Here is a 57,671-nt window from a genome sequence, read left to right as displayed (position 1 = left end):
GGGAACGCCGGAACGGTTGTAGTCGACGAGAGTGTAGCGGCCGCGATCACCGCTTCCCATATGGAGAAGGCGGCCGGGATCCTCTTCCATATGGATGCGGGTAAGCTGTATCCGCTTCTCGCCGCCATCTTCACCCTCAATATCGATGTAGCCGCCAACCGCAAGGGGCTTGTCATACTGGGTGATCTGGTAGGCTTTTGCCAGATCCGGGTAGAAGTAGTTCTTCCGGGCAAATTCCGAGACCTCCGGAACCTCGCAGTGGAGCGCCTTTGCAACACGAAGGGCATAGATGACAGCCTGCCTGTTTGTTATCGGGAGAGAACCCGGAAGGCCGAGACAGACCGGACAGACATGGGTGTTTGGTCCGTCTTCCCGGTAGTCTGTCGAACAACCGCAGAAAAGCTTGGTTTGTGTATTCAGCTGACAGTGGATCTCAAGGCCGATGATGACAGTCATGCTGATCCCTCCTCAAAGGCAAGTGCAGCCGCAAGGATTTCATCCTCTGCAAAGTGCCTTCCCATCAGCTGGAGGCCGACAGGCAGGCCGCCTGCTGTTCCGCAGGGAACCGAGACTGCCGGGATGCCTGCAAGGTTTGCAGGAACCGTCAGGATATCTGCCAGGTACATCGAGAGAGGGTCACAGGATTTTCCAAGCCGGAAGGCAACCGAGGGCATCGTCGGTCCCGCGATGATATCAACCTCTTCAAAGAGACGGTTAAAGTCTGAGCGAACCATAGAACGTGCCTTCTGGGCCTTTGCATAGTATTTGCCCTGGTATCCGGCAGAGAGGGAAAATGTCCCAAGCAGGATCCGGCGCCTGACCTCTTCAGAGAAATACTCCTTTCTGAGACGCGAGTAGGCATCATGCCAGGGGCGGAAGAATTCAGGTGCCGGCCCATACCTGACACCATCATATCTCCCGAGATTGGATGCAGCCTCTCCCATTGAGGTGACATAGTAGGCAGCAAGGGCATACCGCATGCTCGGCATGGTGCAGGAGACAACCTCTGCTCCAAGGTCTGCAAGCCGGTCTATTGCGGATCTGACGACATCAGCCACCTCAGGGTTTACGCCTTCGCCAAAGAACTCTGCAGGAACACCGATCCGCTTCCCCTGTATCTCTGCCTGCAGTGGGGCAGGGGGTGGGAGATCAAGGCTTGTTCCATCCTTTGGATCATAACCGGCAATGACAGAGTAGAGGAGTGCGCAATCCCCTACATTCCGGGCAAGAGGGCCGATCTGCTCAAACGAATTTGCATACGCGATCAGCCCGTGGCGGGATACACGGCCATAGGTCGGTTTCAGGCCAACGATCCCGCAGAAGGATGCAGGGCACCGGATGGAGCCGCCGGTATCTGTACCAAGCGCCATCCTGACAAGCCCTGATGCCACGGCTGCTGCCGATCCCCCGGATGATCCGCCGGGTGCACGTGTTGGATCAGCCGGGTTCTGTGTCGGACCATATGCGGAATTTTCCGTGGTGGTTCCCATACCAAACTCGTCCATATTGGTCTTGCCAACGATTGCAGCTCCAGCTGATCTGAGGAGGGTGATCACATGGGCGTCATAGGGTGGAATATAGCCTTCAAGTATCTTTGAAGCGCAGGTGGTGGGAATACCGGCAGTGGAGATATTATCCTTGATGCCTATTGGGATGCCGGAGAGCGGACCATCTCCGTATGCAACATCCATACACCTGGTGATGAATGCGTTGTGGGGATCAGGCTTTTCAAAGACAAACCGGCCACCCATTCAGATCACCCGCGGTGCCCGAATGAACCCATCTTCCGGATCAGTTGAGTTCAAAAGAGCGTCTTCCTGTGAGAGTGAGGGGAGAGGCACATCCTCGCGGAAGACATTGTGCCGGGTCTGAGTACTGTCCAAACCCTCCTCGATTGAGTCAAGAATATCAAAATATCCGATTATTTCATTGAACTGGCTGGTAAATAGCTCAAGTTCCGAGTCGTCAATGCCGATATCAGCGATAGCGGCAATGTGTTCCACTTCCTCTTTAGAGACCATCTTCTGCCCCACCTTCCTGCAAATGATTCATGTACCCTTGTACTGCCCTTTTAAAACCTCTTTCCTGTGCACGAGCCTGGATGGTCTTCCAGACACCGCTCCCATACTGCATCGCTTTCTTCTCATACCATGCGATATCCTCTGGCATATGAGCAGATGCAACCAGGCGGAGGGGATATTTTCTGACACCTGACTGTATCATATCATTCACAGGCAGATGGTCTGCGGCGCGCAGAACCCGGAGATCCAGGTAGGGCATGGAGAGCCAGACACCGCTGATGCCGGCAACTGCCTGATCCCGTGCAAGCTGGCGCGGGAGATCTGCCAGATCCCCTGCACGATCTGCTGCCAGATCCAGGCTCTGTAGATGCCTTGTGTATCCGCAGAAGAGTTCGTCGGCACCCTGACCGGAGAGTATCCGATCATAGCCCATCTCAGCGGCTGCACGGCAGAGGAAGAAGAGGGTTGCTGCTATCCCGGCGTCAACAGGGCTTCTGGAAGGAAGATGCGGGAGAATCCGGATCAGCACGTCCTCAACCTCTCCAGGATCGATCTCAATTGCGGTAAATTGACAGCCCAGACGCTCAGCTACGGCCCTGCCACGGAGAAGATCGTGCGATCCGGGCAGACCGGTACCGATGCAGGGACGACCTGCCAGGCGGGCGATGAGAGCCGAATCAACGCCCCCTGAGAGGGCGACGACACTGTGTACAGAGCTTCGCAGGCGGACTGCCGTCTGAATTGCATCGGCAAGCGGCATGAGCGGGGGGTTCGGATCTATCCTGCAGATCGGGCTGGCATCTTTCTCAAATATCCCCGGTGGAGCGTCTCCTGGAAATATCCCGAGATGATCGCGGAGCCGGTATCTGCCACAGGTGATGGCAAATTCCCCGCCAAACCTGCAGACGCGATCAGGTTCATGCAGGATTGCTCGCCTTATCTCGTCATCGGGAAGGAGAGAGCCGTCTTCCTCCACCCATCCATTGATCAGGCAGTCCTGAGCCATCCGTGAAACCTCAGAAAACATAGTACACACAACTCTCTCCATATAAGAAACGCATATGATACATCAGGCTACCCCCGGTAATCAGACTACCCACGGTAGATTGCAGCCTCGATCTCTTCACGGACTGCTGTCCTGATCAATCGCTCCATTGCTTTCTCATCAATGCCGTCTTTGGATCTGCTCCGTAACTCCCGGATGAGTGCGTCCATGATACGGACACCCTCGCTGACAGACGATCCATACGCATGTGCGAGATCATAGGCATCATCTGCAATCCTGACCACTCTGGACATGGGAATACTGATCTGCGTGAGAGATGATATATGTTACATATTGTAACATATTGTTTCGGGGCAGTGTAACATATTGTAACATATCCGGAATACGTTTGTTACACCCTGCAACAATGGAGCAGGGGGAGTTCCAGGATGAAACAACAGTCACCCGGGTTCCACAAATCACCTCATACTATAAGGTGAAAAAACCAATATTTACAGTACGGAGCCGGCATACGTAATGGAAGGAATGAGAGATACCTGTATTCGGCTGGAAGATGTCAGGCGAATATACCCGATGGAGGCAGGGGATGTCTATGCACTGGATGGTGTCACCCTTGATATCGGTGTTGGGGAGTTTGTTGCGATCATGGGTGCATCAGGATCGGGGAAGACAACCCTGTTGAACCAGATCGGCTGCCTTGACCAGCCGACAGAAGGCAACCTGTATATTGAAGGGAAGAACACCCGGGAACTCTCGGATATCGAGCTGACAGACCTCAGGCGGGATGCAATCGGCTTCATCTTCCAGAAGTTCAATTTAATCCCGCTATTAACTGCATTTGAAAATGTTGAGTACCCCCTGATCCTGAAAACGGGCGCCAGGGATACAAGCGGCAGGCCCGCCGAACTGCTCGGGCTGGTCGGGCTTGAAGGAGGGCATATCCACCATACGCCAAACCAGCTCTCCGGTGGCCAGCAGCAGCGTGTGGCAATCGCCCGCGCCCTTGCAAACGACCCAAGGATCCTCCTCTGTGATGAGCCGACAGGCAACCTGGACTCCAAAACCGGCCAGCAGATCATGGATCTCCTGACAGAACTCAACGGTCATGGAAAGACGATTGTGATGGTTACCCACTCAGATGAGATTGCAACCTATGCCGACCGCATAATCACGATCCGTGACGGGGTGATCCAGTGATACGCCCTGGCATAACATTTGACCTGGCGTTGAGGAATGTGAGACTTAACCTCTTCAGATCCATCCTTGCTGCCATTGGTATCATCATCGGCGTTGTTGCAATCACCTCGATGGGAATGCTTGGCGGCGCAATAGAACAGTCTGTCGGGGATGAGCTGATGGGCATGGGCAACCAGCTCATTATTACCCCGGCAGTACCCTCTACAGACGCTGAAAAGAGCGGGATAACAGAGAGGGATGTCCGGCAGATCGAGATGGCAGCCGGGAGAAACCCGGTTATTGCATTTTACCAGACCTATGACCAGATCAGGGTTGGTGATGATCGTGGATATGCCTCTGTCTATGGAGTCGATCCTCATGAGATCCAGCGGCTTACTGAGATAAAATCAGGCCGTTATGTCTCAGGAACCGAAGGTGTGATGGTCGGGGAGAGTTTTGCCCGCCGTTATGATCTTCGTGAAGGAAACTTCATCACAATCGGCACAGGTGGACGCGAACAGCGGGCAAGGGTTGTCGGCATCCTCGAGAACACCGGATTTGGTGCAGGTATTCAGACAGATAATGCCATTATCGCATCAGAACGATGGTATGAATCCCGATACGGTGGGCGGGGCAAGTATGACCAGGTGGTCATAACCATTGAGAATGTTGATGACATTGACGGTATAAAGGACGAGATTGAAAGACGGCTGAACCGGCGGGAGGATGTCGTGAATGTGATGGATTTCAGGGGGATCCTCGAATCCATACAGGAGGCTATCGGCCAGATATCGCTCTTTGTGATTGCAATAGGTGGCATATCGCTCCTTGTTGCCGCAGTCAGCATCCTGAATGTGATGCTTATCTCGGTGAATGAACGGATCAAGGAGATTGGTATTCTCCGGAGCATCGGGACACAAAAAGTGGACATCAGCAAGATGTTCCTCTATGAAGCAGCAATTCTCGGGCTGATCGGATCAGTCATCGGAGGAGTGCTCAGTTTCGTCGGTGGAGGGCTTTTGATCATGCTGATCATGCAGGATGTCAAGTATCTGATGACATTTCATACCCTCTTTACCGTCATCTACGGCATGTGTATCGGCGTCGTCATCTGTATTGCAGCCGGAGTCTACCCGGCTCACCGGGCAGCACAGTTAAATCCAATCGAAGCGCTTTCGAATGATTAGGTGAGGACACCCCCGGGAACAACCGGTTCCTCTCTATCACCCAAACACCAGACCACCATACACCTTTTTCTACCCCTGTCATCTATAGCATCCCATGCTCAGCAGACAGACAGAAGATCAGATACAGGAGGTGCTCGATCGTTTCTGTAATCTCTACTCACAGAAGGATCGTGAGGGAATCCTCGGAATCACTGCCATTGACATGATGGGATTTGGAACAGGTGCGGATGAGATTATCAGAAACCGGGAGGAGATGGAGAGACAGCTCAGCCGCGATTTTGAGGAGATTGACAGCCTCTCGGTCAGGATGGCAGACTGCACGATAAAAGCTGAAGGTACAATCGGGTGGGTGATGGGAGATATCATCTTCACAGCAGATGAAAACGAGTTCTGCTGGCGCTTCACAATGGTGCTCCGGGGCACCGGACACCGGTGGGAGATTGTGCAGATGCATATCTCGCGTCCGGCATCGGATCAGGTGGACGGAAGATCATTTCCAGCCTGATCTCAAGGATTGCAGAAAAAAAAGGGGGAGATTACGAGGTAAGGGGGGCAAGCTTTTTGATCACCCGCTCAACCTGCTGGACAGCTGTCCCGATATACCGTTCTGGCTGGAGTGCATCCTCGATCTCGGCTGGCGAGATGAGCGCGGTCACTTCAGGGATTTCTGAGAGGATATCCGCAAGAGGACGCGTCTCCATAAGTGCCTTCATGCTGGTTTCCCGGATTATTTCGTGTGCTGCCTGCCGATCCATCCCGCGCCGTGTCAGTTCGATCATCACCGACTCGGCAAGGTTGATCCCATGCTGGAGATCCAGGTTCTTTTTGACATTCTCTTCCTTTATGATCAGGCCATCAAGCGCCTGAGCCATCACCTTCAGGCAGTGATCGCAGAGGATGGTTGCTTCAGGAAAGATCACCCGTTCACACGAGGAGTTGGTCAGATCGCGCTCGTCCCAGAGGGTGTTGTTTAAGAGTGCCGGCTCAACTGCTGATCTGATCACCCGGGCAAGGCCGCCAACCTGCTCGCTTTTTATGGGGTTTCTCTTATGCGGCATGGTGCTTGATCCAACCTGCTTCTTCCCAAATGCCTCTTCAACCTCTGCAATCTCGGTCCGCTGGAGGCTGCGGATCTCAATTCCGATCTTGTCGAGAGTGGTTGCGATGTTTGCGAGCATAAAGAAATACTCAGCATACCGGTCCCTTGCGATGACCTGGTTTGAGACATCCACTGATCCGATCCCAAGATGGCGCATCATCGCAGCCTGCACTTCCATTCCATCATCACCAAATGCCGCCTGTGTACCGACCGCACCGGTCAGCTGGCCAACAACGACACGGGGCCGGATATCCCGGAGACGGAGAATGTGCCTGCCGATCTCGGAAGCCCAGATCGCAAACCTGAGCCCGTAGGTTGTCGGGACACCGATCTGGCCATGTGTCCGGCCTGCACAGACGAGCATCCGGGTTGCAGTACTCCGCTCGATAAGTATCCCAAGGAGAATTTTGAGCTTCTCTTCGATGCAGTCCAGAGCATCTTTTACCTGAAGTGCGGTTGCGGTATCAAGGATGTCATTGGAGGTTGCACCGTAATGCACCCAGCGGCCCGCTGGCCCGGAAACCTCGGCGAGCGCCTTCACAACTGCCATCATGTCATGGTTGATCTCAGCCTCAATCTCGTTTGCACGGCGAAGTGTTACCTTTGATGCACCAGCAGCAATTGCTTCTGCTGCATCAGAGGGGATCAGGCCAACTTCGGCTTCCGCTGCTGCCAGGGCTGCTTCTGAGCGGATTATTGCGTTAAACCGCGCCTCTTCGCTCCAGATCCGCCGCATCTCCTGGGTACCATACCGGAAGTCTATCGGGTGAATCGGCATGTATACAGATGGATCGTCTGCAGGAATAAACAGATCCATCAGAAGTATCCTGGCAAACAAAAGCTTTGAAAACAGAAGCTTTGAAAACAGAACCCGGGTACGTCACCACTTTATAATCCCCAAACCAAATCCTGTAGAAGACTTCTCCAGGAAGAGTTGACAATTCAGAAATCATTCCCCTGATTAAAGAGAGTTCCCGTGCATGACTTCAATTGACGACTGGTTTCCCTACAATCACTATCGCCCGCACCAGGAGCGGATGCTTGACGCTGCCGCAGAGACTGCTGTAGGAGGAGGTATCCTGATGATTGATGCCCCAACAGGCAGTGGAAAGTCCAGTGTTGTTTCCGCCCTCCTTGCAGGTGCAGGCGGAAAAACCATCCTGATTGCCGTCCGGACAATCAGCCAGCTGAACACCTTCATACGGGAGCTCGAGCTGATCCGGCAGAAGAAGCCGGGGCTGAAATTCACCTACCTGATCGGGAAACGGAGTATGTGTCCGCTTGGCGGGGTTGGGGATGTCTATCGGCAGTGTGAAGGAGTCAAGACGTTCACGACTGCCCTGATGCGGGAGCGGGCAGTCAAAGGATCGCTTGTTCCCGCCAAAGATCCCGAGATCATACGGCAGATAAAAAAGCAGGACCGTGACCACCCGCTCATCTGCCCGTATTTCGTAAACAGCAGGGTATACCTCGAAGGTGATGACGCACTCCGGCTTGTGCCATCCCAGGACATCCGGAAAAAAGCCGAGAAGGCTGCGATGAGTGTCATCAATCCCGACTACCTGCATGCGTTTGCAGGCACGCTCTGCCCCTATGATCTGATGATGACTGCTGCAAAACATGCTGATGTCGTCATCGTCAATTATCATCATCTCTTCAATGACGAGATCCGGGAGCAGCTGCTGGTGACGCTGAATGTCGAGCCGCAGGATATCATTCTCCTGGTTGATGAAGGCCATAATGTCGGTGACGTGGTGCAGGGTATCCAGAGCGTCGAATTCAGGGAGCGGGATATCCAGCAGGCATCCAATGAACTCGCATCCCTGAAGACAAAAGTGAAAGGTGCAGAAGCCGTCCGGCACGTCCTCCCCAGGATAGGAGACTTCATGGAGGGGCTCCGGCAATCCACTGAGACAGAAGACTGGTTTGACCCTGCAATCTTTGACCGTATACTGACGAAAGGATCACTCTACCCTTCGATGGCTGCAATTGTTGAGGATGTCATTGCAATCAGTGATCTTGTCCGGGAGAAGAGTCTCCAGACAGGGGAATATAAAGAGACATCCATTGAGCGCCTCTGTGAATTCCTCTACCGGATTCATTGCTCTTCAACAGATCCGGCGTACCTGACCGTGTATAAAAAAGACGAGGATTCGGTCATCCTGGAAGTCCGGAATATTGATCCGGCAGGAAAGCTGCAGGCCATTGCTGCATCCCACCATGCCTGTATCTTCATATCCGGCACCCTCTCCCCGATAGAGAGTTTCAAACGGTATTATTTTGAACATATGCCGGTTTGTACCCTCTCAATCCCAAACGCATTTCCAAAAGAAAACCGTCTTCTGCTTGTGGCTGAAGACATTACGACAGCCTTCCGGATGCGGCAGGACAAAGGGAATATCGAACGGACAGTATTGGCAATTGAAGCATTCGCTGAAGCAAAAGGAAACCTTGCCGTCTATTTCCCCTCATACCAGATCATGAGCGATTACGCATCAAAGTGCAGAATCAAAAAGAAAAAAGTCTTTGTGGAATCCCGGGATGCACGTGAAGCCAATGAACTCCTCGCAGAGTTTCTTTCGCTCCCCGGGAAGAGGCGATCAGGCATCCTCTTTGCGGTAAGTGGTGGGAAATGGAGTGAAGGCCTTGACTATCGCGGAGAGCTGCTTGCCGGGGCCATGGTGGTTGGCCTGCCGCTTGCCCCGTATACTCGTGTCCGCGGGATGAGCATCCAGTATTTCAAACGCAAATTCAACAGGGAGGGTGAGTTCATCGCATACACCCTCCCGGCAATCAATAAAGCAGCCCAGGCTCTTGGAAGGGTACTCAGGACACCTGAGGACCGCGGTGTGCTGCTACTCGGGGATAGCAGGTTTCTTGAGCCCGAGGTGAAGGGCGGCCTCCCTCCCTGGATGCAGGAAGAGATGACGACGGTTCGGACAGACACGCTGCCAGGGGTGATTGCCAGGTGGCGGTGAGCGAGGGGACCGGGCGGTTTGGCCTCTGGCCGGTATCAGCAGTCTGGGATGGCAGCTGCTGCCTGCGTATCTGGTTTGGAAAAAGTGATGCAGATTCTCCGCTTCACCCTGAACTGACCGAATACCTTGCTGGAAAGAGACAGAGCTTCTCTCTCTTCCGATCACCAGCAGAGGAAGGGGACTCGGTTTCTGCCCGCATCTACCGTGTTGTCGCTGCAATACCCTATGGAGAGACGCAAACCTATGCGGAGGTGGCAGCTGCAGCAGGCACGCATCCACGGGCCGTTGGTGCCGCACTCAGGAGAAACCCAACCCCCATCATAATCCCCTGCCACCGGGTTGTCGGAAAGCATGGTATCGGTGGATTTACACCGGATATACGGATCAAAGAAGATCTACTCAAACTTGAATCAGCAGCCGTGAAACAAAAGACAGTCATTAACAGAAGAAACAAATTATAATACGTGACGATACATGCCGGGGGAGAGAACAGCACTAATTCTGGTCGGCGGTGAGGCAAGGCGATCCGGGGGTATGGAGAAGTATTTCTTCGAGTACAAAGGAGAGACCTTCATCTCTCATATGATCGGGACACTCGCTCATGTCACTGACGAGATCATCATCGTTGCCAGGGACGAAGAACAATGCCGGAAGTTCCAGGATATGGCGGGCATCAAAACCGCAAGCGATTCAGTCCGTGGGATCGGGCCTCTTGGCGGGATTATCGCCGGGATTGAAGAGGCAGAGGGAGATCTCATCTTTATCACCGCCTGTGATATGCCCTGTATACGTTCAGATGTTGTTGAACATCTCTTCTCTGCAATTGGCGATTATGATGCCGCAGTGCCATACTGGAGTGATGATATGTATGAACCACTTCATGCAGTCTACAGGAAAGAAAGCCTGCGAGAGTACATACAGACGCACACCTCCTACTCTCTCCGTTCAATGATCAGGTCAATCAACCAGCTCTTCATCCCGATCCAGGATATCAGGAAGCTGGATCCGGATCTCCGGTCTTTTACCAATATTAATGAGCTCACTGACCTTGACGCAATAAATGGAAATGAGTGATTTTTTAGATCTTTTGTTTCTGCCCGCCTGCATCACGGGCATACTCGCCAAACTCTGAGGAGGAGATCTGATCACCGCTGAAGACCGGGCCATCCCTGCAGACCCGCAACCCATCGGGATCAAGTGAGCATGACCCGCAGACACCCACACCGCATTTCATATAGCGGTGGAGAGAGAACTGCCCCCTCTGCTCCATGTTACGAAGAGCAAGGCGATCGAGGATACTTTTCATCATCAGCTCGGGCCCGCAGACACAGATGGTGTCAAATGAGGCAATATCGATCTCCGAGTCAAGTACGCCTGTGACAAAGCCATGGTAGCCTGCGGTTCCATCATCTGTTGCAATATGCAGATCTGTCTGGTCAGCGAGGATATCAGCTGCAATGAGTTCGTCCCTTGTTCGTGCACCAAGGATGAAGGTGGCAACTGATCCCTCTTTAGCAAGCGGCAGGAGCGGGGCAACACCAACCCCGCCAGCAACAGCAAGTACGCGCCCAACCGGAGAGAAGCCATTCCCAAACGGCCCCCGGATACCAATGTTGTCGCCGGGGGTGAGTGAGGTGAGTGCTCTGGTTGCCGTGCCAACCTCCTGAACGGTTATCTGGTCTGCTCCTGAGAAGCCCATCGGGACCTCATCAATTCCCGGCACCCAGACCATGCAGAACTGGCCGGGTAGACTGTCAAATGCATGGTCAAACCTGATGGTGGCAACCGCCGGCGTTTCCCGGATCATCTCACGGATTGTTACAACCCGCGGCATGCCGTCATTCATGGGCACACCCCACGATCTCGGCCGCAGAACAGCCATGATCTGAATAGAGTTTTGAAGCTATCTGGTCAAAGACCCCGATATCATCATAGACTGCAGATCCGATCTGCACCGCAGACGCTCCGGCCATCATCATCTCAATGACATCGGCAGCAGATGATATCCCACCGCACCCGATGATCGGAACTGAACAGGCTTCATAGAGATCATAGACACAGCGGAGCGCAATCGGAAAGATCATGGGCCCTGAGAGCCCTCCAAACCGGTTTCCAAGTACCGGGCGGCGGAGTTTGGTTGAGATCCGCATCGCCCGGACAGTATTGATGGCAACAAGCGCAGTCGCACCTCCGGCTTCTGCAGCCTCTCCGATCACAGCTATGTCAGTGACATTGGGGGTGAGTTTTACCCATGTCGGGAGGCCAAAGGCCGCCACCTCTTCGGTGCAGGCACGCACCATCCGGGGATCAGATCCGATCGCCGCACCATATCCTTCTGCATGGGGGCAGGAGAGGTTCAGCTCATATCCTGCTGCAATATCTGCAAACCAGGAGGCAACTGTCTGGAATTCATCAGGTGTGCCGCCGAAGATGCTGACGATGACCGGCTCTTCTGCCAGGTGTGCCAGTTCAGAGGCAAACTCTTGTGACGGGTTTGGGAGACCCATGGCATTCAGGAGCCCGCCATCCAGCGGAATGAGGCAGGGGCCCGGGTGGCCGGCAGCAGGCACCGGGCCTATCGACTTGGTGACTGCTCCCCCCGCGCCACCCCTGAGCATCCGGCGAATCGATGCACCAGTCGTTCCAAGGACACCTGCTGCCAGGATAAGGTGATTATTGAGCGTGATGCCGCCCACATTGACAGGATCGTTCTGCAGCGTGATCATCCAGAGGGAATTGGTGCTGTTTAATAATGAGCATACCCCAAGTACCTGTAGTATGACGAGCCTCGCAGTACTTGGTGTTGGTCGTGTCGGCGGGGAATGTGCGTTTGCAGCAGCTGCCCTTGGGATTATTGATGAGCTGATCCTGACAGATACCTATGAGCCACTCCTTCGCGCCCAGGTTCTCGATCTTCGCCATACGCCACTTGGGATACCAATATCAACAGAGACGGGCGCAATAAGGGATGCGGACATCTGTATTTTTGCTGCCGGCTCGCCGCGGAATCCGTCGATTAAGACACGTGCGGATCTCTTTGATGCCAACCTTCCGGTTGCCGAAGCCTGCAGAAAGCACCTTGACGGCTTCTCTGGAAAACTGATTGTGGTATCGAACCCAATGGACATCTTCTGCTACTACTTCTCGCGTGTACTTGATCTTCCACGCAGAGATTGTATCGGGTTTGGCGGCCAGCTCGACTCGCGCCGGTTTGAAGTGGCGCTGCAAAAGCGCGGGATAGAAGGTGAGGCATATGTACTTGGCGAGCATGGCGAGCACCAGGTACCGATCTTCTCCAGGCTTCGCGAGCCTGTTGCTGATCAGTTGCGTGAAGAGATCCTCGCCGGACTTCGGGGTTCCAGCATGGAGATCATTGCTGGCAAGGGGGGGACGGCGTTTGGCCCGGCACTCCATATAGTCGATCTGATCCGGATGCTGAGTGGTACAAAGAAAGAGACGATCACCTGCTCTCTCTCTTTAGACGGTGAGTATGGCTATGAAGGGTGTGCAATGGGAGTTCCTGCCACCATCTCACAAAAGGGAGCAGAGATAGATGATGACTGGAGACTTGATGCGTGGGAGCGAAAACACCTCGATGCTGCCGCAAGCCATCTCCAGGCACTCTGCCGGAGGCTGGATGTCTGAATACGAGATTGCCGTTATCCAGGTAGAATACAGCAATACCGCGGGCGGGCCGCTGATACATATCTTTGGCAGGGATAAAAGCGGATCAGCGGTGACAGTCGTGGTGACCGGATTTTTGCCCTATTTCTATGTACCTGTAGAAGAAGCACACTCCGGAAACAATCCCGATTCCATAGAAGTCTCAGATACCAGAGCACGGACAATCAAGGGCCAGGAGGTTGTCCGCCTCTATACACAGCGTCCGGGTGATGTCAGGGAGATACGTGAACGCTACCACCACTTTGAAGCAGACATCCCCTTTGCCACCCGGTTCATGATCGACTGCGATGTAACCGGCGGGGTAATTGTTCCGGATACAACCGTTGATTACAGGGACGTGAAACCGGCCGTTGTTGATGCCCCCGCACGGGTCTGTTTCCTTGATATCGAATGTGATGATAGTGACGGGTTTCCAGAACCCGGGAAGCAGCCGATCTTCTGCATCACCTGCTATGACTCCTTTGACTGCAGGTATACCACCTTCCTCCTCACGTCTGTGGATAGAGAGACAGATCACGAGACGGAGATGAAGAACGGAGGGTATGCAAACGGCTGCTTCTCGGAGAAGATGCATACCATCTGTGCCTATCCGGATGAGAAATCCTTGCTCGAGGCATTTATCAGGTATATCAGGGATACAAACCCGGATATTATCAGCGGATGGAATGTCCTGGAGTTTGATATTCCCTATATTGTCCAGAGGATCAATACACTCGGGCTCAATGCAGTTGATCTCTCACGACTCCCCGGCCAGACCGAACGAAACGCCATCCGGGGCAGAGTGATCTTTGATCTTCTTGAGGCATACAGGAAGGTGCAGACATCACAGAAGGAATCCTACAGGCTTGATGCCATCGCAGAAGAGGAGCTTGGTGAAGGGAAGGTCAGGTATACCGGAACGGTGTATTCACTCTATAAACACGATCCTGTCAGGCTGATCGAGTATAACTACAAGGATGTTGAGCTCTGTGTCGGGATAGATGCGAAAAACAGCATCATCAGGTTCTACCAGGAGATTGCCAGGTATGTCGGCTGCCCGCTTGACAGGACACTCAATTCATCAAACGTCATTGATATCTATATCCTGAGAAAAGCAGCCGGATCATTTGTCCTTCCTTCCAAGGGCCATGCTTCTGCCGATGAGTTTGAGGGAGCAACAGTTTTTGAAGCGGCAACCGGGGTCAGGGAGAACGTCGTAGTGCTGGATTTAAAATCACTCTACCCGATGGCGATGATGACCCTGAACGCATCCCCCGAGACAAAGGATCCGGATGGTGAGATCAAGGCACCAAACGGCATCAGGTTCAAAAAAGCGCCTGACGGCCTGACAAGGAGTATTATCAGCGAGCTTCTGGAGGAGCGAGATGAGAAGAAACGGATCAGAAATACCTACCCCTATGGATCAGATGAGTACCTCCTCTATGATCTCCAGCAGAACGTGCTGAAAGTGATCATGAACACCTATTATGGAGTCTCCGGGTATGCCCGTTTCAGGCTGTACGACCGCGAGATCGGATCTGCAGTCACCTCGGTTGGACGGGCAATCATCCAGCATACCCGGGATATAATCGATCAGTTGGGGTATACTGTCCTGTATGGAGATACCGACTCCTGTTTTGTCCAGCTCCCCCCGGGTGATCTGGAGACGGTTATTCCAATTGCCCATAGTATCGAGGAAGAGCTGAATGCAAGCTTTGATACCTTTGCCCGGCAGGTGCTGAATGCTGATACACACTTCTTCTCAATCAAGTTCGAGAAGGTCTACCAGCGATTTTTCCAGGCAGGGAAGAAGAAGCGGTATGCAGGCCACCTCATCTGGAAAGAGGGATCCCTTGTGGATCAGACCGATATTGTCGGTTTCGAGATGCGGAGATCCGATTCTCCACATATCACAAAGATCGTCCAGAGAACAGTTATCGAGATGATCCTGAAAGGTGAGGGGTTTGATGCTGTCAGGGAATATCTTGGCGAGGTGATCAGGCATTACCGGCAGGGGCGGTGTTCACTGGACGATGCCGGGATTCCGGGAGGAATTGGCAAGCATCTTGATGATTATGATACAAAAGATGCCCATATCCGGGGAGCAATCTATGCCAACACCTATTTACGGGCCGATTTTAAGAAAGGAAGCAAACCCAAGCGGGTCTATGTAAAATATGTCGCCAGCACCTATCCAAACACCGATGTGCTCTGTTTTGAATATGCAGACCAGGTACCGCCGGAGTTCATCATTGACTGGGAGAAGATGCTTGAAAAGACGGTGAAAGGGCCGATATCACGGATCATTGAGGGGCTTGGATGGGACTGGTCGGACATCGACCCCGAGAAGACGACGCTCTCAATGTTTGGGATCTCATAATCTTCTCCGTCTGAGTGACCGGTACCCGAGATACCCGATTGCAGTAATGATAATGAGCAGGAGAATGAGTCCTGTCCCAACTGCAATGTTACTGATGAGCAGCAGCCTCAGGGCATCTGATCCAAGCGCCATCACAGACGAGCCGATGAGAGAGCCTGTGGCAACCACCAGGAAGACCCGCCAGGGAGGATGGCCGAGGAATCGCCCGATCATGGATCCCATCAGGGCACCTGCACCATGCACCGGAAGCGTGACATAGAGCAGAAGGGCGGCAAGCGTGAACCGCTCCATCCATGGGTTCTCACCGATCAGCTCCTCGACTCTGAAAACCAGCTTCTGCATGGACGAACCGATTTTAGGAAGTGCAAAGAGATGCTGGAAATTCCATGCCATAAAGAGTGCGCCGAGGAGATCCAGCAGGAAGATTGTGAACCCGGCATACCACCAGGGAAAACCGATACCAACCATGACGGGGATTGCCCATCTTCCAATCGGTGAGACGATATAGGTTGCAATCACCGTGAGAAGGCTTGCAGTGAGGAGTGGGGGGAGAAATAGCGCAGATATGCCGATGTAGAGAAAGAGGATGAGAAACGGCACGATCACGCCAATGATAGGGTACTCTGTCCTGTCAGGTAATTCCACAAAAAAGGATTAGAACGCCTGAACAATTAAAGCTGTGGAAAAAAATTGAGACGTTTCAGATGGAGCGGAAGAAGACTGTTGTTTTGATCTCGTCTGCTCCAAAAAATTTCTGACAGAACAGGGCTGTTATCTGCGGCGGGTATTCCCTGCAGCTGAATATATCGATGTATGCACTGTTTGTGTCATTTGCAAAATGCCCGGATATGCAGGAGGTCTCGATCAGCTGGACGAGTGAGTACCCGGCCACACGGTCGTTTGCACCGAAATGCACAATCTGGGGTTCGCCAAAGCGTTTCATCGAGATGAGGTCGCAGACCTCCACCACGAACTGGTGAATCATTTCGGGGTTTCTGATTGCTTCAGGATTGCAGTTTTTCAGGTCAATCGCCGTGCAGAGGCCCCACATATTCTCGTCTTTAAAACGGTTCATGATCTCAACATCTGAGATCTCTTTTGGTATCTGAATGGTCTGGGTCACAATGTATCTCCCTGTCCGGGTATGTACTGATTGCAGAAATCTATATTTAAAGATTGTTGTTGAAAAAAAGGATTTATTAACCTCCTTAAAGCCCATAGAAGAGATTTTTAGTTAAAATTGAACAGTAAAGCTTTTACTGTGCTGAAACAGATTTCAAAAGTAAAAAATGCAATAGAACATGAAATAATCAATTTTGCCAGCTTTTTACAAAAGAGGTATTTTCAGGAGATGCGCTCCCTGGGTGATGGGTCTTCTCCAAGCTTCTGAACACAAGGGTTTCTCCTGAATGCTTCGGAGCGTGGGAAAAGATCCCGGGTAGAGATCCCGATGCAGAAACCGGGAACATTTGGGAGTGAGTGAAGCAGGTGCGGCGCGGGTATCGGGGGGCGGGGTCAGGCGAAGAGGAGCTGGCTGACAGAGCTGATACACCCTTGCTCATCAGAGCAACCTGAAAGGCGATTCCGAAGGAATCGGGGTGGTATCTGCTTCTGGCAAGCCAAACGAAGCATTCCCGCCCCCTCCCGCGCCAGCATCTGCGGCAACCCGGTACAACCTCCCCTGCGAAGCATGTGCGGACGGGGCAGGGGCGGTGGGGGGTTATCCGATACGCAAATACGAGTGGCTCTTCTTCAACGTAACGCAGGCCCTGTCGCTGACTCTTCTACCACTACTACTCTTAAAGCCTGAAGATGGAGTCATTGATATGAATGTGAGGATATATGACGTCCTTTTTCATTATATTGGCCTAAAATTAGCGATTTGAAGCCATTCATGTAGTATGACAGCCTTTGGATAGGAATGGACTATCAGAACTATGGAGAAGAACAACACAGTTTACTTGAGAACTAAACGGAGCAGGGAATCCCTCCATACCAAATCTCCTGACCGCATCAATCATTCCTGATGATCCCAGGACCACCACTCATCAAGATCGAAGAGGAAGGCACTTCTTTTCAGTTGCTGGTGTATTACCGCCTGTTATCATAAACCCGGAGGGCTCCCGGATTGCCGGAGATGATCCGTTTCAGTGTCAGGAGAACAGTCGGTGATTCGGCTTTCTCGAGGAGGGAATGGAGCAGTTCCATCAGCGGCAGGTGGAAGGCGGGATCCATCTGATCGATATGGGAGAAGGTGGCAAGAAGGCCACCTGTCATGTAGTCATTGACTGTCATCATCTGTAGAAGTGCGTCATACAAGAAGGATCGCCCCTCGTCTGTCTCGAGCGAATATTTCCTGTTCCTGGCAAACCTGCCATACAGCGCCCGCTGATCATTTGCCTGCCCAATTGTGAGATAGCCTGATGCTTCAATCTCCCTGAGGAGATCCACGATATCAGCTGCTTCAGATCCTGCAGTCTGAGCGAGAAACTGCTCCCAGAGAACAGGATTCGTATGCGACTCCTCCATCATACTCCTGAAGTGTGTGAGGCGATTCTGTGCTGACGATGCAAGCAAAAGAGCGTAGGCATGCATCCGATCAGTTGGAGCTGTCGCGTTTCTGAATTGATTGCAGATCATGGAATGGATCGCCGGTGTGTCCAGGCGGGCCAGAAGACTGAGGCAGAGGTTTTTTACCTGCCGGTTACGGATGCAGGCCGCCATCTTTCCAGGCGAATCCCACATCTGGTCAGAGGTATGGTATGCCCGGTAGAGTGCCTGAAGAATTGCTCCTTCTTTCTCTGCAATTCCTCTCTCAAGCCTGACCCGTGCCTCATATGCCGAGCGGTACCGGTGAGCAGGACCTTGAGTGCCGGCATCTTCAAAGATGGTCAGAAACTGTGCGCCTGCCGTCTCCATCAGCTCGGTATCAGAGAGGAGATCGATAAAGAGAGAGATGAAGGAGGGGGAGGGATCAGCTGATGGATCCTGCATCAGGCAGGCAATCTCCCGGGAGGCAAGCTTCTGGTAGGCGACAAAGCGTGCCACCACATCAGGATCGGTTCGTGCCTGCAGGATACATTCCCGGGTGCCCGGAAAATCGGGTATGAGGCCATAGAAGGAGAAACCCCGGTTGAGAGAGAGATAGGCAGGGGAATCAACATCAGAGAAGATAATCTCCTCTTCTGCATCTCTGACGGGATGACACTTTTCTGCAATCACAGTGCCATCAGATCGCATCAGGGCAAGAGAGAAGGGAAATATCCACGGGGGATCCCCACCAGACTGGGTAAGGATGATCCTGCATTGGCGTGCACCTGAATTATGGTGTGTCCTGACGGAGACCCGCGGAAAGCCGGATCGTTTCAGCCACCCTTCTGCCATCGGCGCAAGGTCCATCCCGGCAATGGAGCTCATCAGGCTGACCCAGTCATCCCGGCTTGCGTTCGAATGGGCATATTTCCTGTGATATATCGAGAGAGCCCAGGCAAATGGCTCTTTACCAAGGATTAACTCGACCATTCTTACAAATTCGGGGGCTTTCACATAGGTGACCGGGGTGATCAGGTCGTTTGGATCATTGAATCCATCCGGCTCGATCGGCATCGCCGCTGCTCCGGTGTCACGGGCAAATGTCCCGTCTGCCGGGTCAAGGAGCTGGATTGCTGACTGGATGCGGCTGTATGCGTCACCAAAATGGAATGCATGATACTGCTGCTCCACGTGTACCGTGACTGCTTCATTCAGCCAGATCTCAAATGGCGTCTCTCCGGTAACTTCTGATCCATTGAGATTATGGTAGAATTCATGTACCTTGACACGAAGCAGGTATTCAAACCCGGGATCAGTCATCCCATCAAAAGGCATCAGCCGGTTTGTCAGGATGGTTGTATTGCCAACATTCTCCATCCCGCCGAAATCCGAGTTCTGCATCCCGATCTCCCGGTATACTGAGCCGGAATAGACATAGCCGGAGATGATCTCAGCATCGAGTTTGCGCATCTGTTCAGTTATTCGCCTGAGATCGTTTGGGTCTGCTCCGCGTCTCCTGAGTTTTGCCCGCTTCCTGAAGAGACGGTATATCTCATGGCGTATCCCAATTGAGTCATGGCAGTGAGGTCCGGTGAAGAGATAAATCCAGAGAATCCCGTCTTCAAGGATATCAAGTGCCTGGCCTGCCCGGATGGGGTCTGAGCCGGGCGGGCAGAGGAGTTCCAGGAGAAAGGATCTGCCTGAGGGGTACTCAAACTCCCTCTGGAAGGAGTCGTATGTTCCAACACCGAGGAAGAAGAGATATGGCGCCATCGGCGTTGTGACATTTTCATAGGTGATTGAGTCACGCGGTGCTGTGGGACTGGTGCTCCCAATCCGATCACTAATCCGTCTTCCCGGTTCCAGGCGGTGGCGGGGAACGGCAATATCCCCGTTTGAGATCATATGGGTGTAGCGCGAGTCTGCGATGATTGTTGTCCGATAGGTGCATTTGGCAGTCATCTCGTCGATACAGGGGAGAAGCCGCTGGAAGCCCCACTGCTGGCACTGGGTGATCTGGGTGGGGGGCGCTCCATCCGGAGTGTTATCGTGAGCAGGAGTCTGATCATGAGCGTGATCATAGTAGAGGCCCTCGAGGAGGGTGTGGGATGGGCGGCAGATGGTATCGGTCAGGATGATAAAACCGGTATGTGGCGGGATATCGTTTTCAAAGGAGATGAGGATCCCATCTTCCTCCACTGTATAGTCGCACCACCGGCCCCTGCATGAGATGGAGCGGACCTCAAGATCTCGTGCATTGAGCCTGATGGATCGTATGGGTTGATCTTTTGTCCTGAAGAGGGATTCAGCAGCAACATACGTCTCGGTATCATGGATATCAAACGTCAGGTCAAGGTGGATGACATCAACGGGGGCGGGCGAAAAGTCGCTGCGGGAATACCCGGATTGCGCAGGCATGGGGATGTATTCGATCTGGAAAGGATAAAAGGTGATGGTGGGGGGGGGAGATGGGGAGAGGGCCGGGGGAGAAAGGAGAGGAGAAATTTGAGAGGTTCAAGCAGGCCAGAAGGGGGTAAAGTGAATAGTTTATTCTCAGTTCTGGCTGTTTTTCCGTTATGTCTGCCCTGGCTGGACCGGCACCTTGATCTCAATCTCATAGGAGTCGACGAGGCGCCGCTCGACAATCATGTAGTAGCTCCGCCCGCCTTCAAAGAACTTATGCTTCCATGGCCTTGGATCTGATCCACCATCCCAGAGGCTGCTGTCTATTATGCCATGGGCAGGGCTGAGGGTGGCAACCACTCTGCCTGGATCATCTGCATCAATTACTGTTATGGTAAACCGTGGATAGCCAACGATGCCGGTGATCCGATCACCATCAACGCTTCCCGTATCTGCAGGATCAACCGAAGTCTCAAGTGTATACCAGAGTTCCCAGCGGGGGAAGGGTATGGTGAATACTTCTGTTGTCAGCGGAGTTCCGGATGTGATGCCATCACCCGTCCCCGCACCGAAGGTGGCATAGGTTGCCAGGTCAGCAGTCGGTGGCGGGTCATCGACGGGACGGTGTGCCGGTATATGCGTATCCTCGCGTGTCAGGTGGTATGTTGCCGGATCAACATGCTGGAGGCGGATGGGGGACCCATCCCATACACGTGCCGGGTGATCCCCGATCTCCCCGCCTTCAACTGTAGACGGGTGGGGTATCCGGATCTGGGCTAATGGAACCGGTGTCGGGGGAGGAGGAAGGGGAGCCTCCCGGTCCTGCTGGCCGATGAACGGCAGCTCAGGCACGCCCATGTCCGGGCTCTCCCCTGTCATCATCGGCTGGATAACCACCGCGATGATGATGAGAACGACAAGCCCCCCCAGAAAGAAGACCAGATCTTTTTTGTCCATGATTCACCCCCTTATTTTTATGTTTTTTAATTTTTATGCTATTTTAATATTTTCATGTTTTTTATGTTTTTATTTTTTTCTTCATCCGGTTCCACCAGTTCAAATCGAGACGCAGGCAGCACCTGCCCCGCTCCACCGCTTGCTGCAGGACCGCAGGAGTACCAGCTTTCAGGAGTACCACCCCCTGTGGTATCAGGAGGGGGGTTTACAGGCATTCTTGGTGATATAGTGCCAGTATAGTACCGGTATTATGCTGATTTATGACCAGCTGATACCCGGAAACATCATGTCCTGGTACTCACCTGGTACTCATGTACTGTGTATGATACATATCTATATATACTATTGCGTATAGTAGTAGACTTATGAATACTGGACCACAGTAGTTGGATTGTTACCCGGTATTCAAAACAAATTAAACCAAAAGAAGGTGATTCATACATGAGTCTGAAAAGAAAAGAGGATGCCTTCACCGGCCTTGAGGCCGCGATTGTCTTAATCGCGTTCATCGTGGTCGCTGCGGTATTCTCATATGTTATGCTCGGAGCAGGGTTCTTCACAACCCAGAAGAGCCAGGAGACTGTGTTCGGCGCAGTCGGCACTGCAACTGCCAATATGGAGGTTTCGGGCCCGGTTGTGATAGAAACCGGAGTTGGACCGAATAATGTCACGAATATCACATTCACTGTCGTTCTTGCCGCCGGCGGAGCACCAATGGACACTAGCAGGTTCACCTATATTGCTTCGAACGCAACCAAGTACCATGAGTTTGACTCTGATAAAGTTAATCTGACATGGTATTCTGGAGGAGTGGAATTGGAGGGTGACGATGCTAAGACATTCCTTGAGCGTGGTGACATTCTGGACATCACGATAAATAAAGAGTATAATAGCGCAGTTGATATTGTGTGGCCAAATAGCCCATTCACCATCGAGGTGAAACCACCTGTTGGGGCATCGCTCCCGATTTCCAGGCACGCACCGCTGTCACTACCAAAGGATAGAATATTCGAGGTCTACTAAGGTGATGAACATGAAACAGAATGAAAATGCATTTACAGGCCTTGAGGCTGCAATCGTCCTGATTGCCTTTGTTGTCGTTGCCGCAGTATTCTCGTATGTGATGCTCGGGGCAGGATTCTTCACCGCCCAGGAGGCACAGGCTGTTGTTCACACAGGCATGGGACAGGCAGCATCCAGTATCGAAGTGCTCGGAGATGTCTATGCCTTTAATTTAACAGCAACTGATCCAAACGATATAGCCAGCATTGAGAACATTTCATTCACCATTGGGCTTACCGCTGGAAATCAGCCAATGGATATAGCCCGTATGAGAGTTACAATAGCTACACCAGAGGGAAGAGAAATCCTTGAACTAGAAGACGATTCGGATGAACACCCTGATCCAGGTGAAGGAAAATGGTCCGTCAGTAAGATCTTCGATTCTGTTCCACCAGAAGATAAAGAAGATCTCGTCTTAAACCCGAGGGAGAAGTTCCAGATAACAGTGAATCCAACTGAAAAAATTGGACCAGACACCCGGTTTACCATTTCAATGCAACCTGAGGTAGGTGCACTCACCACTGTTGTGCGGACAACGCCTGGAGATCTTAGGGCAGTGAACATTCTCAGGTAAACTCTCTAAACCAACCTTTTTTTGAACCAGCCCTAACTGAGGGCACTCGTGATTACTTCCATTCATTCGATAGACGTAGTAGTGACGCAGTATACCTGGACTCCAGGATATGATCCTGCTGGACACGATATGCCCGACGTAGCAATCAATCAATCAATTGCAACCTATAACCTGCCAATCAGCACCAGGTAATCCAGCACCTCCAATTCAGCCCCATCTATCCCTTCCATAAATCCTCATCTATACCTCATGTCCCCTCATGCAAACAGAAGATGAATACCCGATGATGGAGCCCCCAGCTGGCAACATCCACACCAGGCCCCCAGTTCTCTTTGTATATTATCCCAATTTCAACCCAAACCGCTGCAAACCAGCAAAACCATTATATATATCCCGAATAATATACTCTACATATGGCAGTGAACCAGTCTCAGGTCGACAATATCCTGGCGACCGCATCCTCCGACGATCCCGAGGTGAAGCTGCAGAACCTGGAGCAGGAGGTGGAGCTCATGAAGAAGTCGATCAAGAAACTCCTGATCGACTTACGCGAGCGTCTGAACGAATCAGACAATCCGCTCACGGTTCTTGCCCAGGGTGGCGAAATTGTTGCGGGGCTCTCAGGCGATGATGCGGCACGGATTGGAGAGCTTGAGAACCGGACCACTGAAGATGCTGCCAGAATCGAGGAGCTTGAGAAGAAGGTTGAGGAGCTCCTGGCACGCCCCGAAAGAGAGTTTTTTGATGACGTCGAGGAGAAGCCACGCAGAAGGCCACAGGCACCAGTTCCACACGAGAGGGAGTATGAATCCGGGATACCGGATCAGAGGCACCTCCCCCAGGTACCAGAGGTTGATACCACCACCCCGCTGCCAGCACAGTTATCAGGGAAACAGGCAGCAGACGGGAAACTCTGCCTGCATAAAGTCTATCAGCTCTTTAACTGGACAAAAACAGCGATCACAAAATATGGCCATGATCGCCTGGATATCATGCTTGATTCATATCAGTCAATAGGATATATAACAAAAGAAGCAGCTGACGAGGTAAAAGAGATTGCCCGGATTATGCCCGCCTCACTGGGTGAAGAGCACGAAGTGGGCGCAGATGAATTTGTATCAGAACTCTATATTCTGAACCAGATCCTTGATCCGGATGACACCTCACTTGACCGTGATATGATCGCGGTGATGATGGAGCGGGACACAAAGAAAGGCCCTTCCCGGAGGCCGAAGCTACCAAAAGATGAACCGGGAGAGGAGTGGGCACACCTGATCGATAAAATATAACTCTATACAAACCATACTATATTCTACCATAATCAAAACACAGCTGGTGCACAATCATGACTTCAGAGACTTTCGTTACAGCAATCTTCCTGATAACAGCCATCATAGCAGCCGGTGTTCTGGTCAGTGCCATCTATCCATCAGTCTACCGGGCATCAGAGACCTTTGTTGCCGGATCCCACGAGATGGACGAGCGGATGCGAACTGATATTGCCATTGTGAATACCGTAATAAGTGAAACCGACAGTACCGCATATATCTGGATAAAAAATACCGGGGTCAATCCAGTCGGTGAGGGATTAATCCCCCGCTTTGATGTTTTCATGGGAAAAACCGGCGAGGTGAGGCGACTGCAATACATCAAACCCGATGAACATCTCTCCGAAGGCGGGTGGACATATACGTTACATGACGACAACGACAACGGCCTCTGGGACAGGGGTGAGACACTTGAGATCATTGCACGTAACGAGCAGGATGTGGGCTCCGGGGACAGGATGACCTTCCAGGTAGTCCTCCCAAACGGGGTTCGGAGAAATATTGACTTTACAGTTGTTTAAGGTGGGTTCAGGATGGCAATTGCAAACCTGATAGGGGCAGCAATAGGGGTGTTCCTCCTGATCCTTGTTGCATATCTCCTGGTTGGGGCAACACTCCTTACTGCAGAGACGGTGATGGCAGCACAGCGTGACATGACGGAAGTCCATGCCGGGGTTCGCGGCAGTTCGGTTTCCATCACCGGTTATGCTATTGCTGAAGAGGACACGAAACTCTATCTCATGGTAAAAAATGACGGAGATACCGTCATCCAGAACCCGCAGCAGATGGATCTCTTTCTCGCGTATGGTGACGGGAGCCAGGAGCGAAAAGAGTGGACACTGGAGCAGATTTCCCCGGATATCATCAACCCCGGATTTCTTGATCCCGGCGAAACCCTGAACATGAGCACCACTATCAGTGGGGAGATCCCCATCTGGGCAAAAGTGGCCACACCAACCGGATCATCTGCATCAGGATACATTGGAGGAGGATGAGCAGATGGCATTATTTGATGATGATGACTCCGGATCATCCTACATGGACGATCTCCTCGGGGGTTCTGACAAGCAGATCCTCTCAACAGGCAACCCCGAGATCGACAGAAAGATCGCCGACGGACTCCCCCTCTATTCCATGACACTGATTGAAGGGGAGAACGATACCGGCAAGAGCGTCATCACCCAGCAGATCATGTGGGGTGCAATGAAGAACTCCTTCTCAGTTGATCTCTTTACCACAGAAAACACGGTCAAGAGTTTCCTCTCACAGATGGAATCGATGAGCCTTGATATCTCAGATTACTATGCCTGGGGCTACTTCAGGATCTTTCCACTCCACGTCGTCGGGTTTGACTGGGGCGAAGAAGATATGCAGGGGATTTTAACCCGTCTCGTCAGGCACATTCAGGCAAGCAAGGCAGAAGTAATCATCATCGATTCGCTCACGCTCTTCTCCGAGTATGCAACAACTGACACCATCATGACATTCTTCACAAACTGTAAGACACTTGTTGATAACGGGAAGACGATCCTCATCACACTCCATACATATGCGTTTGAAGAGGATTCGCTGGTGAGGGTACGTTCAACCTGTGATGCACACCTTGTGATGAAGAAGGCACTTGTCGGAGACAAGTACGTAATGGTGATGGAGGTTGGAAAGGTGCGTGGCGCACGGAAGACAACAGGAAACCTGGTATCGTTTGAAGTCCACCCGGGATACGGGATGAAGATTATTCCGATGTCAGTCGCACGGGTTTAGTAATTATGGCATCATCGCTTGCACTTGACGTAACACTGCCTTTCCAGCCTCAGACAGCAGATATCGAGGACATATACGAGGGTGATCTCGAATCATCCGCACTATACAGGATGCTCCCGGCAAATGCCAGGGAATATGTCCGTGAAAGCCCGCATCTCCTCGAATACCTCCTCATATTCCCAGTTGACGTCTATGGGATCCCACTCTTTTTATCAGAGCTGAAAGGGGATCTCAAGTCGATGGAGAGCCCAAATGTCATCTATCCTGCAGGAAAAGACACATTTGTACATATCCTCCCCGATCCAAACGATGTCAGGCAGTACTACATCCCGATCGAGCCCTCGTTTCTGCATAGTGTCGGCTACCTCATGGGTGCAATTGAGTGTAAACTCATTGATCTTCTGGATGCCCTGGAGTATGATCCGGTAACCGAGAAAGAGCGGACTGATATCCTCAAAAAGCTCTTAAAAGAGATCACCCACATCAAGTCATCCCAGGACACAACACTCATCCTCCCCAGGGTGGAAGAGACGCCAGCGTCATTAAAAGACAAAATATTGGACTTTCTCCAGAAAGATATCGGCGATACACGAAATGAGACCCTGGCAAAGAAATTCCCCGGCATTCCCATGACTGCGGACGGAAAGGTGATCGTAACCCCCGCCCAGTATACAGCACTTGAATACCAGCTCATCAGGGATAAAGTCGATATGGGTGTTTTGAAACCCTTTCTGTCAGATGGATACATCGAGGATATCTCCTGTAACGGGGTCGGACCAATCTTTATTGAGCACAAGATCTTCAAAGGATTGAAATCAGTCATCGAATTCAAGAAATCCGATGAGCTCGACCTTTTTGTGCTGAAGATGGCTGAGCGGATAAAACACCCCATCACCTACAAAAGCCCGATTGTGGATGCCACGCTCCTTGACGGATCCCGTATCAATATCGTCTATGGAACTGAGATCAGCAGGCATGGAAGCAACTTCACCATCAGGAAAGCAATGGGAGAGCCGCTCTCGATCCTCAATATCATCGACGGTGGCGGCATGGACTACATGTGTGCGGCATACCTCTGGATTCTCATTGAGTATGGGATGTCCCTCTTTGTATCAGGCGAGACTGCATCAGGCAAAACCACCACACTCAACGCCATCACTGCCTTCCTCCCGCCAGAGAATAAGATTGTCACAATTGAGGACACGCCGGAACTGAACATCCCGCACCGGAACTGGACACGTGAGGTTGCAAAAGGAAAAGGCAAAGGCGAGGGTGAAGGTGGAGAGGTGACGATGTTTGATCTCCTCCGTGCAGCCCTCCGTCAGCGTCCAAACCAGATCCTGGTCGGAGAGATCCGTGGGGTTGAGGGCTCAGTCGCGTTTGGTGCCATGCAGACCGGCCACCCGGTGATGAGCACCTTCCACGCCTCAACGGTTGAGAAGCTGATCCAGCGTCTGACGGGTGATCCGATCCTGATCCCAAAGACCTTTGTTGACAGCCTGAATGTTGTGGTCATCCAGAGTGCCGTAAAGCGGCCAAGTGGTGAGACCGTCAGGAGGGTGCTCTCCATCTCCGAGCTTGTCGGATTCGACCCTGAATCACAGGGCTTCTCGTTTGTCGAGGCATTCTCCTGGGAGCCTGTCACTGACACCTTTACCTTTAATGCGAAAGGAATCAGCTTCCTCCTCGAATATAAAATAGCAACAATGCTTGGTATCCCTGAACGAAACAAAAGTGAGATATACCTTGAAATAGAGAAAAGGGCAAAGATCCTTGAGAGACTCCACGAAGCCGGCTATACCAGGTACTATGATCTCTTCCATATGCTGACAAAGGTACGAAAGCAGGGTCTCCTGAAGATAGATATCGGGAAGGATTAGCCATGTTTGAGAATGTCGTTGAACGCCTCAGGGAAAATAACAACGGGAAGCTTCCATTTGAGGACCTCTTCCAGTCGATCTATGCCAGGATCACAAAAGTCTTTGATGACCGGAAAATGGCATCCGACATTCTCTTTATGGTCACCTATATGAACTCGCTTGCGATTGCGCGTGCCACGAGGCCCGAGATATTTGCAAGCACTGCAGAAAAGAAAGAGTATGCATCTTCAAAATCAATAAAAAAAGTAGAGTTCTTTGTCAAGCGGTTTGGATACAGCTATGTCCAGTCTCTCGCAATGGTTGCCGAGCGAACCGAGAATGCACTTCTCAAGACACTCTTAAACCGCTTTGGCAATGCCATGGAGTCCGGAGTTCCCGATGAAGACTTTCTGGATGGGGAGCTCTCCTCTTCAATGGAGATCTACCGGAACAACATGGAGGCCGGTTTTGAGCTTCTGAAGAAGTGGTCTGATGCCTACATCGCGATGATCCTCTCCTCGGTTGTGATTGCGGTCACAATCATGGTCTCGGTTGCTATCTATACACCCGGTACTGTTTCAGAAACCCTCGGGATCACGTACTGGATTGTGCTCCTGATCACTATCTTTGGCATCGGCACCATGTTTCAGACAGTTCCATCAGATGATCGGGTCTATAAATCACCTGAATGGACATCGAAAGAGCAGGGGATGCTCAAGCGGATGGAGAAAGTCATCCTGCCGGCAACATTAGCTGCCTGGCTTGTCACCTGGGCAATCGGGGTGCCTGCGGGTGTTGTGTTTCTGATTGTCGGCTTCATGCTCGCTCCGCTTGGCATCATCGCCTTTATAGACAATCGGAATGTCATTGCCCGCGATGAGGAGTTCCCGAATTTCATCAGGGGTGTTGGGGCAATCATGGGAGGAAAAGGAGCAACCATGGCACAGGCACTTGGTGAGGTTGATAAAAAAACCATGGAGAACCTCTCTCCCCATCTCCTTTCTGTCTATTCCAAACTGAATCTCGGCCTTGATGAAGATCTCTCATGGAAACGGTTCATCGGCGAGTGCGGCAGTAATTTAATCTATAAATATTTCAACATCTTCCGTGACACTGTAAAGATGGGTGGAGATGCAAAGAAGATCGGAACCGTTGTTGCTGACTCCATGCTCGAACAGGTGCTGACACGGAAGCGGCGTGAGCTTGTAAGCATGGGTTTTGTTGTCCTTCTTGTCCCGATGCACGCGGCAATGGCAGGCATCTTCATATCGCTTTATCATATCATGGTTACCCTCTCCCGTGCAATAACAGAGGTGATGATGGGCTTTGAGGAGGCAACTGCCGCAGCGTCAGGTGACGCTATCGGAGGAGCATTTGGCGGGGGGATGATCGGGATGTTTATCGACTTCCCGGAGGCTGCTGTTGGCGCCTATGTCGTCAATATCATCGTCATCATCTGTATTGCAAATGTCATTGTTGCACAGCTTGCAGTTGGCGGAGACAGAAGCATCGCATACCCGTTCCTTGCCCTGATGCTTGTGATATCCGGAGTCCTCTTCCTGGTCATTCCACCAATTGTTGAGCTCTTCTTCAGCATGGAAGGGCTTGTGACAACAGGAGGCGAGCTCATATGAGGGATTCAGTCAGGCGGCTCATTCTCTTCTTCGGGATTATTATTGTTGGATTTATATTTATATTCATTGAGCTTCCGGTCTTCACTATCGTACTGATAGCGTTCCTCGTCGGTGTCATGCTGCTCTTTCTGACAGGATCACTCTCGCTATCCAGCCTGCGCCTGAAACAAGATACTGCCGGGGAAAAGGAGCAAAAAACCCAGCCACACGAGGAAGAGCCTCCGGAACCAGAAATCCCAAAAGAGCCATCAAAATACCAGCAGAAATTCCCTACATTCTATAATTGGTACCTGAAGATCAAAGGGCTCTTCCCACGCAGAAAAAAAGCCGGAAAGAAAGCATCAAAAGCTGCTGCAGCCACGCCGGAACAGAAGGGAACAACAGCAGATGCAGCCGCGACAGGAGCTCTGGCAGGAGCAGGAATACCGGAAGCAACAGACGATGCCGGGGATGATCCCTTCGGTGATATATCACTGGATGACCTCGACGAGGAGGGAATTGAAGGATTCGAACGTGACGATGCCTTCAGTGATCTGGATGAGGGAGGCGAAAGCCTTAGTGCAGATATGGATCAGGACGCAGGCGACATGATGGACGATGTCGCCTCCATCCTCGCAGCAGAAGGCGGTTTCTCTGATGAAGAGTTTGAAGATGAAGAACTGCAGGCTGGGGATTCCGACTCTGACATGCTTACACCGGATATGGATCTCGACTCTATCGATCTTGACTCTCTTGAAATCGAAGACGAGGATGATGGCATCGCTCTTGACGAGGTTGAGGAGCAGGACGATGAACCACAAGCCGTTGTTACCGCCCCCATGCCGGATGAAGAAGAACTTGACGATGACGATGACGATGACTTTACCTTTGGAGGACCAGATGAAACAATTGCTTCAAACGTCGGCTTTGATGCAGGAGGGGAGACAAAGAAACAGTCATCGTTCTTTTCTTCTTCTGGTGGCGGGGGGGGAGAAGGGGATCTCCTCGGTGAACTGGCAAAGGGGTCAAAGAATGTAAAAAAGAAAGTAGACCTGAGCCTCGTCCGCGACCTCAAGGATATCGATGTCACGGCATCAGAACTTGAGGAGGAACTATCTGCCATGGTTGTTGCCCTTGGCGGAAAAAAGCAGGATGATGAGGAATAGGCACGCATATACCAGCAAAAGATCCAGAAGAGAGGGAAGGTGACAGGATTGGTACAGGCTCCGGTAAAGATACGCCACAATGATGAATGGATTAATTGTAAAATTTCAATTGATGACGATGCGATTGCCATTCCGGCACCAGTGAATACAAACATTCCAATGAAAACAATCGTCGATCTGCAGGAGAAGAAGAAGAACACACTCACGCTTATCTTAAAAAATGGCACCACCATCCAGCTGCTATCTGTAGAGAAAGTGCTCTTTGTACTCAAGCATAAAATCCTGATGAAATGCAGTGGATACAGGCTGTTGGCTCATTTCATGTCACCTGCAATACGGGGGGGTGTCCTTATTACAAATGCCACCTGGGAGAAGGGAGCAATTGTTGTTCTGAAAACCGATATCTGGTTTCTCACACAGACAAAACAGATCTGCATTCCCTTAGCTGACGTCACCGGGATAGAGATGACGAAACGGGAGGTCAATGAAAAGCCCTCTGATGTTGTGAAGATTGATCATCTTGAAAAGAATGATGTCGTCTCCAGCTTTGTCCTCACCCAGATATCAACACTCCAGATTCTCCACAACTTCCTTGCAGAGGCAACAGAAGGAATGAAGATGGAGGGAACCGAGCTTGGACCAATGGATCAACAGATTGCAATGCTGGTCTATTCGGGGATGGACTCCTCCTCAATCCAGAATATGCTACAGATACAGTTCAAGGAAATAGATTCTGTCTTTGAAAAATTATTAAAACTCAATATGGCCGAAGTAAAAGAGATCAGAAGAGAGATCCAGCTGACCGCAAAAGGAGTCAGGTACATTACAGATGCAACAAAAGCAGGTACAAACTAACCCCTGCAACTTTTTTCCACGAACATAACTCTTTATACCGTCCCAAACAAAATAGTTGGTTGGATGCGGAATGGGTAGAATCCTGATTGTTGACGATACCATGTTTATGAGAACGCTTCTCAAAAACATTCTCTTCTCCGGTGGTCATGAGATCGTGGGCGAGGCTGGAGATGGTACAGAGGCTGTACAAAAATACCAGGAGCTGAAACCGGATCTTGTTACAATGGATGTTGTAATGCCCAAGATGAACGGAATCGAGGCGCTCAAGGAGATTAAAAAGCTTGATCCAGGTGCAAAGGTTGTCATGTGCACTGCTGTTGGCCAGGAACAGATGGTGAAGCTTGCTATAAAAAGCGGGGCGCGGGGCTATGTTGTGAAGCCATTCCAGGCCCCCAAAGTGCTCGATGAAGTCAAAAATGTCCTTAGTTCGTGAAGCATCATGATCACCGTCCTCATCGTGGATGACTCCGTCTTTATGCGGACCATTCTGAAGGATATCATCGGACGCGATCCCGAAATCGAGGTGCTTGGGACAGCCGTGGACGGCATAGATGCACTCGCAAAGATCGAGCGGCTTGAACCTGATGTTGTCACGCTTGATATCGAGATGCCAAGAATGAATGGTATTGAGGTCCTCCAGAAAATCCAGAGGTCAACCTTCTCAAAAATGCCACGGATCATCATGGTCAGCTCCCTCACCTCAGATGGAGCCGAGATGACATTAAAGGCGATCCGGCTTGGGGCATCTGATTTTCTCCTGAAACCAACTGATATCCGAAAGGTTCGTGCAATTGAACAGGAGATTACAAGCAAGATTAAACATCTTGTTGCCTTGCAGAAAACTGCACCAAGGGTTCGGGCAACAAGACCCGCCCCCGAAGTCACTCCAAAAGAGAGAGTCGGTGCAGAGACCGTTGTGCTGATCGGATCCTCAGCTGGCGGACCCCAGATGCTTGATTCACTCCTCTCAATGCTCCCACCCGATCTGGGAGCAGGTGTCGTCATCACCCAGCATATGCCGGTTGGCTTCACCGCCGCACTGGCAGAACGTTTCAACCGGTTATGCCCAATGCCTGTCAAAGAAACAGAAAACGGAGACCGGATAGATTCAAATCGTGTTCTCCTCTCAAAAGCCGGATACCATACCATAATTACAAATGCCCAGACAACACCCGGAAGGGTTATCGGTAAAGTGGTGCATTCAAGCGGCCAGCCACTTCATGGAGTCAAACCAGCAGTGGATAAAACCTTTGTGTCTGCTTCGCAGATCTTTGGTAAACGGATTGTCTCGGTAATCCTTTCAGGCATGGGAAGTGACGGTGGTGTCGGTATGAAGGCGATCAGGGATGCAGGAGGGCAGACATATGTTGTTTTGGAGAGTGAGTGCCTGGTCTATGGCATGGCCCGATCCGCCCTTGACCATGATGCTGTTATGGAGGTAGTACCGATGAGGAAGATGGCAGATGAGATCACGCGGGCAGTCAGGAAGATAGGGGGATAGCACCATGGTTGAGTCGGAGTTTGAACAATACAGGGGCCTCTTTGTTGCCGAGTCGCGGGAGAACCACGAGGTTATTGTTCGTAATCTTCTCATCCTCGAAGGTGGAGACGATTCCGGTGCAATCGATGAGATCTTTAGGGCTGCACATACCCTGAAGGGTGCTTCTGCATCAATGGGTTTTGAAACAATGGAGCACCTCTGCCATGCAATGGAAGATGTATTCCAGGCGATACGAAATGATGAGCTCTCGGTCACACAGGAGCTGATGGATCTCCTCCTCAGCACCGTTGACTCAATCGAAGAGATGATTGATGCAATCGAGGAGGGGGAAGACGGCTCATCTGTTCAGGTGGATGATCTCGTCGAGTCTCTTTCAGCGGTGACAAAAGAAACAGTACAGCAGGAGACGGGTTCCCCTGTCCAGATGGAGGAGCGTGGTTCAGAAGGACCAGAACCCGGGCTCTTAAACGGTTATCCACAATGGAGAATAACCATCACAATTGAAGAAGCCTCACTGATGAAAGATGTCAGGGCCCTGATCGCTGTTGGGAATCTCGAACAATTCGGGACAATTTACCGGACCGACCCACCGCTCAGTGTGCTTGAAGATGAAGATGGTGAAGGGGCATTTTCCGGGGTATTAACTGTCTTTATGGAGAGCGACGCAGGGGCTGAGGCGCTTATATCAGCGGCTTCCGGGACAGAAGTTACCGATATCGCAATCGAGAGCCTTGAAGAAGGCGCTGAAGAGGCAGATCCGGATATGGATGAAGCAAAACCCGGTACAACCGGGGATCTGCCACACTATCATCTTGTCATCAGTGTTGCTGAAGATTCAGCCATGAAGGGAATCCGTGCCTGCCTTGCCATGGACCGCCTTTCAGAACTGGGGACAATACTCTCCTGTGATCCACCCCGTGAGGCAGTTGAGGACGGGCTCTTCGACAGAGTCTTCCACCTCACAATGGCATCTGATGCGAAACCTGACCTCCTCAAAGAAGCTGCAATGGTTCCTGAGATCCAGTCTGTCGATGTTAAAGGACTGAAATCTCCTGAAGCAGGCAGAAAAGAGCCTCCGCCGAGGAAAACAGACACAGATGATCAGGCTCCACGAAAAAAGGACGATAAAAAAAGCAGGGAGATTAAAAATCTCAGGGTTGATATCCAGCAGCTTGACCGGATGATGAACCTGGTTGAGGATCTTGTCATCAACCGGGGCCGCCTCAAGCAGATCGCTGAGAAGAACCAGATCAAAGAGATGGATGAGGCAATTGGAATGATCGACCGATCTGTATCTGATCTCCAGGTTCTGATGATGGATATCAGGATGATCCCGTTGAATCACATCTTCAACAGGCTCCCAAGAGTGGTTCGTGATACTGCCCATTACGATGGAAAAGACGTGGAATTTGTCATGGAAGGAGGAGATACCGAACTTGACAGAAGTGTCATGGACGGGTTAAATGATCCGCTCCTCCACCTCATCAGAAACGCCGTCAACCATGGCATTGAACCTCCCGAGATCCGGGTTGCACAGGGAAAGCCAGCCAAAGGGCTTGTCATGCTTTCAGCCCGCCGTGACCGTGACAATGTCATTATCGAACTAAAAGATGATGGCGGCGGGATTAATGTAGAGAAGGTCAAGGCCAAAGCAATTGAAAAGGGGATCATCACCCCTGACCAGGCAGACCAGTTAACCAGGGAAGAGGCGACAAACTACCTCTTCCATGCCGGTTTCAGCACGGCTGAAAAGATTACGGATATCAGTGGTCGGGGCGTTGGACTTGATGTTGTCAGGGGTGCTATCGAATCATTAAAAGGATCTATCAGGGTTACCTCACAGGAAGGGAAAGGATCGACATTTGAACTGCTGCTTCCACCAACAATGGCAATTGTTGAGGTGATGATCGTCAGGCTGAACAGCCGGAGAATTGCCATTCCAATCAGTGCTATTGTTGAAGTGGCAAGTATGAGAAAAGAGAACATTCACCGAATCGGAGCACAGGATTCAATCCTTCTCCGGGAAGAGGTGCTGCCACTCCATATGCTTGAGGATATGTTTGGCAGTTCTGAGCATACCGAGATTCTGGTTGTCGTTTTGGTTAACAACCAGAAATGCTGCATTGCAGTTGATCTTGTCGAAGGTCAGCAGGAGGTGGTGGTCAAGCCCCTCAGCTCTATTATCGGTGTAATCAGGGGAATCTCCGGAATCACCATCCTCGGCGATGGGTATGTGGTACCGGTACTTGATGTAAATACAATGGTGTAACAATGGCTATACTAACACCCGCACAGATGGATGCCTTGGGCGAACTTGGAAACATAGGAGCATCCCATGCAGCAACGACACTCTCCCAGATGCTGATGGGCCAGATTGAGATGACCGTTCCTGCGGTTGAGATCGTCGATCTTGCCGATATCTACAAGCACGTATCTGATGAGACAGCTGCGCTTGTCATCTTCCAGATGCAGGGAGAGATTGATCAGGCAGGATATGTCATATTCATGATGCCGCTATCATCCTCCATCAGGATGACCAATACGATGCTAGGGATGACGGATGAGGATCGTGAGATCAACGAGATGGACGAGAGTGCTTTAAATGAGATCGGAAACATCATGGTCTCGGCATTTCTGGATGCCACTGCAGAACTCCTCGGTATCGTCATGCTCCCCTCACCCCCGGTTCTCGTCATTGATATGGGGCATGCAGCCATCCAGCAACTCCTCGCCGAAGTTGCATTTGATGTAAATGAGGTCGTCTTCTTCCATACGACACTGGTCTGTGACCAGTATTCGATCAATGGCGATCTGCTCATGCTCCCGGAGATGAACACCCTTTCAAAGATACTTGAAATGATGGATAAGCTGCTCGAATCACATCTCACCTGAAGAGATACGGAGTCTCTGGAATGGATACACAACAGCCTGGTAATGAACCACGGGCAATTGTCATCGGTATAGGCGACTACCATGTAGGAGCTGAGCCAATGACCTCAATTGGTCTTGGATCCTGTATCGGGCTCATTCTCCATGACTCAAAGCTTGGGATAGGAGCAATGGCGCATATCATGCTTCCCGAAAGCGGAGGCAAAAAGGATCGCCCCGGAAAGTATGCCGATACCGCACTTGAGATTATGCTCAGGGATCTGGCAAGAAAAGGGAGCTCACCAAAGAATCTTCAGGCAAAGCTGGTCGGGGGTGCACAGATGTTTGCCAACTTCAGTGGAAACCTCTCTATCGGGGATCGAAATGCAGAGGCCGTGAAAGCCGGGTTAAAGTCCCATGGCATCCCGATCAAAGGTGAGGATATCGGCGGATCAAAAGGAAGAACAGTACAGTACTGTCCTGCAAACGGCTTTATGGTAAAGATACGCCGGGCAGATGGCGACTGTTCGGAAATCTGAAATCAGGTTTTTATTTTAAAAAAGATATAGCATATTTCCCGCCATCACTCTTCAGATGGAATGGCATAATAGTATTCTCCACGGGATTTCTGGTCACGGTCAAGAAATGATCCCAGTTTATTGATCCGTGGCCGTCCGGTTTTATCCCGTCTGAAGGTGATTTCGAGCTGTTGCAGGAACCGGTTCATCCCGTCCTGCATCCCAAAGGGTCCATATGCAGAACCAGAATGGCCAGGTTCTCCTTCAAAGACAAGCATACGCTCAGAGAGCATATCAATGAGGTACATATCATGATCTATGACAAGCACTCCCGCCTCACGTCCTTCAGCAAACCGTTTCAGAACCGTTACGGTATTCATCCGCTGTTCAACATCAAGGTGAGCACTTGGTTCATCGAGGATATAGAGATCGGCTTCCTGCGAGAGGCAGAGTGCGACTGCAAGCCGCTGGAGTTCACCACCGGAGAGTGTATCTGCTGGTGACTGAAGAATCGGAGCGAGGAAGAGGGGTTCAATGATCTCGTGCTGGTAATACGAGGTATCAAACCGCCTGGTTGCCGAGCGGAGAAGCTCTTCCACAGTTGCAGAAGAACCTGCTTTTATGTACTGTGGCTTGTAGGCAACCTTGAGGGGTGTCTCCATCTTCGTGGATCCTTCATCTGGCTCAAGTACACCTGCGAGAAGTTTCGCAAACGTGGATTTCCCGATACCATTTGCACCAACAACACCGAGAACTTCTCCTTTCCGGATATCCCCACCGTCAATTGTGAGCCCAAAACCCGGGAAACTCTTCTTCATTGACGGGATCTGAAGGAGAACCTCACGCTCGGTCGTCTTCATATGCGATCTCGTCTCAAAAACAACCTGGTGATCGCGGAACCGGACATTCTCTTCAGGCAGATACCCCTCCAGGTACTGGTTAATGCCTATCCTGACACCTTTTGGCCTGGTGATGATCCCAAAGACTGCCGGTTTGCCATAGGCAATATGAACGGTATCTGCCAGGAGGTCGAGGATGGCGAGATCGTGCTCCACGATCATGATCGGCCGTGTCCGTGCAAGTTCACGCACAAGACGGGCGGTTGCCATACGCTGGTAGATATCCAGAAACGGTGTCAGTTCATCAAGGAAGTAAAAATCAGCGTCCCGGGAGAGGCAGGCTGCAAAGGCGACACGCTGGAGCTCGCCACCTGAGAGTGTATCGATACTTTTTCTGAGGAGAGAAGAGAGGCCAAGTTCCCTGATATACTGATCCAGGCGGCCGGTTTCGTCAGTCTTTCTCAGGAGATCCTCAACAGCCCCTTTGAAGACTTTTGGAATACCGTCAATATACTGCGGTTTCACAGCGACTTTCAATCCCTTGTCTGCAACCGCTTTGATATAGTCAAACAACTCAGTTCCGGCATACTGCTTCAGGATCAGATCCCACGATTCAGAGATCTCCTCACCTTCTGCTCCGAGGTTTGGGCGAAGCTGACCTGAGAGAATCGCAACAGACGTACTCTTCCCGATACCATTTGCCCCGAGAATTCCAGAAACCTTCCCTTCAACGGGGATCGGCAGGCCATAGAGCACAAAACCATTCTTCCCGTACCGGTGCGTCGGAAACTCCAGTTCAACCGGGAGGGTGATGATGTCAATCGCCTCAAACGGGCACTTCTTTATACAGATACCGCACCCGACACAGAGTTCCTCTGATATCTCTGCCTTGCCATCTTCGTTAATGATGACGGTCTCGTCACCTGTCCTGACGCGCGGACAGTAGATGATACATTCGTTCCCACATCTCTTCGAGTGGCAACGATCCCGGTGAACAACTGCAATACGCATGCGACTTCAGAGGATACTTGTTGTCAGGAGGATTGTCCAGGTTATAAACCAGAGTGCGAATGTCATGAATCCCTGGTAAAACCAGTCTTTCTTGCCAAGCTCGGTGATATCAAGTCCGATGATTGTAAATATATGCTTCTGGAAGACAATACCGGCAAGGAGGAGAAGCATTGCAAGGAAGGTATTTGGCTGTATGCCCATCGCATCCGGCGTGCCCCCGAACATAAAAGAAAGGCCACCTGCAATAACTCCCATGATACATGCAATCAGCGTCCGTTTTACACGCTTGATATGCTGATCCTTCTTCTCAATGCGTTTCTGTGCCGCACTTTTCTTGTCAGAAGCTTTCTTCTCAGGAGATTTCTGAGCCGGTTCCCTGGCTTCACTCTCCTCTTCTTCCTCGCCGGAATCTTCTTGTGAACCCTCGGCATCTCCAGATTTTTCATCCTCAATATCCAGAGCAGACGTTTGGTTCTCCTTACGATCCTCTGCATCATCATGTACTTCTTCAGGATCCGATGCAGCCCCGCGTGTATCCATTGGATCCTTCTTCTTGAAACGCCTCACCTTTGAACCTTTACTCATATTCACACCAGTGGAGTATTTTTTAGTCTTCGCATCTTATGTATCTTAGTATTACCATGGCTACACACAAGGGGATGAGCGGGCTTGATCTTGCCGCACTTGTTGCGGAGCTGCAGAGTCTTCTCCCTCTCTGGCTTGGAAAGATCTATGAGTATGACACCACCACCTTTGGTTTCAGGCTCAATGGAGAAGATAAGTCCAAACACTTGTTTTTTGTCGAGGCAGGGAGGCGTGCCCACAGGGTAGAGAAACTTCCCCCCGCACCAAAAAACCCGTCAGGATACTCAATGTACCTCAGGAAGTTCCTTGAAGGAGGGAAAGTCCTCTCAATTTCCCAGAAGAGCATCGAACGGGTGCTGATACTTGAGATAGGAAAGGGAGGCGGAACCTGGCACCTGATAGTCGAGCTCTTTGATGAGGGGAATATCATCCTCACTGACGAAGAATACAAAATTCAGAATGCGCTGAAGAAAAGGCGGTTCAGAGAGCGGGATATTGTTCCGGGTGAACTCTATGACATGAGCGGAGCGGATCTGAGCAGTCTCTCATGCACGCAATTTGCTGAAATCATCCGCTCAACCGATCGGGATCTTGTCAGGGCAGCAGCAGTTGAACTGATGCTGGGTGGAGCAATGGCCGAAGAAGTCTGCATCCGTGCAGGGATTGAGAAGGAGTTCCCAACCAGGCACCTCACCAGCCAGATGCTAACACGCCTCCACGAGGCATATGAAAGCGTTCTTGCTGATGGAAGGGCAGGTGGGGGCGGCGTGATCGATTCTGCCGGATGCTGGCCCTTTTCGCGTGAGGGTGCACCACCGCATGCGACGTACCCAACCTTTTCTGAAGCTCTTGCAGCATACTATCCACTCCCAGTCCAGGATACGGTACAGAAAGCCAAAAAGGAGACGCTCTCACGGGAGGAGCGTATCCGGCGGCAGCAGGAGGGAGCGATCAAAAAGTTTGAGGCAAAGATCAAAGAAGCCGAGCGCGCTGCTGAGTTAATCTATGAACGGTATACAGATGTCCAGCAGCTGATCTCAACGCTTCAGGCAGCCTCACAGAAGATGTCGTGGCAGGAGATTGCAAAGGTGCTGAAGACTGCAGATCACCCTGCAGCAGCAATGATCGTCTCGGTAAACCCATCTGATGCATCAGTTGTCATCGATCTCGGCATGAAGGTGACGATCTGGATTCAAAAAAGTGTCGAAGGAAATGTGGCTGTCTACTATGAACAGATGAAAAAATTCAGGTCCAAGCGCGAAGGTGCAATCAGGGCCATGAACCGGCCTGCACCCGAAAAGAAGGTAAAGCAGGCGGTCAGAAAGAGGCAGAAGCCAAAATGGTACCACAGGTTTCGATGGTTTGAGACTTCCGACGGGGCACTCGTCATCGGCGGCCGTGACGCTGACCAGAATGAAGAGCTTGTCAGAAAGTACATGGAAGGTGGTGACACCTTTGTCCATGCGGATGTTCATGGAGGAAGTGTCGTCATCCTGAAAGGCACGACCGGGCATAAAGACGAGGTCGCCCAGTTTGCCGCCTCCTATTCAAACTTCTGGAAGGCAGGGTACGGCTCAGGCGATGTCTATCTTGCCCGTCCCGATCAGGTGAGCAAAACCCCCGAGTCGGGCGAGTATGTGGCACGGGGAGCGTTTGTGATCCGTGGTGAGCGGCAGTACATGCGGAATGTCACGCTCGGTGTTGCAATAGGAGTTGTGACAGATCCCGATCTCGCCGTGATCGGTGGCCCGGTAGCTGCTGTTGCAAAACGGGCAGCATATATGGTGAGACTTGCCCCGGGCACCTTTGAGCCCAATGATATTGCGAAAAAAGTTGTGAGAATACTCCGTGAAAGGCTCCCTGCAGCCGATGCAAAAGCCGCAAAAAGCGTCCTCTCAACAGAGGCTGTCGCTGCCTTTGTCCCGGCCGGCGGATCAGACATCATCGATGAGTCATGAAAGCAACATTCTCAGATCTAAAGCGAAATAATGGTGAAATCAAGCTGCTGCCGGAGTCAATTGACGATCTCTGGCATCTCTCCCACATGATAGAACCAGGCAATCTGGTCTTTGCCACCACCCTCAGGTCAGTTGAACAGTCGACTGACCGGATCAGGCCCGATAAAGCCGAGAAGAGACCGGTCAGGATCGGTCTGCTGGTAGAGAAGGTGGAGTTTGTACCGGATGCAACGAGGCTCCGTATCTCCGGTATCATCCGTGAAGGGCCGGATCAGGGGTTTCATCATTCACTGAATGTCGAGACTGGCTATGATATATCCATCATCCGACGGTGGAGACGGACTGATCTTGACCGGATAGACCGGGCGGTGAAGTCCTCGCTCTACGATGTCATCCATATTGTTGCCCTTGAAGAGGGAGAAGCTGAGATCTGCAGGATCCGGCAGTATGGCCCGGAACGGGTCACGACCATGACCCGGGGAAGTGGAAAGACCAGGGGAGAAAATTCCCGCCAGACGCTCTTTCTGGACCTGATGCAGTTCTTATCCCAGGTGACCGGCCCGGTTGTCATTGCCGGACCCGGGTTCATCAAGGAGGAGTTTGGCAGTTATGTGAAGGCGCAATCACCTGATCTCTTCAAAAGAATGGCCATTGTTGAGACCAGGCGGAGCGGGTATGGTGCAATCCAGCAGGCAATTGGTGATGGTGTTCTTGATCGTGTGGCCCTGGATCTCCAGCTGGCACAGGAGGTCAGGGCAGCAGACGAGGTCTTCAAACGGATTGCACGTGATGATCCGGTTGCCTATGGTATCGGGGAGGTGAGCAGAGCTGTCTCATTTGGAGCTGCCGAGGAGCTGATTGTTGCAGACACCTCAATTCGCAACCCTGATGTCTCTGCTGTTATGGAAGAAGCAGAACAGATGAATGTGCAGATGCTCATCCTTTCAACAGAGTTTGAACCCGGTAAACGAATCGAAGGGCTCGGCGGTATTGCCGCACTGCTCAGGTATGCAATCGGGTAAAAACCCATCCCGATCTGCAATCCGTGCACACGTGAGGGAAAAAAAAGAATCGGGTTCTGATATAAAATATCAGCTTTTTCACGATTCAGCTGCTTCTTCAGGCCGCTTGAATGTCTCCATGAAGACAATCTCGCTGACAGAATCGCGGACACCGAATAGTTCCTGTACAACTGTTCCACGCCAGAGGAACCACCGCTGATCATAATTGATTCCGGGAGGGAGGTGAAGCGTGACTTTTTCGTCCTCAAGTGTGAGATCCATATCCCTGCCGGAAAAGAGGCGGATAAGCCCTTTCATCTTCTCCTCGTCATCTTCAACCACCTCTTCAATGGTGAAGGTATAGTCAAGCGTCTTGCCTGCTATCGGGTGGTTGAAATCAACAACAGCCCGCTGGCCGATGATATCAACGACGACACCTTCCCGCTTTTCAACGGTGATCCGCATGCCGACTGCCGGCTTCTTCTCAAATGCCTTCAGCGGGTAGGCCTGAACCTTCTCTTTCTCATGCGGTCCAAAACCCTTCTCCGGGGGGACAGTGACTTCCTGTTCCACACCTACGTCAGCACCCTCAAGCGCTTCATCAAGGCCCGGAATCACATGGTTGTTCCCGACTTTGATGAGCATCGGCCCATAGCGTGCAGATTCATTAAAGATGCCTGCTTCTTTTGCAACCTCTTCGCTGGTCGTATCAAAGGGGATACCTTCAATGGATCCGGTATAGGAGAGGTTTATGAAAACTCCTTTCTCAATTGCCATAATGATACCTTGTCTTAATTACTGCGCCTGAATAATACTTAAAGAAGAGGTCGACAGTATGCTTGAGATTGAGATAAAAGTACATGTGCAGGACTTACAGGCAATCCGTGAACGTATCCTTGCATCAGGAGCACCACTCCTTGGCGAGGGCATTGAGTATGATGCATATTATACCAGTCCTGATCGGAATTTTGCAGCGACTGATGAGGCGCTCCGCCTGAGAGAGGCAGATAACTACGCGCTTCTCACCTATAAAGGGCCAAAAACAGGATCGGGTTCTTTTAAGGCACGTGAAGAGTTGAATGTACGCGTAGAGTCGCTTGACGTGATGGATTTGATCCTGCAACGGATCGGGTTTTCCAAAACAGCATCTGTCAGGAAACACCGTGAGTCATATAGCATTGGGAGAGCTACTGTTACGCTTGATTCAGTTGACGAGCTCGGATTATTCGCCGAGATTGAGGCAGCCGCCGGATTATCACAGGAAGAGTCAGAAAAAGAGATTGAGAGGGTTGCAGAAGAATATGGAATTATTGGCGAGCGCCTCACAGAGAGTTATCTTGAGCTCCTTCTGGAGAAGAATCAATGAGATCGATTATGATATCACCCTCCTCGTCTCCAATAACAATCAGGGCACCATAGCCTTCAGAGCCGGGCCCTGGATTGACAACCCAGGTGCTCCCTTCCTGGACTACACCCCGCTGCTCGTGAATATGCGCACAACAGACGATATCAAACGCACCCAGGTGCTTTCTGATACTGACTGACCCTGCATGAACACCAGGCTGCACCTCATCCAGGAGACCATGTGGGGGGGCATGGGAGATGAGAATATTCGTCTGGTTCTTCTGCATCGTGCTGATCATATCCTGCATGATCTGATCTATCTCCTCTTCTGAACATTCAAACGCGGTATTAAAAGGCGTTGGATTGGAGCCCCCGATCCCTGCAATGGTAACAGATCCAATCGTAAAGGACTGACCATGCAGGCAGACTGCATTCGAATCATCAATGCAGGAAAGCGAGTCACGTGGATCGCAGTTGCCCGGCACGGCAAAGACCGGGAGGGAGAGACGCTTCAGAAACGACGTTATCTCTTCAATAGGGCCAAACTGGGTCAGGTCACCTGCAATAAAGAGGCAATCGGGTTCGGTCTCAAGAAGCTGGTCGATTGAGTCATAGGTGCCGTGGAGATCAGCAATAAGCAATACTTTCATCATAGGTTTTCTATATCTCTATCACAGATTCAAAAACCTTCGTTCCGGTGGCGTCCAGTACCCGGTAACTTTTCCGGAGAGAGCAAGAGAGCCGAAAGCTTTCTCATGTTGGGGTTGGAGCGGGCTCGGATGGGCACCTGCAAGCGGGGTTCCCGGGATCGGCATGAAATAGTGCATATGAACCGTTCCAAACCGGGTCGCATAGCGCACCAGCTCCATTGTTTCCTCGCTATCCTCTCCGGTTTCACCTGGAAAACCAACGATGATATCGATGACCGGCTGAAAGCCATGAGAGCAGCAGAGGTCAATTGCATTGAAAACATCCGCGACAGTATGCCCCCTCTGAATCATCGAGAGGATCTGATCGCTTCCGGACTGTGCGCCAAAATGAATCCTGGTGTTATCCGTATACAGAGCGATCATCTCCAGTGCCTCCCCGGTGATCCAGTCCGGACGGACTTCTGAGGGGAACGTACCAAACCAGATCCGTTTTCCTGCCAGGCGCTTCAACAGCTTTTCCACCAGATCATAACGGGGAGTTCTGCCATCTGACCCATAGGCAAGCGCATTCGGGGTGACAAACCGGGCATCGGATACCCGGCGTGCCGATGCTTCGATTGAATCAAGGCTCCTGTGCCGCATCCTGGTCCCGAATATCCGGGGGGTCTGGCAGTAGGTGCAGGCATACGGGCAGCCGCGCGAGATCTCAAGGTATCCTTTTACCTGGAGAAAACAGGGGTATGCATCCAGGAGGACTGTATGGTCTGCCGGGGTATAGCCATCCTGTGTCGCAACACCGGGAACCGGGTTTGTGGATCCTCTGCAGATGGCATCAAGGAGACGGGGGAGAGTCTTCTCCCCTTCACCGACAATGACATAATCAGCATAGTGTGCAACCTCACGGTAGCAGGCAGCTGCATGCGGGCCCCCGACGATTGTGATGCCGGGCGCATCCCCGATCTCCTCGCGAAAGAGAGGTTCGTTGATGCTGTTTATGCTGTAGCAGGTGATATCCCCATCCGGGGCACTTGATAACTCCAGATGGTATCCGGACTCCGTACATGCAGCAAACAGCACTGCATAGGTGTTTCTGGCTGCCCTGATCTCCCGCCAGACGATTCTCATGGCAGCCTACTGTGACCCGCTGACAATGACTTCGCCCCTGTCACCATCAACAGTAACGGTTATGCCGCTTTTCAGGGAGGAGATACCACCTTCCGGGCGATCTACCATCGGAATTTTCGAGATGATTGCACCAACCGCAATGATAGCCTCAGCCTCCTCATTCAGGATGGCAGCAGGTGCACAATTGTTTTTCCTGAGGGCATAGATCACATAGGATCCAACAGTTGAACCCTTCCCAAAGGGAAATGCAAGAACTTTTCCAGAGATCGAGACTCCTTCAAGAGGGTGGCCCTTCTCAATGACTATACCTGTCTCTGGATCGACGCCTGAGAGAAAGGAGAGAGGGGTGTCTGTTACAACCAGTTCCCCCTCTGCCTTACCCTGTGCAATGGATCGGCCTTTGATTATCACAATACCACCTAATAAGTGATGGGAGAATAGAGTATATTATAGACATGGACGAAACCCTCATCGACAACGTATCCAGTGACCAGACGATTCAGTCCCAGAGGCTCAAAGAGCTGTATGAATCAATGGTTGAACTCCGCGAGAAGGTGGATGCCCAGCATAAGGAAGTTCAAAAGCTCCGGGAGGAGAACGCGCAGTTGAAGCGGGAGAATACCCAGCTCAAGCGCCTCCCGCTCTTTGTTGCTGCCGTTATCGAGAAGCTGCCAAATGGCGAGGTCTATCTCCGCCAGCAGGGGAATAACCAGGAATATATCACCCATGCAAATGATGAGATCTATTCGCTTCTCAAGGCTGGTTCCAAGGTTGCCGTCAATAATGCGCTCTCCATTGTCAAGGTCGTCGGTACGACCTTTGATGCACGAGTCAGGGTGATGGAGCTGGACACTTCCCCTTCACAGACATTTGACGAGATTGGCGGGCTGACAGATGAGATTGAAGAAGTGAGGGAAGCTGTCGAATACCCGCTGACCAGGCCGGAGGTCTTCAAACGCCTTGGTGTCGAGCCACCAAAAGGAATCCTCCTCTATGGGCCGCCTGGAACCGGAAAAACCCTGATTGCAAAGGCTATTGCCCATAATGCCAACGCCACCTTCATCAGGATGTCCGGTAGTGAGCTTGTCCATAAGTTCATAGGCGAAGGTGCACAGCTTGTCCGCGAACTCTTCCAGCTTGCCCGTGAAAAAGCGCCGTCTATCGTCTTTATCGATGAGATCGATGCTGTGGGCAGTACGAGAACCCATGACGGAACATCGGGTTCTGCAGAGGTGCAGCGGACTTTAATGCAGCTCTTAGCCGAGATGGACGGGTTCAACAACCGTGGTGAGATCCGGATCATGGCCGCAACCAACCGCCCGGATATGCTTGACCCGGCACTCCTCCGCCCCGGCAGGTTTGACAGGCTGATTGAAGTTCCATTCCCCGATGAGAAGGCACGCCACGAGATACTGAAGATTCATTCAAAGAACCTCACACTGAGTGATGTGGATCTCGACGGGATTGCAAAGATGGCAGAGGGTGCAACCGGGGCAGAACTTGAAGCAATCTGCCGGGAAGCGGGCATGATAGCCGTCCGTGAAGGTGCAGATTCAGTGAACCAGGACCACTTTGCATCTGCTGTTGCAAAGCTCAGGCAGGAAGCACCTGAGCCGGACAGCAGGATGTACTACTGAAATATCCAGACGATCATGCAGGTCATTTTTATTCCCAAGCCCGGAATTGACCTGTACCGCACTCTTTTACTCTCTGAAACGAGCAGGATGATCCTGCGGTTCTATTCACCCAGGAGACGGGATGACGGGTGTGTTGAAGTGCCTGTTGCAACGCTTGGATCTGCGCTCTCCCTGGCATCTGAGCTTCGCTGGTACATCAGGCGATACACATCAGTTACACTCTTCAAAACCAGAGACGGAATCGTCATCTCCAAAAACCTTGCAAAGGAGATCTATGAGCGGAGTCTCCCCTATCCCGGGGAGGACTGGCCATACTCATATACCTGTAGCATACACCAGCCAGGCAAACCGGATCAGCAGCTTGTGATTCTCTGTCTTGAGGGGGAAAGGCCTGAATCATCCAGGAAGCATCAGACTGCGACGTCAGATACCCCGGAAGCGGACACAGGTTTTGAAGATTCAGAGTTTGATTCCCAAAAAGACCCCGAATTTAAACCTGATCCTGAGAGCTGACAGGATCAGATCTCTCAGGAGCAGACACGTTTATGAGAGCGTCGGTTTTTTTGAAAATCCCGGTCAAACGGATTTTGCCGATTCCGGTGGGCCTTACAAAGCCCTCTTGAAAAATGGTTTGGGAGCGGAGGCAGCCGACGTGCTCAGGCAAACATTGCCCCGGTGCTTGAAGAGGGAAGATACCGGTCTTTCTCGAAATCCGAGAATATCTTTTTGGTTGCCTTTTCAAAGTCAGCCTGGGTGACCTTTGTCCGCTCTTCGCGGATCGCAAACATCCCTGCCTCCATACAGATTGCAGAGAGGTCAGCTCCGTTCTTCCCCTCGGTGATGGTTGCGATCTTTGCCAGATCCACATCGTCTGCAAGCGATATCTGCTTTGCATGGATCTTCAGTATCGAGAGTCTGCCTTCAACATCCGGGAGTGGGATCTCGATGATCCGATCAAACCTGCCGGGTCGGAGGAGGGCAATGTCGAGAATATCTATCCGGTTCGTTGCCCCGATAATCTTGACATCGCCGCGTGACTCAAACCCGTCCATACCGGCAAGGAGCTGCATCAGGGTACGGTGCACCTCGCGGTCACCTGACGAGGTCTCCTGGCCCCGTGACGCACCGATTGCGTCGATCTCATCGATGAAGATGATCGAAGGTGCGTTCTTCTTCGCGCTCTCAAAAAGTTCCCGGACAAGCCGCGCACCTTCTCCGATATATTTCTGTACAAGTTCAGATCCGACAACACGGAGGAATGTTGCATCGGTTTCATGCGCTACTGCTCGTGCAAGAAGCGTCTTTCCTGTTCCAGGCGGTCCATGGAGGAGGATGCCTTTGGGTGGAATGATACCGACCTGTTCAAAGAGATGGGGTTTTTTGAGTGGCAGCTCAATTGCTTCACGGACTTCGGTTATCTGATGTATCAAGCCACCAATATCGGCGTAGCTCTCTGTTGGCCGGGTTTCAACTTCCATTCCATAGACCTGTGCATCATAGGTTGAGGGGAGTACCTCCACAATTGCCAGCGTCTGCTGGTTCATGGTGCACCGGACGCCTGGCTTGAGATCGTCGACATTGATAAACTGGGAGCTTCGCACAAGGAATTTCGGGCCTGCACTGCTCCTGACGACCACACGGGTACTGTCAACCACATCCACGATTGTCCCGATGATGAGTGGGGGACTCCGCATCTGTTCAATCTCAGATCGGAGTTTGCGGACTTCACGCTCATACCTGACCTTCTGGGTCTCCAGGTACTGGCGATCGGTTCTGGATTGGCGGAGTTCTTCCCGCAACTCCTGATTCCGCGTCTCGAGTTCCGTCAGACGCTCAAGAACCACCCGGTAGGTATCTTCTGATCCACGTGACTCTGGCACACGTGAATCCTCTGGGGTGCGGGATTTGACTGCCATAACTCTTCAAATAGATATATAGGAAAAAAGGTTATAAAGTGTTTTGGGATATCATGCAACCACAACAGTGTGAGGCCTGTGGACAACTCATCAAAGGCCGATCAAAAACCGTCAGGATTGAAGGATCACAGCCAATGACCGTATGTGACAGGTGTGCACGGCTTGGAACCGAGGTGCAGGCACCGGCCTCTCCCCGCCCGGCTCCGGGAAAGGTTTCTTCCGGCACATCGAGACAGGCTCCTATGCCTGCCCGGCGGAAACGCGATGTCTTCGATTTCATTGGCGGGGATATCGTCGAGGATTATCCTGAGCGAATCCGGGAAGCCCGTCTTGCAAAAGGGATGAGCCAGAAGGATCTGGCTCTTGAACTAAAAGAGAAAGAGCATCTCATCAAAAAGATTGAAAACGGCGATCTGATACCTGAGGATGCCGTCAGAAAGAAGATCGAGGCTGCACTGGGCATCCGGCTGGTTGAGGCTGAAGATACATTGGATGACACAAAATCCGGGGGGAAAACCCAGACAACCCTTGGTGATGTCATCTCAGTCAAGAGGAAGTAAGGATGCAATCTCCCTTCATCCTCATCAATTTCAAGACATACAGGGAAGGAACCGGCTACCTGGCAGACAGGATTGCACGGGCAGCCCAGGCCGTGATGGAGGATATGGGTGTTCGCATTGCCATTGCACCCCATTATACCGAGATGCGCAGGCTTGCAAAACACTATAGTATCCCGGTCTTTGCCCAGCATATCGATGGTGTGGGTGGAGGCGCATATACGGGCCATACCCCTGCGTTCATGGTGAAAAGTGCCGGAGGTGTCGGAACGCTCATCAATCATTCAGAGAAGCGGCTCGCACTTGCAGAGATAGAGGCAGCACTTGCCGCTGCCCGCGAAGAGGAACTCACCTCCGTTATCTGTACAAATAATATCCTTACCACTGCCGCCGGGGCGGCTCTTGGACCTGACTATGTCGCAATTGAGCCGCCTGAGCTGATCGGATCCGGCATCTCGGTTGCAAAAGCCGATCCTGAGATCATCGCTGGGTCAGTGAAAGCAGCAGAACAGCAGAATGATCGGGTTCTGGTCCTGGCGGGAGCTGGGATCCAGTCGGGCGAGTGCCTCCGTACTGCCCTGGATCTCGGCTGTGCCGGTGTTTTGCTTGCATCCGGGGTTGTGAAGGCAGAGGATCCCGAAGCAGTGCTTCTTGACCTGGTATCAATGGTCTGATCTCTTATCCAACGATGAGGGATATCAGGTCATGCTTGGTGATAACCCCCTCAACCCGCCCACCTTTCATGACAAGGACCGCATGGTGCTGTTCGAGAATCCCAACAACCGTCTCAATCTCGATCTCAGGAGGCACAGTTGGAAAACTCGCCTCCATATAGTCCCTGACAGTCGGATGATACCCTTTCTGGTGCCGCTGCTCCCCTAATGCGGAGAGGATGGCACCTTCTGAGATGCATCCAACAGGTACGCCATCCTGGAGGACAGGGATCTGGGAGAACGCCATCCTGTCCATCTTTTCAACAGCTGCCAGAATTGTATCGTCCGGGGAGACACACTCCACCGGTGAATGCATGACACTGCCCGCAGTGACAACCGGCAGTTCTGCTGCAGTCAGCACCAAAACAATCCTCTGAAGTGTACTGACTCTTGGGTCTACCGATCCACGTTCGATACGGGCCACCATCGACTGGCTGATCCCTGATCGGCGGGCGAGATCTGCCTGCGTCATTCCGAGACGTCTCCGGGCAGATCGGATCTCCTCGGCAGTAGGAATGTGCATATTATTACTAGAAGTCATTGGTGGAAAAAAAGCTGCCCCTGAAACCAGGGTGATGAGTGGGAGGAGTAAGCCCCCTTCTGTTCATTGCGGCATTCGGCTAAGCGCCGTACCCGGGCGGGATCCGGGCATCCCGTCTGCCCTGTTTGGCTTGCACCCGCAGGGATTCACCGTTCCATCGATCCCGTGCCGATACGCTCAACGAGTTGAAACTGCATCAGATGCAGAGTATCGCAATCACCGGAGAACCGGAGATGCTCTATCGTTTCATTGCTGGCGGCAGGACGTGTCGTTTCTGTGTCATTGCCATGACTCTCGCCATCCCCGCTTGCGTGGGGCTGCGCGCCCGGAGGGTGGGGGGACTTTCCTCAGCAGCCCTGATGGGCCACCGTCAGCCGCACTCTCCCTCTCATCGTGATACAACAGGCAGAAAGCTCATTGTATGCGACATATATTGGGAGTGTAGAATCATTAAACCTTGGATTCATGGAGATATTATCTTCTTCTCTGCCGACGAACCAGAACTATGAAGCTTCTTTCAGAGGAGGAAGGGCAAACCGGTCTTACCCTGGCCAAAGTAATCGTTGATGCGGTGGTATCAGGAAAGCAATACAATCACCCTCCCCTCCCTGCAATATTTTCAGAGAAACGGGGTGTTTTTGTAACCCTGAACAAAAACGGGGCACTGCGAGGGTGCATAGGCATCCCCCTCCCCGTGATGAGCCTTGCTGATGCACTCTACGAGGCTGCTGCCTCTGCTGCACGAAGCGATCCCCGGTTTCCCCCGGTGAAAGAGCATGAACTATCCCGGATAAGCCTTGAACTGACAGTTCTCTCTGTTCCAGAAGAGATCCAAAGACCTCCTTCGGAGAGGGACAAAGAAGTCATTGTCGGCAGGCACGGTCTTATAGTGCAGGGTATGGGAAGAAGCGGCCTGCTCCTGCCCCAGGTGGCAACAGACCATGCCTGGGAGCCAGGAGAATTTCTTGATCAGACCTGCATAAAAGCCGGCCTCACCCCCGGGTGCTGGCAGAGGGAAGAGATAACTGTTCTGAGATTCGAGGGGCAGATTTTTAGGGAGTAAGCCATGTCCATACAGTTTGAAATCATGCACAAGGATATCGCCGGGAGGGTTGGGAAACTGACCGTCGGAGGGAAGCGGATTCGAACTCCGGCTCTCCTTCCTGTTGTGAATCCGCATATCCAGATCATCCCGCCTGCCGAGATGGCAGCAATGGGCATTGAAGGACTGATCACCAATGCCTATATCTTCTCAAAGAGTGCCGAGTTCCGCGACGAGGCGCTGCACCGGGGACTCCACGATCTCCTCGGGTTTGATGGCCTGATCATGACGGACTCAGGATCGTTTCAGCTCTCGGTCTATGGATCAGTTGATACAACAAATGAGACAACCATCAGTTTCCAGCGGGATATCGGCAGTGACATCTGGGTGCCTCTGGATATACCGACACACCCGGATTCGCCCCGTTCAACCGTGGAATCTGATCTGGCTGTCACGATGAGCCGTCTTCGCGAGGCAAAAGAGCTCTTCGGGGATGATGCTCCGCTTGCGGGTCCGGTACAGGGCGGGCTTCATCTGGATCTGAGGGAGCGTGCAGGCCAGGAGACAGGCGACCTCGGCTTCTCGTTCTGCCCGATCGGTGCGGTTGTCCCGCTCCTTGAAGCATACCGGTACAGGGAGCTTGTCGGATCTGTTCTCGCAGCAAAACGCGGCCTCCCCTCATCTGCCTGTGTCCACCTCTTTGGAGCAGGCCACCCGTCGATGTTCGCACTTGCTGTTGCTATGGGCTGTGATATCTTCGACTCGGCTGCCTATGCCCTCTATGCCCGGGAAGGCAGATACATTACCCCTGCAGGAACCCTGAAGCTGGCGGAGATGGCAGAGCTCCCCTGTGCCTGTTCTGTCTGCCGTTCACATACCGCAGAGGAGCTGAAGCGTTCCCCTGAGAAGGAGCGCCTCCTTGCAACCCACAACCTCGCTGTCACCCAGGCCGAAATAGCCAGAATACGGCTCTCCATCCAGGAGGGGACGCTCTTTGAACTTGTGGATGAACGGTGCCGTGCACACCCGAGGCTCCTTGATGGATACCGTGAGCTGCTGAAACATACACCGGATCTCGAGCGTTTTGATCGTGCAACGAAACGGAGGTTCTTCTACAGGGGAGATGAGTCATGCAGCAGGACCGAGGTGATCAGGTTCCACGAGATGATCTCCCGGATCACGCTTGGAGATCATGCCCTTATCCTCTGCGGGGGCCCAAAACCAACTGGATTTGATGATTACCTTGAGCTGAGACCGCCTTTTGGCGCAGTCCCAATTGAGCTCTCAGAAACATTTCCGGCTGGCCAGGCAGAGGTTCCGGCATGGGATGATGCAATGCTCAGATCAGCATTTCGTGGCATCGATGCGCTCCTCGCTGCAAACAAACAGACGAGGATCACCTTCTCAGCAGATCCGGATCATGCGGACCTTTTCAGAAAGCAGTTTCCAGGAGCGGTGGTGATCACATGACACAGTTTGAGATCAGGCGCCGTGACGGGCTTGCGCGGAGCGGTATTTTCACGCACGGGGAGACAACCCTTGAGACACCTGCTGTGATCGATCCTGAAGCACAATTTATCGATCTTGAGACGAGAAGTCATTCAAATATCCCACTCCAGGCAGATGAAGCCTTCGTTGCGGCATATTTTGAAGAGAGTACCGGGGAGCCGATCCCTGTCCACCCACTCAGGATGAGCGGCGTTTCTTCGGGAGATGCGGTGCTCTTCCCATGCTGGCATACCGCCCTTGCAAATCCAAGAGCTTATGCAGACTGGATCGAAGCGTTTATCCGGGAACTGCCCCCGGATGCCGCCCGGTATGCACCAGCATCTGCCCTCCCCTCCAATGTCTCTATGCTGATAGCAACAGGCTTTGATCTCTTTGACACCCGTGCAGTCGATCTGAGATCCGCCCAGGGGCTCTTCTGCACCCCTCTTGGGATCTATCCGGGATCCTGGATGCATGAAGGGATCTGTGCCTGCCCCGGATGTGGAAACGAGGATCTTCTGGAACATAACAGGCTTGCACTCAGAAGCGAGATCGCGCTTGCCGCTGCCCACCTGAAACAAGGCGATCTCCGCGAGCTTATCGAATCACGCAGCAGATCAGATGCGGCGCTCGTTGCCCTGCTCCGCCATCTCGATACAAAAACCAGCTTCACCGAAATTGCAGCACCAATTGCAAGGAAGACCACCTTCAGGGCCTATACAGCTGAATCAATGAACCGGCCCGAGGTTATCCGCTTTGCAAGACGCACCATTACACGATTTACTCCTTCACATACGGATACCTGTGTTCTTCTCCCGTGTTCTGCACGGAAACCCTACTCCTTCTCCCAGAGCCATAAAAAGTTCAATGATGCGATCCAGGGACGTGCGGACGCCCTGATCGTCACCTCTCCTCTTGGAGTTGTTCCCCGGGAACTTGAGGCAGTCTATCCGGCAGCCCACTACGATGTCCCGGTGACCGGGTACTGGGACCATGAGGAGATCCATCTCCTCTCGGGGATCCTCGCTTCCTACCTGAATGCCCACCCATATGAGCGGATCATCGCCCATCTTGAGGGAGGCGCACGTGAGGTTGCACAAAGAGCAGCTGAATCTGCAGGAGTCCGGCTCCAAGAGACCTGCAGAGACGGACGCCCCACCTCACGGGAGTCACTTGACAATCTTGCCGCAGCGCTCAGCGGGGGCAGGAAGCGGTCTGTTGATCAGATTTCAGCAACGATCCAGTGGCAGTTTGGACGGACTGTTGATACAAAAGGGATGATGATCAAAGGGAAGGGGCTAAACCGGAAAGTGATGCTGGGCAGGCGTCAGCTCTTCTCAATTGATCCCACAAGCGGCCTGCTCCGCCCCACCTTCGATGGATGGGAGCTGCTTCCCGGCTGCTACCAGGTAAAAATCGATGATTTTGTCCCACATGGAGATATACTTGCACCAGGTGTCATCTCTGCTGATCCCGGGATTCGTGATGGTGACGAGGTGTTTGTAGTCGGGGAAGGGATTGTTGCTACAGGGAGAGCCATGATGCCGGCTGATGAGATGGTCCGGTCAAAACGCGGTGTGGCTGTCAGGTTGCGTAAAGTAAAGAAGTCTGAGGAGTAATGTATACGAGATTATTGTAATAGTCAATCCGGAGTGGTTTTAATTGTACACAATAACATCATCAGCACGCCTTGCAGAAAACGTCTATGAATTATGGATTGAAGCCCCGCATGTCAGCAGGAATGCAGAAGCGGGGCAGTTCCTTGTCCTCCGGATAAACGAGACAGGAGAGCGGATACCCCTCACCATATCAGGAGTAGCTGACGATCGTGTCAGGGTTATCTTCATGACCGTCGGGACAACAACAGAGAAGCTTGCTCAGTTGAAAGCAGGCGACACCATCCTTGATGTAGTTGGTCCTCTTGGAAAGCCTACAGAGATCAAAGCATATGGACGGTGCGTGCTTGTCGGGGGCGGTGTCGGTATTGCATGCCTCCCAATCATCGCCCAGGCACTAAAAAATGCCGGGAATACAGTGACCGGGATCATTGGTGCACGAACACGGGATCTCCTGATTCTCGAGGATGAGCTGCGTGGTATCTGTGATGATCTGATCGTTACCACCGATGACGGCTCATATGGGATCAAGGGGTTTGCAGCAGGTCCATTGCAGGAGATCTGCGAAACCCGGCCACCGGATGCAGTCTGGGTGATCGGGCCTGCCATCATGATGAAGGTGACTTCAGGCGTGACAAAACCCTTTGGGATACCGACCTTTGTCTCACTGAACCCGGTTATGGTCGATGGAACAGGCATGTGCGGATCCTGCCGGGTGGTCGTGCATGGGGAGACAAAATTCGCCTGTGTGGATGGGCCGGAGTTTGATGCCCATGCCGTTGACTTTGATCTCCTGATGAGCCGCCAGCGGTTCTACCTGGCTGAAGAGAAAGAGTCACGCGAACACTATCATGCAGGAGGATGCGGTTGTGGAGGTGAGCAGTAATGGCAGATCGACTGGCAGCTGACAGAATCCGTGACTTTGGCGAGGTGGACTGCGGAATCAGGGATGATGAAGCGATCGAAGAGGCTGGCAGGTGCCTCCAGTGCAAGAAACCCTTCTGCGTGGACGGATGCCCGGTTGGGATCGATATCCCCGGCTTCCTCACGTGTATTGAAGATGGGGATTTCCGGTCTGCAATCCGGATTATCAAGGAAGATAATATGCTCCCTGCCATCTGCGGCCGTGTCTGTCCACAGGAGGTGCAGTGTGAGGGAGAGTGCATCCTCGGGAATAAAGACAGGCCTGTTGCCATAGGCCAGCTTGAGCGGTTCCTCGCCGACTGGGAGAGGGAGCATGGTGTCGAGACACCTGTTGCTGCAGAAGAACGGCCACAAACAGTCGCTGTTGTCGGATCAGGGCCTGCCGGACTGACAGCTGCTGCAGAGCTTGCACGAAATGGTTTTCGTGTCACAATCTTCGAGGCGCTCCATGCACCCGGTGGTGTGCTCACCTACGGGATCCCTGAATTCCGTCTCCCAAATGATGTGGTGCAGGCAGAGATTGATGCCGTGAAAGAGCTTGGCGTCTCCATACAGACGAACCACCTGGTGGGCCGGAGCATATCTGTCGATGAGCTGATGGAATATGATGCAGTCGTCATTGCCACCGGTGCCGGCCTTCCTGCGTTCATGGGCATTCCGGGTGAAAACCAGATCGGCGTCTACTCGGCAAACGAGTTTTTGACACGGGTAAACCTGATGCATGCCGATGCGTTCCCGGAGTGTGACACCCCCGTCAGGGTTGGATCTGATGTGGTTGTTGTCGGTGGCGGCAACGTCGCGATGGATGCTGCACGATCCGCCCGCCGGCTTGGCGCCAATGTGACACTTGTCTATCGGCGGAGGCGTGAGGATATGCCTGCACGGCTCGTTGAGGTGCACCATGCAGAAGAAGAGGGAATAGAGTTCCTCACCTGTACAAACCCGACCCGGATACATGGGGAAGGCACAGTCACCGGGGTAGAGGTCGTTGCAATGGATATGTGTGAGCTGGATGATTCGGGGCGGCCTGCTGCGAAGCCGATACCGGGAAGCGAGCGGGTCATCCCGGCTGATGTGGTGATCGAGGCGATCGGCCAGAGCCCAAATCCCCTTCTTATACGGATGATCGAAGGCCTTGTCCGTGAGAAGAAAGGGAATCTGTTGGTTGATGAAGACGGGAGCACAACGGTTCCGAAGATCTTTGCGGCAGGCGATGTTGCAACCGGTGCGGCAACGGTGATCCTTGCGATGGGTGCTGCAAAGAGAGCAGCTGAGTCAGTACGGAAGCTCTTTGATGGGGAATAATCAGGTTACGCCTCCCCTTTTTCTTTTTTCTGCACTAACTGATGAACAAAAGGCTTTTTCGAGTTTTTCAGGAGGTGTGAAGCCCCTCCCCTGGCACATAGAGACGTGGGGGGAGGATTCCCTCACGCTGGAATGCCCGTTTTGTCCTTCGTGAAATCTCTGCCTTGCATTCAAACTCGTCGCGGAGATCCCAGACATAGGCACGTGCCCTGAGCCGGATTGCATGAAGCTGGTTTTCTGTAAGGATCGTGTAGAAACATGTATCAGAGATATAGATATGCCGGGATGTGACGACAGCATCCCTGAAGAGTGCAATGGCACAGTCGATATCTGCGGCATGATCGATGTAGATGTCAATGGTTACCATCATCTCTGTGAGCCCTGCATTGGCGCTTGCAACGCTCTGGGTAAAGATCTTGTAGTTTGGGATTGTGACATAGTTGTCATCAGGGGTGACAATCCGGGTATCAAGCATGCCGATTTCAACAACTTCTCCATAATACTCACCCATAGTGATCCGATCCCCAATCCGGAACGGTTTTTCAAATGCAATGATGACCCCGCCAATGATATTGGCAAAGACGTCTTTGAGCCCAAAGCCTATTGCCGCTCCAAACAGCCCTGAGAATGCGACAAGCTCGATTGTTCCGAGGACAACAACCCGGTGGAGCAGGAGCATGATGGCAACAGTATAGATGATGATATTGAGAATCGGAACTATCATCCTGACTGCAATCCGGGCATGTCCAAAGCGCTCCGAGAGCCGTAGCAAAAGAAAGCTGATGATCCTCGCGATGATATATGCACCAATGAATATCAGAACAGCATCAGTTACGAGGGGAAGAATTTCGGTATAACCTGAACTCCCGCTTTTTATGGGCACTGGATCACAATAGGATCCCACATAACCAT

At 52.0% G+C, this 57,671-nt stretch carries 56 protein-coding genes and 1 other RNA gene (1 of these 57 running past the window's edge); 35 read left to right on the top strand and 22 right to left on the bottom strand.

Annotated features, from left to right (window positions below; genetic code table 11):
- From gatB to ABCO64_RS04265, 5 genes are all read right to left on the bottom strand, one after another.
- Window positions 1-456 carry the start of an Asp-tRNA(Asn)/Glu-tRNA(Gln) amidotransferase subunit GatB gene (gatB, locus tag ABCO64_RS04285; protein ID WP_253457103.1) on the bottom strand. It extends 957 nt beyond the left edge of the window, so the window shows 456 of its 1,413 coding nt (coding positions 1-456); it begins with the start codon at window positions 454-456; its stop codon lies off the left edge, out of view.
- The gene (gatA, locus tag ABCO64_RS04280) at window positions 453-1,751 is read right to left on the bottom strand and encodes an Asp-tRNA(Asn)/Glu-tRNA(Gln) amidotransferase subunit GatA (RefSeq protein WP_253457106.1); all 1,299 of its coding nucleotides are present in this window, start codon (window positions 1,749-1,751) and stop codon (window positions 453-455) included. Before gatA ends, gatB begins: the two co-directional genes overlap by 4 nt.
- The gene (gene gatC, locus ABCO64_RS04275) at window positions 1,752-2,021 is read right to left on the bottom strand and encodes an Asp-tRNA(Asn)/Glu-tRNA(Gln) amidotransferase subunit GatC (protein WP_253457109.1); all 270 of its coding nucleotides are present in this window, start codon (window positions 2,019-2,021) and stop codon (window positions 1,752-1,754) included.
- Window positions 2,011-3,048: an asparagine synthase C-terminal domain-containing protein gene (locus ABCO64_RS04270; protein WP_253457112.1), complete on the bottom strand. Its 1,038-nt coding sequence runs from the start codon at window positions 3,046-3,048 to the stop codon at window positions 2,011-2,013. The genes gatC and ABCO64_RS04270 overlap by 11 nt, the downstream gene beginning before the upstream one ends.
- Before the next feature lie 65 nt (window positions 3,049-3,113).
- Entirely contained in the window at window positions 3,114-3,320 is a 207-nt protein-coding gene (locus ABCO64_RS04265; protein ID WP_253457114.1) for a hypothetical protein, read from the bottom strand.
- Window positions 3,321-3,552: 232 nt separating this feature from the next.
- On the opposite strand from ABCO64_RS04265, the gene ABCO64_RS04260 reads away from it, so the two are divergent.
- The 3 genes from ABCO64_RS04260 (at window position 3,553) to ABCO64_RS04250 (ending at window position 5,895) form a co-directional block, all read left to right on the top strand.
- Window positions 3,553-4,224: an ABC transporter ATP-binding protein gene (locus ABCO64_RS04260; RefSeq protein WP_371922850.1), complete on the top strand. Its 672-nt coding sequence runs from the start codon at window positions 3,553-3,555 to the stop codon at window positions 4,222-4,224.
- Complete coding sequence (locus tag ABCO64_RS04255; RefSeq protein WP_253457120.1) at window positions 4,221-5,390, top strand: ABC transporter permease; 1,170 nt, start codon at window positions 4,221-4,223, stop codon at window positions 5,388-5,390. The genes ABCO64_RS04260 and ABCO64_RS04255 overlap by 4 nt, the downstream gene beginning before the upstream one ends.
- Before the next feature lie 94 nt (window positions 5,391-5,484).
- Window positions 5,485-5,895 (top strand): nuclear transport factor 2 family protein, encoded by a 411-nt coding sequence (locus ABCO64_RS04250; protein WP_253457123.1) that lies wholly within the window; start codon window positions 5,485-5,487, stop codon window positions 5,893-5,895.
- 31 nt (window positions 5,896-5,926) lie between these two features.
- Here the strand turns inward: ABCO64_RS04250 and purB are convergent, their stop codons facing one another.
- Window positions 5,927-7,267, bottom strand: coding sequence for an adenylosuccinate lyase (gene purB, locus ABCO64_RS04245; protein ID WP_253457369.1), 1,341 nt, complete (start codon window positions 7,265-7,267; stop codon window positions 5,927-5,929).
- 202 nt (window positions 7,268-7,469) lie between these two features.
- Here purB and ABCO64_RS04240 point away from each other — a divergent pair, with 202 nt between their 5' ends.
- From ABCO64_RS04240 to mobA, 3 genes are read left to right on the top strand one after another with little or no spacing between them, the layout of a single operon-like run.
- Complete coding sequence (locus ABCO64_RS04240; RefSeq protein WP_253457126.1) at window positions 7,470-9,467, top strand: ATP-dependent DNA helicase; 1,998 nt, start codon at window positions 7,470-7,472, stop codon at window positions 9,465-9,467.
- Window positions 9,464-9,928 carry a methylated-DNA--[protein]-cysteine S-methyltransferase gene (locus ABCO64_RS04235; protein ID WP_292615776.1) on the top strand — a complete coding sequence of 155 codons (465 nt, stop codon included), beginning with the start codon at window positions 9,464-9,466 and terminating at the stop codon, window positions 9,926-9,928. The genes ABCO64_RS04240 and ABCO64_RS04235 overlap by 4 nt, the downstream gene beginning before the upstream one ends.
- A 13-nt stretch (window positions 9,929-9,941) precedes the next feature.
- A complete protein-coding gene (gene mobA / locus ABCO64_RS04230; protein ID WP_253457132.1) occupies window positions 9,942-10,541 on the top strand; it encodes a molybdenum cofactor guanylyltransferase in 600 nt (199 codons plus the stop codon).
- 4 nt (window positions 10,542-10,545) lie between these two features.
- On the opposite strand, the gene ABCO64_RS04225 is transcribed toward mobA, so the two are convergent.
- Together ABCO64_RS04225 and ABCO64_RS04220 are read right to left on the bottom strand one after the other, a co-directional pair.
- Window positions 10,546-11,313, bottom strand: coding sequence for a dihydroorotate dehydrogenase electron transfer subunit (locus ABCO64_RS04225; RefSeq protein WP_253457135.1), 768 nt, complete (start codon window positions 11,311-11,313; stop codon window positions 10,546-10,548).
- Entirely contained in the window at window positions 11,306-12,193 is an 888-nt protein-coding gene (locus ABCO64_RS04220) for a dihydroorotate dehydrogenase (RefSeq protein WP_253457138.1), read from the bottom strand. Before ABCO64_RS04220 ends, ABCO64_RS04225 begins: the two co-directional genes overlap by 8 nt.
- Before the next feature lie 52 nt (window positions 12,194-12,245).
- Here ABCO64_RS04220 and ABCO64_RS04215 point away from each other — a divergent pair, with 52 nt between their 5' ends.
- Together ABCO64_RS04215 and ABCO64_RS04210 are read left to right on the top strand one after the other, a co-directional pair.
- Window positions 12,246-13,112: a malate dehydrogenase gene (locus tag ABCO64_RS04215; RefSeq protein ID WP_253457140.1), complete on the top strand. Its 867-nt coding sequence runs from the start codon at window positions 12,246-12,248 to the stop codon at window positions 13,110-13,112.
- Window positions 13,105-15,510 carry a DNA-directed DNA polymerase gene (locus ABCO64_RS04210; protein WP_253457143.1) on the top strand — a complete coding sequence of 802 codons (2,406 nt, stop codon included), beginning with the start codon at window positions 13,105-13,107 and terminating at the stop codon, window positions 15,508-15,510. The genes ABCO64_RS04215 and ABCO64_RS04210 overlap by 8 nt, the downstream gene beginning before the upstream one ends.
- On the opposite strand, the gene ABCO64_RS04205 is transcribed toward ABCO64_RS04210, so the two are convergent.
- From ABCO64_RS04205 to ABCO64_RS04190, 4 genes are all read right to left on the bottom strand, one after another.
- Complete coding sequence (locus tag ABCO64_RS04205) at window positions 15,505-16,155, bottom strand: small multi-drug export protein (protein ID WP_253457146.1); 651 nt, start codon at window positions 16,153-16,155, stop codon at window positions 15,505-15,507. The genes ABCO64_RS04210 and ABCO64_RS04205 overlap by 6 nt on opposite strands.
- Window positions 16,156-16,210: 55 nt before the next feature.
- Window positions 16,211-16,633: an S-adenosylmethionine decarboxylase gene (speD, locus tag ABCO64_RS04200; RefSeq protein WP_343089224.1), complete on the bottom strand. Its 423-nt coding sequence runs from the start codon at window positions 16,631-16,633 to the stop codon at window positions 16,211-16,213.
- Between the two features lie 968 nt (window positions 16,634-17,601).
- Window positions 17,602-20,460, bottom strand: a complete 2,859-nt coding sequence (locus ABCO64_RS04195) for a M1 family metallopeptidase (RefSeq protein ID WP_253457148.1) — start codon at window positions 20,458-20,460, stop codon at window positions 17,602-17,604.
- Between the two features lie 156 nt (window positions 20,461-20,616).
- Window positions 20,617-21,402, bottom strand: a complete 786-nt coding sequence (locus ABCO64_RS04190; protein ID WP_253457150.1) for a hypothetical protein — start codon at window positions 21,400-21,402, stop codon at window positions 20,617-20,619.
- Between the two features lie 441 nt (window positions 21,403-21,843).
- Between ABCO64_RS04190 and ABCO64_RS04185 the strand changes: the two genes are divergently transcribed.
- The 15 genes from ABCO64_RS04185 (at window position 21,844) to ABCO64_RS04115 (ending at window position 36,528) form a co-directional block, all read left to right on the top strand.
- Window positions 21,844-22,425 carry an archaellin/type IV pilin N-terminal domain-containing protein gene (locus ABCO64_RS04185; protein ID WP_343089223.1) on the top strand — a complete coding sequence of 194 codons (582 nt, stop codon included), beginning with the start codon at window positions 21,844-21,846 and terminating at the stop codon, window positions 22,423-22,425.
- 10 nt (window positions 22,426-22,435) lie between these two features.
- On the top strand, window positions 22,436-23,038 hold the full coding sequence (locus ABCO64_RS04180; RefSeq protein ID WP_343089222.1) for an archaellin/type IV pilin N-terminal domain-containing protein: 603 nt from the start codon (window positions 22,436-22,438) through the stop codon (window positions 23,036-23,038).
- Between the two features lie 413 nt (window positions 23,039-23,451).
- The gene (locus ABCO64_RS04175; protein ID WP_253457159.1) at window positions 23,452-24,327 is read left to right on the top strand and encodes a FlaD/FlaE family flagellar protein; all 876 of its coding nucleotides are present in this window, start codon (window positions 23,452-23,454) and stop codon (window positions 24,325-24,327) included.
- Window positions 24,328-24,383: 56 nt separating this feature from the next.
- Entirely contained in the window at window positions 24,384-24,887 is a 504-nt protein-coding gene (locus ABCO64_RS04170; protein ID WP_253457162.1) for a flagellin, read from the top strand.
- A gap of 12 nt (window positions 24,888-24,899) precedes the next feature.
- Complete coding sequence (locus ABCO64_RS04165; protein WP_253457165.1) at window positions 24,900-25,361, top strand: hypothetical protein; 462 nt, start codon at window positions 24,900-24,902, stop codon at window positions 25,359-25,361.
- Between the two features lie 43 nt (window positions 25,362-25,404).
- Entirely contained in the window at window positions 25,405-26,127 is a 723-nt protein-coding gene (arlH, locus tag ABCO64_RS04160; RefSeq protein ID WP_253457375.1) for an archaellum protein ArlH, read from the top strand.
- 5 nt (window positions 26,128-26,132) lie between these two features.
- Entirely contained in the window at window positions 26,133-28,007 is a 1,875-nt protein-coding gene (locus ABCO64_RS04155) for a type II/IV secretion system ATPase subunit (RefSeq protein WP_292616066.1), read from the top strand.
- Window positions 28,008-28,009: 2 nt separating this feature from the next.
- Window positions 28,010-29,620 carry an archaellar assembly protein FlaJ gene (flaJ, locus tag ABCO64_RS04150; RefSeq protein ID WP_253457171.1) on the top strand — a complete coding sequence of 537 codons (1,611 nt, stop codon included), beginning with the start codon at window positions 28,010-28,012 and terminating at the stop codon, window positions 29,618-29,620.
- Window positions 29,617-30,765 carry a hypothetical protein gene (locus ABCO64_RS04145; RefSeq protein ID WP_253457173.1) on the top strand — a complete coding sequence of 383 codons (1,149 nt, stop codon included), beginning with the start codon at window positions 29,617-29,619 and terminating at the stop codon, window positions 30,763-30,765. The genes flaJ and ABCO64_RS04145 overlap by 4 nt, the downstream gene beginning before the upstream one ends.
- 39 nt (window positions 30,766-30,804) lie before the next feature.
- Window positions 30,805-31,620 (top strand): CheF family chemotaxis protein, encoded by an 816-nt coding sequence (locus ABCO64_RS04140; RefSeq protein WP_343089221.1) that lies wholly within the window; start codon window positions 30,805-30,807, stop codon window positions 31,618-31,620.
- Window positions 31,621-31,690: 70 nt separating this feature from the next.
- Window positions 31,691-32,053 carry a response regulator gene (locus ABCO64_RS04135; protein ID WP_253457176.1) on the top strand — a complete coding sequence of 121 codons (363 nt, stop codon included), beginning with the start codon at window positions 31,691-31,693 and terminating at the stop codon, window positions 32,051-32,053.
- Between the two features lie 6 nt (window positions 32,054-32,059).
- On the top strand, window positions 32,060-33,121 hold the full coding sequence (cheB, locus tag ABCO64_RS04130; RefSeq protein ID WP_253457180.1) for a chemotaxis-specific protein-glutamate methyltransferase CheB: 1,062 nt from the start codon (window positions 32,060-32,062) through the stop codon (window positions 33,119-33,121).
- Window positions 33,122-33,125: 4 nt separating this feature from the next.
- On the top strand, window positions 33,126-35,390 hold the full coding sequence (locus tag ABCO64_RS04125) for a chemotaxis protein CheW (protein WP_253457184.1): 2,265 nt from the start codon (window positions 33,126-33,128) through the stop codon (window positions 35,388-35,390).
- A 26-nt stretch (window positions 35,391-35,416) separates the two neighbouring features.
- Window positions 35,417-36,013, top strand: coding sequence for a chemotaxis protein CheC (locus ABCO64_RS04120; RefSeq protein ID WP_343089220.1), 597 nt, complete (start codon window positions 35,417-35,419; stop codon window positions 36,011-36,013).
- A gap of 20 nt (window positions 36,014-36,033) precedes the next feature.
- Window positions 36,034-36,528 carry a chemotaxis protein CheD gene (locus tag ABCO64_RS04115; protein ID WP_253457190.1) on the top strand — a complete coding sequence of 165 codons (495 nt, stop codon included), beginning with the start codon at window positions 36,034-36,036 and terminating at the stop codon, window positions 36,526-36,528.
- A gap of 44 nt (window positions 36,529-36,572) precedes the next feature.
- Here the strand turns inward: ABCO64_RS04115 and ABCO64_RS04110 are convergent, their stop codons facing one another.
- Together ABCO64_RS04110 and ABCO64_RS04105 are read right to left on the bottom strand one after the other, a co-directional pair.
- The gene (locus ABCO64_RS04110; RefSeq protein ID WP_253457193.1) at window positions 36,573-38,357 is read right to left on the bottom strand and encodes a ribosome biogenesis/translation initiation ATPase RLI; all 1,785 of its coding nucleotides are present in this window, start codon (window positions 38,355-38,357) and stop codon (window positions 36,573-36,575) included.
- Between the two features lie 6 nt (window positions 38,358-38,363).
- A complete protein-coding gene (locus ABCO64_RS04105; protein ID WP_343089219.1) occupies window positions 38,364-38,942 on the bottom strand; it encodes an EMC6-like membrane protein in 579 nt (192 codons plus the stop codon).
- Between the two features lie 56 nt (window positions 38,943-38,998).
- Between ABCO64_RS04105 and rqcH the strand changes: the two genes are divergently transcribed.
- Window positions 38,999-40,900, top strand: a complete 1,902-nt coding sequence (gene rqcH, locus ABCO64_RS04100) for a ribosome rescue protein RqcH (protein ID WP_253457196.1) — start codon at window positions 38,999-39,001, stop codon at window positions 40,898-40,900.
- Window positions 40,897-41,922: an mRNA surveillance protein pelota gene (locus tag ABCO64_RS04095; protein ID WP_253457199.1), complete on the top strand. Its 1,026-nt coding sequence runs from the start codon at window positions 40,897-40,899 to the stop codon at window positions 41,920-41,922. The genes rqcH and ABCO64_RS04095 overlap by 4 nt, the downstream gene beginning before the upstream one ends.
- Window positions 41,923-42,000: 78 nt before the next feature.
- Here ABCO64_RS04095 and ABCO64_RS04090 read toward each other — a convergent pair whose 3' ends face one another.
- A complete protein-coding gene (locus ABCO64_RS04090) occupies window positions 42,001-42,678 on the bottom strand; it encodes an FKBP-type peptidyl-prolyl cis-trans isomerase (protein WP_253457202.1) in 678 nt (225 codons plus the stop codon).
- A gap of 58 nt (window positions 42,679-42,736) precedes the next feature.
- Here ABCO64_RS04090 and cyaB point away from each other — a divergent pair, with 58 nt between their 5' ends.
- Window positions 42,737-43,267 (top strand): class IV adenylate cyclase, encoded by a 531-nt coding sequence (gene cyaB, locus ABCO64_RS04085; RefSeq protein WP_253457205.1) that lies wholly within the window; start codon window positions 42,737-42,739, stop codon window positions 43,265-43,267.
- Here cyaB and ABCO64_RS04080 read toward each other — a convergent pair.
- The 3 genes from ABCO64_RS04080 to ABCO64_RS04070 are packed head-to-tail and all read right to left on the bottom strand — an operon-like array spanning window position 43,224 to window position 45,431.
- On the bottom strand, window positions 43,224-43,898 hold the full coding sequence (locus ABCO64_RS04080) for a metallophosphoesterase family protein (RefSeq protein WP_253457208.1): 675 nt from the start codon (window positions 43,896-43,898) through the stop codon (window positions 43,224-43,226). The two genes, cyaB and ABCO64_RS04080, sit on opposite strands and share 44 nt — an antisense overlap.
- An 18-nt stretch (window positions 43,899-43,916) precedes the next feature.
- The gene (locus ABCO64_RS04075; protein ID WP_253457212.1) at window positions 43,917-45,020 is read right to left on the bottom strand and encodes a TIGR04013 family B12-binding domain/radical SAM domain-containing protein; all 1,104 of its coding nucleotides are present in this window, start codon (window positions 45,018-45,020) and stop codon (window positions 43,917-43,919) included.
- A 6-nt stretch (window positions 45,021-45,026) separates the two neighbouring features.
- Window positions 45,027-45,431 carry a DUF126 domain-containing protein gene (locus tag ABCO64_RS04070; RefSeq protein ID WP_253457215.1) on the bottom strand — a complete coding sequence of 135 codons (405 nt, stop codon included), beginning with the start codon at window positions 45,429-45,431 and terminating at the stop codon, window positions 45,027-45,029.
- 44 nt (window positions 45,432-45,475) lie between these two features.
- Between ABCO64_RS04070 and ABCO64_RS04065 the strand changes: the two genes are divergently transcribed.
- Both ABCO64_RS04065 and ABCO64_RS04060 read left to right on the top strand, forming a co-directional pair.
- Entirely contained in the window at window positions 45,476-46,657 is a 1,182-nt protein-coding gene (locus ABCO64_RS04065) for a proteasome-activating nucleotidase (protein WP_253457218.1), read from the top strand.
- 15 nt (window positions 46,658-46,672) lie between these two features.
- Window positions 46,673-47,170, top strand: coding sequence for a DUF5804 family protein (locus ABCO64_RS04060; protein WP_253457221.1), 498 nt, complete (start codon window positions 46,673-46,675; stop codon window positions 47,168-47,170).
- A gap of 143 nt (window positions 47,171-47,313) precedes the next feature.
- Here ABCO64_RS04060 and ABCO64_RS04055 read toward each other — a convergent pair whose 3' ends face one another.
- Complete coding sequence (locus ABCO64_RS04055; protein ID WP_253457224.1) at window positions 47,314-48,573, bottom strand: proteasome-activating nucleotidase; 1,260 nt, start codon at window positions 48,571-48,573, stop codon at window positions 47,314-47,316.
- Window positions 48,574-48,626: 53 nt separating this feature from the next.
- Between ABCO64_RS04055 and ABCO64_RS04050 the strand changes: the two genes are divergently transcribed.
- The gene (locus ABCO64_RS04050; protein ID WP_253457228.1) at window positions 48,627-49,133 is read left to right on the top strand and encodes a multiprotein bridging factor aMBF1; all 507 of its coding nucleotides are present in this window, start codon (window positions 48,627-48,629) and stop codon (window positions 49,131-49,133) included.
- A 2-nt stretch (window positions 49,134-49,135) separates the two neighbouring features.
- Complete coding sequence (tpiA, locus tag ABCO64_RS04045) at window positions 49,136-49,804, top strand: triose-phosphate isomerase (protein WP_253457231.1); 669 nt, start codon at window positions 49,136-49,138, stop codon at window positions 49,802-49,804.
- Window positions 49,805-49,808: 4 nt separating this feature from the next.
- Here the strand turns inward: tpiA and ABCO64_RS04040 are convergent, their stop codons facing one another.
- On the bottom strand, window positions 49,809-50,366 hold the full coding sequence (locus tag ABCO64_RS04040; protein ID WP_253457235.1) for an XRE family transcriptional regulator: 558 nt from the start codon (window positions 50,364-50,366) through the stop codon (window positions 49,809-49,811).
- A gap of 54 nt (window positions 50,367-50,420) precedes the next feature.
- Window positions 50,421-50,774: RNase P RNA component (gene rnpB / locus ABCO64_RS04035), an RNA gene on the bottom strand.
- Between the two features lie 115 nt (window positions 50,775-50,889).
- Here rnpB and ABCO64_RS04030 point away from each other — a divergent pair.
- Genes ABCO64_RS04030 through gltA form a run of 5 tightly spaced genes read left to right on the top strand, consistent with a single transcriptional unit; the run spans window position 50,890 to window position 56,759 of the window.
- Window positions 50,890-51,447: a TIGR00296 family protein gene (locus ABCO64_RS04030; protein ID WP_253457238.1), complete on the top strand. Its 558-nt coding sequence runs from the start codon at window positions 50,890-50,892 to the stop codon at window positions 51,445-51,447.
- A 3-nt stretch (window positions 51,448-51,450) separates the two neighbouring features.
- Complete coding sequence (gene tgtA, locus ABCO64_RS04025) at window positions 51,451-52,896, top strand: tRNA guanosine(15) transglycosylase TgtA (protein ID WP_253457241.1); 1,446 nt, start codon at window positions 51,451-51,453, stop codon at window positions 52,894-52,896.
- A complete protein-coding gene (gene arcS / locus ABCO64_RS04020; RefSeq protein WP_253457244.1) occupies window positions 52,893-54,533 on the top strand; it encodes an archaeosine synthase subunit alpha in 1,641 nt (546 codons plus the stop codon). Before tgtA ends, arcS begins: the two co-directional genes overlap by 4 nt.
- Before the next feature lie 43 nt (window positions 54,534-54,576).
- Window positions 54,577-55,416 carry a sulfide/dihydroorotate dehydrogenase-like FAD/NAD-binding protein gene (locus ABCO64_RS04015; RefSeq protein ID WP_253457247.1) on the top strand — a complete coding sequence of 280 codons (840 nt, stop codon included), beginning with the start codon at window positions 54,577-54,579 and terminating at the stop codon, window positions 55,414-55,416.
- Complete coding sequence (gltA, locus tag ABCO64_RS04010) at window positions 55,416-56,759, top strand: NADPH-dependent glutamate synthase (RefSeq protein ID WP_253457250.1); 1,344 nt, start codon at window positions 55,416-55,418, stop codon at window positions 56,757-56,759. Before ABCO64_RS04015 ends, gltA begins: the two co-directional genes overlap by 1 nt.
- Before the next feature lie 67 nt (window positions 56,760-56,826).
- On the opposite strand, the gene ABCO64_RS04005 is transcribed toward gltA, so the two are convergent.
- Window positions 56,827-57,671: mechanosensitive ion channel family protein (locus ABCO64_RS04005; protein WP_343089218.1), on the bottom strand; the 845-nt coding region annotated here is incomplete at its 5' end.

The organism is Methanocalculus natronophilus (assembly GCF_038751955.1).
GTDB lineage: Archaea > Halobacteriota > Methanomicrobia > Methanomicrobiales > Methanocorpusculaceae > Methanocalculus > Methanocalculus natronophilus.
The sequence above is the reverse complement of the archived record's forward strand: the minus strand, read 5'-3'. Positions and strand labels throughout refer to the sequence as shown.

Bases quoted from the DNA above. Each gene is read 5' to 3' on its own strand.
- gatA (WP_253457106.1), bottom strand. From the start codon at position 1,751: ATGGGTGGCCGGTTTGTCTTTGAAAAGCCTGATCCCCACAACGCATTC.
- gatC (WP_253457109.1), bottom strand. From the start codon at position 2,021: ATGGTCTCTAAAGAGGAAGTGGAACACATTGCCGCTATCGCTGATATC.
- ABCO64_RS04270 (WP_253457112.1), bottom strand. From the start codon at position 3,048: ATGTTTTCTGAGGTTTCACGGATGGCTCAGGACTGCCTGATCAATGGA.
- ABCO64_RS04265 (WP_253457114.1), bottom strand. From the start codon at position 3,320: ATGTCCAGAGTGGTCAGGATTGCAGATGATGCCTATGATCTCGCACAT.
- ABCO64_RS04260 (WP_371922850.1), top strand. From the start codon at position 3,553: ATGAGAGATACCTGTATTCGGCTGGAAGATGTCAGGCGAATATACCCG.
- ABCO64_RS04250 (WP_253457123.1), top strand. From the start codon at position 5,485: ATGCTCAGCAGACAGACAGAAGATCAGATACAGGAGGTGCTCGATCGT.
- purB (WP_253457369.1), bottom strand. From the start codon at position 7,267: ATGCCGATTCACCCGATAGACTTCCGGTATGGTACCCAGGAGATGCGG.
- ABCO64_RS04240 (WP_253457126.1), top strand. From the start codon at position 7,470: ATGACTTCAATTGACGACTGGTTTCCCTACAATCACTATCGCCCGCAC.
- mobA (WP_253457132.1), top strand. From the start codon at position 9,942: ATGCCGGGGGAGAGAACAGCACTAATTCTGGTCGGCGGTGAGGCAAGG.
- ABCO64_RS04225 (WP_253457135.1), bottom strand. From the start codon at position 11,313: ATGAATGACGGCATGCCGCGGGTTGTAACAATCCGTGAGATGATCCGG.
- ABCO64_RS04220 (WP_253457138.1), bottom strand. From the start codon at position 12,193: ATGATCACGCTGCAGAACGATCCTGTCAATGTGGGCGGCATCACGCTC.
- ABCO64_RS04215 (WP_253457140.1), top strand. From the start codon at position 12,246: ATGACGAGCCTCGCAGTACTTGGTGTTGGTCGTGTCGGCGGGGAATGT.
- ABCO64_RS04210 (WP_253457143.1), top strand. From the start codon at position 13,105: ATGTCTGAATACGAGATTGCCGTTATCCAGGTAGAATACAGCAATACC.
- ABCO64_RS04195 (WP_253457148.1), bottom strand. From the start codon at position 20,460: ATGCCTGCGCAATCCGGGTATTCCCGCAGCGACTTTTCGCCCGCCCCC.
- ABCO64_RS04190 (WP_253457150.1), bottom strand. From the start codon at position 21,402: ATGGACAAAAAAGATCTGGTCTTCTTTCTGGGGGGGCTTGTCGTTCTC.
- ABCO64_RS04185 (WP_343089223.1), top strand. From the start codon at position 21,844: ATGAGTCTGAAAAGAAAAGAGGATGCCTTCACCGGCCTTGAGGCCGCG.
- ABCO64_RS04180 (WP_343089222.1), top strand. From the start codon at position 22,436: ATGAAACAGAATGAAAATGCATTTACAGGCCTTGAGGCTGCAATCGTC.
- ABCO64_RS04175 (WP_253457159.1), top strand. From the start codon at position 23,452: ATGGCAGTGAACCAGTCTCAGGTCGACAATATCCTGGCGACCGCATCC.
- ABCO64_RS04170 (WP_253457162.1), top strand. From the start codon at position 24,384: ATGACTTCAGAGACTTTCGTTACAGCAATCTTCCTGATAACAGCCATC.
- ABCO64_RS04165 (WP_253457165.1), top strand. From the start codon at position 24,900: ATGGCAATTGCAAACCTGATAGGGGCAGCAATAGGGGTGTTCCTCCTG.
- arlH (WP_253457375.1), top strand. From the start codon at position 25,405: ATGGACGATCTCCTCGGGGGTTCTGACAAGCAGATCCTCTCAACAGGC.
- ABCO64_RS04155 (WP_292616066.1), top strand. From the start codon at position 26,133: ATGGCATCATCGCTTGCACTTGACGTAACACTGCCTTTCCAGCCTCAG.
- flaJ (WP_253457171.1), top strand. From the start codon at position 28,010: ATGTTTGAGAATGTCGTTGAACGCCTCAGGGAAAATAACAACGGGAAG.
- ABCO64_RS04145 (WP_253457173.1), top strand. From the start codon at position 29,617: ATGAGGGATTCAGTCAGGCGGCTCATTCTCTTCTTCGGGATTATTATT.
- ABCO64_RS04135 (WP_253457176.1), top strand. From the start codon at position 31,691: ATGGGTAGAATCCTGATTGTTGACGATACCATGTTTATGAGAACGCTT.
- cheB (WP_253457180.1), top strand. From the start codon at position 32,060: ATGATCACCGTCCTCATCGTGGATGACTCCGTCTTTATGCGGACCATT.
- ABCO64_RS04125 (WP_253457184.1), top strand. From the start codon at position 33,126: ATGGTTGAGTCGGAGTTTGAACAATACAGGGGCCTCTTTGTTGCCGAG.
- ABCO64_RS04120 (WP_343089220.1), top strand. From the start codon at position 35,417: ATGGATGCCTTGGGCGAACTTGGAAACATAGGAGCATCCCATGCAGCA.
- ABCO64_RS04115 (WP_253457190.1), top strand. From the start codon at position 36,034: ATGGATACACAACAGCCTGGTAATGAACCACGGGCAATTGTCATCGGT.
- ABCO64_RS04110 (WP_253457193.1), bottom strand. From the start codon at position 38,357: ATGCGTATTGCAGTTGTTCACCGGGATCGTTGCCACTCGAAGAGATGT.
- ABCO64_RS04105 (WP_343089219.1), bottom strand. From the start codon at position 38,942: ATGAGTAAAGGTTCAAAGGTGAGGCGTTTCAAGAAGAAGGATCCAATG.
- rqcH (WP_253457196.1), top strand. From the start codon at position 38,999: ATGGCTACACACAAGGGGATGAGCGGGCTTGATCTTGCCGCACTTGTT.
- ABCO64_RS04095 (WP_253457199.1), top strand. From the start codon at position 40,897: ATGAAAGCAACATTCTCAGATCTAAAGCGAAATAATGGTGAAATCAAG.
- ABCO64_RS04090 (WP_253457202.1), bottom strand. From the start codon at position 42,678: ATGGCAATTGAGAAAGGAGTTTTCATAAACCTCTCCTATACCGGATCC.
- cyaB (WP_253457205.1), top strand. From the start codon at position 42,737: ATGCTTGAGATTGAGATAAAAGTACATGTGCAGGACTTACAGGCAATC.
- ABCO64_RS04080 (WP_253457208.1), bottom strand. From the start codon at position 43,898: ATGATGAAAGTATTGCTTATTGCTGATCTCCACGGCACCTATGACTCA.
- ABCO64_RS04075 (WP_253457212.1), bottom strand. From the start codon at position 45,020: ATGAGAATCGTCTGGCGGGAGATCAGGGCAGCCAGAAACACCTATGCA.
- ABCO64_RS04065 (WP_253457218.1), top strand. From the start codon at position 45,476: ATGGACGAAACCCTCATCGACAACGTATCCAGTGACCAGACGATTCAG.
- ABCO64_RS04060 (WP_253457221.1), top strand. From the start codon at position 46,673: ATGCAGGTCATTTTTATTCCCAAGCCCGGAATTGACCTGTACCGCACT.
- ABCO64_RS04055 (WP_253457224.1), bottom strand. From the start codon at position 48,573: ATGGCAGTCAAATCCCGCACCCCAGAGGATTCACGTGTGCCAGAGTCA.
- ABCO64_RS04050 (WP_253457228.1), top strand. From the start codon at position 48,627: ATGCAACCACAACAGTGTGAGGCCTGTGGACAACTCATCAAAGGCCGA.
- tpiA (WP_253457231.1), top strand. From the start codon at position 49,136: ATGCAATCTCCCTTCATCCTCATCAATTTCAAGACATACAGGGAAGGA.
- ABCO64_RS04040 (WP_253457235.1), bottom strand. From the start codon at position 50,366: ATGCACATTCCTACTGCCGAGGAGATCCGATCTGCCCGGAGACGTCTC.
- ABCO64_RS04030 (WP_253457238.1), top strand. From the start codon at position 50,890: ATGAAGCTTCTTTCAGAGGAGGAAGGGCAAACCGGTCTTACCCTGGCC.
- tgtA (WP_253457241.1), top strand. From the start codon at position 51,451: ATGTCCATACAGTTTGAAATCATGCACAAGGATATCGCCGGGAGGGTT.
- arcS (WP_253457244.1), top strand. From the start codon at position 52,893: ATGACACAGTTTGAGATCAGGCGCCGTGACGGGCTTGCGCGGAGCGGT.
- gltA (WP_253457250.1), top strand. From the start codon at position 55,416: ATGGCAGATCGACTGGCAGCTGACAGAATCCGTGACTTTGGCGAGGTG.